At 63.4% G+C, this 57671-nt stretch carries 40 protein-coding genes (1 of these 40 running past the window's edge); 27 read left to right on the forward strand and 13 right to left on the reverse strand.

Annotated elements, in window-relative coordinates; genetic code table 11:
- Window positions 1–500, reverse strand: a 500-nt coding sequence (locus tag BC363_RS27630) for an isocitrate/isopropylmalate family dehydrogenase (RefSeq protein WP_244519966.1), incomplete at its 3' end; no start/stop codon positions are given.
- Window positions 501–997: 497 nt separating this feature from the next.
- Between BC363_RS27630 and BC363_RS27635 the strand changes: the two genes are divergently transcribed.
- Both BC363_RS27635 and BC363_RS27640 read left to right on the forward strand, forming a co-directional pair.
- Entirely contained in the window at window positions 998–1639 is a 642-nt protein-coding gene (locus BC363_RS27635; protein WP_065784563.1) for a LysE family translocator, read from the forward strand.
- A gap of 137 nt (window positions 1640–1776) precedes the next feature.
- Window positions 1777–3840, forward strand: coding sequence for a M3 family metallopeptidase (locus BC363_RS27640; protein WP_065784560.1), 2064 nt, complete (start codon window positions 1777–1779; stop codon window positions 3838–3840).
- Between the two features lie 98 nt (window positions 3841–3938).
- On the opposite strand, the gene BC363_RS27645 is transcribed toward BC363_RS27640, so the two are convergent.
- Window positions 3939–5420, reverse strand: coding sequence for a glycosyl transferase family protein (locus BC363_RS27645; RefSeq protein ID WP_065784559.1), 1482 nt, complete (start codon window positions 5418–5420; stop codon window positions 3939–3941).
- A 154-nt stretch (window positions 5421–5574) separates the two neighbouring features.
- Here BC363_RS27645 and BC363_RS27650 point away from each other — a divergent pair, with 154 nt between their 5' ends.
- The gene (locus BC363_RS27650) at window positions 5575–7749 is read left to right on the forward strand and encodes a TonB-dependent receptor (RefSeq protein WP_244519967.1); all 2175 of its coding nucleotides are present in this window, start codon (window positions 5575–5577) and stop codon (window positions 7747–7749) included.
- 64 nt (window positions 7750–7813) lie between these two features.
- Here BC363_RS27650 and BC363_RS27655 read toward each other — a convergent pair whose 3' ends face one another.
- On the reverse strand, window positions 7814–8986 hold the full coding sequence (locus tag BC363_RS27655; RefSeq protein WP_065784557.1) for a dihydrodipicolinate synthase family protein: 1173 nt from the start codon (window positions 8984–8986) through the stop codon (window positions 7814–7816).
- 319 nt (window positions 8987–9305) lie between these two features.
- On the opposite strand from BC363_RS27655, the gene BC363_RS27660 reads away from it, so the two are divergent.
- The 5 genes from BC363_RS27660 to BC363_RS27680 are packed head-to-tail and all read left to right on the forward strand — an operon-like array spanning window position 9306 to window position 15251.
- Entirely contained in the window at window positions 9306–10349 is a 1044-nt protein-coding gene (locus BC363_RS27660) for a LacI family DNA-binding transcriptional regulator (protein WP_065784567.1), read from the forward strand.
- The gene (locus BC363_RS27665) at window positions 10346–11347 is read left to right on the forward strand and encodes a Gfo/Idh/MocA family oxidoreductase (protein WP_065784556.1); all 1002 of its coding nucleotides are present in this window, start codon (window positions 10346–10348) and stop codon (window positions 11345–11347) included. The genes BC363_RS27660 and BC363_RS27665 overlap by 4 nt, the downstream gene beginning before the upstream one ends.
- Before the next feature lie 4 nt (window positions 11348–11351).
- Complete coding sequence (locus BC363_RS27670; RefSeq protein ID WP_083223563.1) at window positions 11352–12971, forward strand: acyl CoA:acetate/3-ketoacid CoA transferase; 1620 nt, start codon at window positions 11352–11354, stop codon at window positions 12969–12971.
- Window positions 12964–13743, forward strand: coding sequence for an enoyl-CoA hydratase/isomerase family protein (locus BC363_RS27675; RefSeq protein WP_065784554.1), 780 nt, complete (start codon window positions 12964–12966; stop codon window positions 13741–13743). Before BC363_RS27670 ends, BC363_RS27675 begins: the two co-directional genes overlap by 8 nt.
- Window positions 13743–15251, forward strand: a complete 1509-nt coding sequence (locus tag BC363_RS27680) for an aldehyde dehydrogenase family protein (protein WP_065784553.1) — start codon at window positions 13743–13745, stop codon at window positions 15249–15251. Before BC363_RS27675 ends, BC363_RS27680 begins: the two co-directional genes overlap by 1 nt.
- A gap of 112 nt (window positions 15252–15363) precedes the next feature.
- Here the strand turns inward: BC363_RS27680 and BC363_RS27685 are convergent, their stop codons facing one another.
- Window positions 15364–16416, reverse strand: coding sequence for a LacI family transcriptional regulator (locus tag BC363_RS27685; RefSeq protein ID WP_065784552.1), 1053 nt, complete (start codon window positions 16414–16416; stop codon window positions 15364–15366).
- A gap of 304 nt (window positions 16417–16720) precedes the next feature.
- Between BC363_RS27685 and BC363_RS27690 the strand changes: the two genes are divergently transcribed.
- The 9 genes from BC363_RS27690 to BC363_RS27730 all read left to right on the forward strand — a co-directional run bounded on the left by BC363_RS27690 (window position 16721) and on the right by BC363_RS27730 (window position 26681).
- Complete coding sequence (locus tag BC363_RS27690) at window positions 16721–17965, forward strand: ABC transporter substrate-binding protein (protein WP_065784549.1); 1245 nt, start codon at window positions 16721–16723, stop codon at window positions 17963–17965.
- Between the two features lie 179 nt (window positions 17966–18144).
- Window positions 18145–19026 (forward strand): sugar ABC transporter permease, encoded by an 882-nt coding sequence (locus BC363_RS27695; protein ID WP_065784548.1) that lies wholly within the window; start codon window positions 18145–18147, stop codon window positions 19024–19026.
- Window positions 19023–19904 (forward strand): carbohydrate ABC transporter permease, encoded by an 882-nt coding sequence (locus BC363_RS27700; protein WP_065784546.1) that lies wholly within the window; start codon window positions 19023–19025, stop codon window positions 19902–19904. Before BC363_RS27695 ends, BC363_RS27700 begins: the two co-directional genes overlap by 4 nt.
- Window positions 19905–19908: 4 nt before the next feature.
- Window positions 19909–21021: a sn-glycerol-3-phosphate ABC transporter ATP-binding protein UgpC gene (ugpC, locus tag BC363_RS27705; RefSeq protein ID WP_065784545.1), complete on the forward strand. Its 1113-nt coding sequence runs from the start codon at window positions 19909–19911 to the stop codon at window positions 21019–21021.
- A 6-nt stretch (window positions 21022–21027) separates the two neighbouring features.
- A complete protein-coding gene (locus BC363_RS27710; RefSeq protein ID WP_065784543.1) occupies window positions 21028–22539 on the forward strand; it encodes a GMC family oxidoreductase in 1512 nt (503 codons plus the stop codon).
- Complete coding sequence (locus BC363_RS27715) at window positions 22536–23315, forward strand: 3-ketoacyl-ACP reductase (RefSeq protein ID WP_065784541.1); 780 nt, start codon at window positions 22536–22538, stop codon at window positions 23313–23315. Before BC363_RS27710 ends, BC363_RS27715 begins: the two co-directional genes overlap by 4 nt.
- 107 nt (window positions 23316–23422) lie before the next feature.
- Window positions 23423–25078, forward strand: a complete 1656-nt coding sequence (locus BC363_RS27720) for a GMC family oxidoreductase N-terminal domain-containing protein (protein ID WP_065784539.1) — start codon at window positions 23423–23425, stop codon at window positions 25076–25078.
- Window positions 25079–25086: 8 nt separating this feature from the next.
- The gene (locus BC363_RS27725; protein ID WP_065784538.1) at window positions 25087–25404 is read left to right on the forward strand and encodes a Dabb family protein; all 318 of its coding nucleotides are present in this window, start codon (window positions 25087–25089) and stop codon (window positions 25402–25404) included.
- A 5-nt stretch (window positions 25405–25409) separates the two neighbouring features.
- Window positions 25410–26681, forward strand: a complete 1272-nt coding sequence (locus tag BC363_RS27730; RefSeq protein ID WP_065784537.1) for a glycerate kinase — start codon at window positions 25410–25412, stop codon at window positions 26679–26681.
- Window positions 26682–26822: 141 nt separating this feature from the next.
- On the opposite strand, the gene BC363_RS27735 is transcribed toward BC363_RS27730, so the two are convergent.
- Window positions 26823–28160 (reverse strand): aspartate aminotransferase family protein, encoded by a 1338-nt coding sequence (locus tag BC363_RS27735; protein WP_065784536.1) that lies wholly within the window; start codon window positions 28158–28160, stop codon window positions 26823–26825.
- Between the two features lie 149 nt (window positions 28161–28309).
- On the opposite strand from BC363_RS27735, the gene BC363_RS27740 reads away from it, so the two are divergent.
- Window positions 28310–28858, forward strand: a complete 549-nt coding sequence (locus tag BC363_RS27740; protein ID WP_065784535.1) for a cupin domain-containing protein — start codon at window positions 28310–28312, stop codon at window positions 28856–28858.
- Window positions 28859–28996: 138 nt separating this feature from the next.
- Here the strand turns inward: BC363_RS27740 and BC363_RS27745 are convergent, their stop codons facing one another.
- Genes BC363_RS27745 through BC363_RS27760 form a run of 4 tightly spaced genes read right to left on the reverse strand, consistent with a single transcriptional unit; the run spans window position 28997 to window position 34650 of the window.
- Window positions 28997–30229: a pyridoxal phosphate-dependent aminotransferase gene (locus tag BC363_RS27745; protein WP_065784533.1), complete on the reverse strand. Its 1233-nt coding sequence runs from the start codon at window positions 30227–30229 to the stop codon at window positions 28997–28999.
- 25 nt (window positions 30230–30254) lie between these two features.
- Entirely contained in the window at window positions 30255–31787 is a 1533-nt protein-coding gene (locus BC363_RS27750) for an aldehyde dehydrogenase family protein (protein ID WP_065784532.1), read from the reverse strand.
- Between the two features lie 30 nt (window positions 31788–31817).
- On the reverse strand, window positions 31818–33239 hold the full coding sequence (locus BC363_RS27755) for an FAD-binding oxidoreductase (protein WP_065784531.1): 1422 nt from the start codon (window positions 33237–33239) through the stop codon (window positions 31818–31820).
- Between the two features lie 10 nt (window positions 33240–33249).
- Complete coding sequence (locus BC363_RS27760; RefSeq protein WP_065784530.1) at window positions 33250–34650, reverse strand: VOC family protein; 1401 nt, start codon at window positions 34648–34650, stop codon at window positions 33250–33252.
- Window positions 34651–34763: 113 nt separating this feature from the next.
- Here BC363_RS27760 and BC363_RS27765 point away from each other — a divergent pair, with 113 nt between their 5' ends.
- From BC363_RS27765 to BC363_RS27790, 6 genes are all read left to right on the forward strand, one after another.
- The gene (locus BC363_RS27765) at window positions 34764–35657 is read left to right on the forward strand and encodes a LysR family transcriptional regulator (RefSeq protein ID WP_025425244.1); all 894 of its coding nucleotides are present in this window, start codon (window positions 34764–34766) and stop codon (window positions 35655–35657) included.
- A 370-nt stretch (window positions 35658–36027) separates the two neighbouring features.
- The gene (ndvB, locus tag BC363_RS27770) at window positions 36028–44643 is read left to right on the forward strand and encodes a cyclic beta-(1,2)-glucan synthase (RefSeq protein ID WP_065784529.1); all 8616 of its coding nucleotides are present in this window, start codon (window positions 36028–36030) and stop codon (window positions 44641–44643) included.
- 212 nt (window positions 44644–44855) lie between these two features.
- The gene (gene opgC / locus BC363_RS27775) at window positions 44856–46013 is read left to right on the forward strand and encodes an OpgC domain-containing protein (protein ID WP_065784527.1); all 1158 of its coding nucleotides are present in this window, start codon (window positions 44856–44858) and stop codon (window positions 46011–46013) included.
- Between the two features lie 176 nt (window positions 46014–46189).
- Window positions 46190–46771: a TetR/AcrR family transcriptional regulator gene (locus BC363_RS27780; protein ID WP_065784526.1), complete on the forward strand. Its 582-nt coding sequence runs from the start codon at window positions 46190–46192 to the stop codon at window positions 46769–46771.
- Between the two features lie 13 nt (window positions 46772–46784).
- Complete coding sequence (locus tag BC363_RS27785; protein WP_065784524.1) at window positions 46785–47078, forward strand: YciI family protein; 294 nt, start codon at window positions 46785–46787, stop codon at window positions 47076–47078.
- Window positions 47075–47680 (forward strand): DNA-3-methyladenine glycosylase I, encoded by a 606-nt coding sequence (locus tag BC363_RS27790; protein WP_065784522.1) that lies wholly within the window; start codon window positions 47075–47077, stop codon window positions 47678–47680. The genes BC363_RS27785 and BC363_RS27790 overlap by 4 nt, the downstream gene beginning before the upstream one ends.
- Before the next feature lie 85 nt (window positions 47681–47765).
- Here the strand turns inward: BC363_RS27790 and BC363_RS27795 are convergent, their stop codons facing one another.
- Window positions 47766–49523 (reverse strand): glucan ABC transporter ATP-binding protein/ permease, encoded by a 1758-nt coding sequence (locus BC363_RS27795; RefSeq protein WP_065784521.1) that lies wholly within the window; start codon window positions 49521–49523, stop codon window positions 47766–47768.
- A 388-nt stretch (window positions 49524–49911) separates the two neighbouring features.
- Between BC363_RS27795 and BC363_RS27800 the strand changes: the two genes are divergently transcribed.
- Together BC363_RS27800 and pyc are read left to right on the forward strand one after the other, a co-directional pair.
- Window positions 49912–50652, forward strand: a complete 741-nt coding sequence (locus BC363_RS27800; RefSeq protein WP_053251687.1) for an autoinducer binding domain-containing protein — start codon at window positions 49912–49914, stop codon at window positions 50650–50652.
- A gap of 116 nt (window positions 50653–50768) precedes the next feature.
- Complete coding sequence (gene pyc, locus BC363_RS27805; protein WP_065784518.1) at window positions 50769–54227, forward strand: pyruvate carboxylase; 3459 nt, start codon at window positions 50769–50771, stop codon at window positions 54225–54227.
- Window positions 54228–54514: 287 nt separating this feature from the next.
- On the opposite strand, the gene BC363_RS27810 is transcribed toward pyc, so the two are convergent.
- The 3 genes from BC363_RS27810 to BC363_RS27820 all read right to left on the reverse strand — a co-directional run bounded on the left by BC363_RS27810 (window position 54515) and on the right by BC363_RS27820 (window position 56937).
- Window positions 54515–55276 carry an amino acid ABC transporter ATP-binding protein gene (locus BC363_RS27810; RefSeq protein ID WP_065784515.1) on the reverse strand — a complete coding sequence of 254 codons (762 nt, stop codon included), beginning with the start codon at window positions 55274–55276 and terminating at the stop codon, window positions 54515–54517.
- The gene (locus tag BC363_RS27815; RefSeq protein WP_065793348.1) at window positions 55273–55953 is read right to left on the reverse strand and encodes an amino acid ABC transporter permease; all 681 of its coding nucleotides are present in this window, start codon (window positions 55951–55953) and stop codon (window positions 55273–55275) included. Before BC363_RS27815 ends, BC363_RS27810 begins: the two co-directional genes overlap by 4 nt.
- Before the next feature lie 210 nt (window positions 55954–56163).
- Entirely contained in the window at window positions 56164–56937 is a 774-nt protein-coding gene (locus BC363_RS27820; protein WP_065784511.1) for an amino acid ABC transporter substrate-binding protein, read from the reverse strand.
- 273 nt (window positions 56938–57210) lie between these two features.
- Between BC363_RS27820 and BC363_RS27825 the strand changes: the two genes are divergently transcribed.
- Window positions 57211–57671: the 5' portion of a DeoR/GlpR family DNA-binding transcription regulator gene (locus BC363_RS27825; RefSeq protein ID WP_065784509.1), read on the forward strand. It continues 322 nt past the right edge of the window; 461 of the gene's 783 nt are visible here — the first part of the coding sequence; the start codon lies at window positions 57211–57213; its stop codon lies off the right edge, out of view.

Below are 57671 nucleotides of genomic sequence, written 5' to 3' on the forward strand. Positions count from 1 at the left end.
GTGTCGTAGACCTGGGTGTCGATGCCGCGCTTCTGGCCGTTGCCGAGATCGATGATTTCCTTCGGTTCGCCGAAATAGACGCCGCCGGTCAGCTCGCGCACGATCAGGATGTCGAGGCCCTCGACCAGTTCCGGCTTCAGCGACGAGGCGGCGGAAAGGGCCGGGTAGCAGATCGCCGGGCGCAGGTTGGCGAACAGCTTGAGGTCCTTGCGCAGCCGTAAGAGACCGGCTTCCGGACGGACGTCATAGGGCACGGCATCCCACTTCGGACCGCCGACGGCGCCAAACAGCACGGCATCGGCGGCAAGCGCCTTGGCCATGTCCCCTTCCGAAATCGCCTGGCCGTGGGCGTCATAGGCTGAGCCGCCGACAAGGCCTTCGTCCGTCACGAAGCCGCTGCCAAGCTCGGCATTCATGTAGGCGATGATTTTGCGGACTTCCGCCATGGCTTCCGGGCCGATGCCGTCGCCGGGCAGAAGGAAGAGATTGCGCACTGTCATGGAAAGTCCTTCTCGCGGGGAAAACTCGCGCGCGTCTTAGCGCAACTTCGTATCGAGGGAAATCATCGCGACGAAAGAATTGTGCGCCAACATCCCTGTCCCGCGCCCGTTGCCGGAGAAACAGCGCGCAGGCCGAAAGGGTGGAGTTCTCACCTTCACGACTTGCAGCCGTCAGCGCACATGCACAGAAGAGTCAGGACCATGCGTCTGCTCACTCTCGAGATCGCGACGCTTCTCGGCGCCAGCATCAATGCCCTCATCCTCGGCAACCTCCGGGTCGGTGGCTTCCGTTGCTAGAACACGCCGTTCGCGCCGCCAATGTTCCGTCGAAGCGCGTCTTGTCGCCGACACGCCCGACCGTCACGAGGCAGCCGCGCGCCAGCAAATACAAGGTTCTGTCACGGACTCCCTTTTGGCGTTCGCTCACGCTCGCCTTTCCGCTTGACGGAATCGCCGGCTGCGGATCGAATGGCCGTTGACTTAACCGGGGACCTGCCATGTCCGAGACGCTGCTGATCGGTGCCTTTCTCGCCGCCCTCTCCTACACGCTCATTCCCGGGCCGGCCTTTCTCGCCCTGCTTGGCATCGGTGCCGGTCAGGGCCGCAAGGCCGGTGCGCTGTTCATGGGCGGTCATCTCGCCGGCGATATCCTCTGGTCGACGCTTGCGCTCGTTGCCATTGTCGGCGCGCGCTCGGTCGGCACCACGATCTTCGACATTCTCGGTCTCTTCTGTGGCCTCTATCTCGGCTGGATCGGCTGGACCGCCCTGCGCGCCCGGCCGACGGGCGAAAACAGGGCGCTGATCACGGTGGAGCGGCCGCTCCGGCGCGGGCTGATCTTCGGCCTGACCAACCCGAAGGGCTATCCGGTGGCGCTCGCAACCTTTACCGCTTTGCTCGCCGGCTCCGCCAACGCATTGGAATTCGACGCCTTGCCGATGCTGCTCGGCGTCTCGCTCATTGGCTTTCTCGTTGCCGACCTGATTCTGATCGTCATCATCGGCGCTTCGGTCGTTCGGCGCTTCTATCGCCGCCATGAGCTGGCGATCGTCCGGCTTTCGGGCTTGCTGTTCATCGGCTTTGCCGTCCAGGCCGTGTGGCACGCTGCCCCCGGGCTTCTCGGTCTGCGCAAGCCGTGATGCCCAAGCGGTGACGCCCAAGCCTTGACGCCAAGGCCGCCAGCAACCACCTCAAGCTCTTCCGCCCGGCATGCCTCCGGCTTCACGGGCGTTCCCTCCCGGTCTCTGGCCGGCATCCGCATGCGAAAGGACCTTCCATGACCGCGAGTACCCCGCTCAACCCTGCCCTGACGACCTGGACCGGACATGAGGGCCTGCCCCGCTTCGATCTGGTGAAGGACACGGATTTTGCGCCGGCCTTCGAGGCGGCCTTCCGGGCACATGAGGCGGAGATCGACGAAATCGCCGGAAACGCTGATGCGCCGACATTCGAAAATACCTTAATTGCGCTTGAGATCGCTGGTGATGCGCTGTCGCGCATATCCTCGATCTTCTGGAACAAGGCCGGTGCCGATACCAACGAAACCATTCAGGCTCTGGAACGCGACATCGCGCCAAAAATGTCGCGGCATTACTCCAAGATCGGCATGAATGCCGCGCTGTTCAAGCGGATCGACACGCTCTGGGAGAACCGCGAAAGCCTCGGTCTCGATGTGGAGGCGACGCGGGTGCTGGAGCGGCACTGGAAAGGTTTCGTCAAATCCGGCGCGAAGCTCGCGAAGGATGAGCAGGAACGGCTGGCGGCGATCAACGAGACGCTTGCCGGCCTCGGCGCCAAGTTCGGCCAGAACGTGCTTGCCGACGAGAAGAACTGGGCGCTCTTCCTGGAGAGTGACGAGGATCTGGCCGGTCTGCCGGATTTTCTGCGCGACGCCATGGCCGCTGCCGCCAGCGACCGCGGCGAAAAAGGCAAATATGCGGTGACGCTGTCGCGTTCGATCATCGAGCCGTTTTTGACCTTCTCCGACAATCGCGAGCTTCGGGAACAGGCTTTCCGCGCCTGGATCGCCCGCGGCGAGAATGGTGGCGAAACCGACAATCGCGGCCATATCGCCGAAACGCTGGCGCTGCGGGCCGAGAAGGCCAAGCTGCTTGGCTACGCCAACTATGCGGCGCTGAAGCTCGACGACACCATGGCCAAGACACCGGCAGCCGTGAACGGCCTGTTGATGCAGGTCTGGGAAAAGGCGGTTGCCCGTGCCCGCGAGGAAGAGGCGGATCTTGCCACGCTGATCGCGACGGAAGGGCGCAATCATGACGTCATGCCTTGGGATTGGCGCCACTATGCGGAAAAGCTGCGCACCGAAAAGTTCGACTTTTCGGAAGGCGAGCTGAAGCCCTACCTGCAGCTCGAAAAGATCATCGACGCCTGCTTCGACGTTGCCCAGCGCCTGTTCGGCATCACCGCGACGGAAAAGCAGGGGATTGCCGGCTACCACCCTGATGTGCGCGTCTTCGAGATCCGTGACGCAGCCGGAAAGCTTGTGGCGCTGTTCCTCGGCGATTACTTCGCGCGTTCGTCGAAGCGCTCCGGCGCGTGGATGAGCTCGTTCCAGTCGCAGCACAAGCTGACGCTGAAGAACGGCGCAGTCGGCGAATTGCCGATCATCTACAACGTCTGCAACTTTGCCAAGCCCGCTGAAGGCAAGCCCGCGCTCCTGTCGCTCGATGATGCGCGCACCCTTTTCCACGAGTTCGGGCATGCGTTGCATGGCATGCTATCCAACGTCACCTACCCCTCGGTTTCCGGTACGGGCGTCTCGCGAGACTTCGTGGAACTGCCGTCGCAACTCTACGAACATTGGCTGACGGTGCCGGATATCCTCAAGCGCTACGCGGTGCATTACCAAACCGGCGAACCGATGCCCGAGGCGCTGCTTGGCAAGGTGCTTGCTGCACGCACCTTCAATTCCGGCTTCACGACCGTCGAGTTCACGTCGTCCGCACTGGTCGACATGGCCTATCACACGGCGGAAACACAGGGTGAACCGATGGCGCTCGAAGCGGCGACGCTCGAGAAGATCGGCATGCCGAAGTCGATCGTGATGCGGCACCGCAGCCCGCATTTCCTGCATGTCTTCTCCGGTGATGGATACTCCGCCGGATATTATTCCTACATGTGGTCGGAAGTGCTGGATGCGGATGCCTTTGCTGCCTTCGAAGAGACGGGCAATCCCTTCGATCCTGATATGGCGCGCAAACTGAGGGACAACGTCTATTCGGTCGGCGGCTCGATCGATCCGGAAGATGCCTACAAGGCTTTCCGCGGCAAGCTGCCGAGCCCGGACGCCATGCTGGCCAAGAAGGGCCTGGCGGCCTGAGACGGACGGCGGGTCTACTGCATAATTCCTTAAATCGGAATCGATTTAAGGAGAGAATTATGCAGCAGGTTCAAAGCGTTACAGCGTCATTTTGGGCGTCATGTCTGACGCGCGGCGCTGTATCGTGCCATCTGGCGCGATCGGCCCGACCATAGCGCACGCGCCGTTTCGCAGGCGGCCTCGAAGTCCGATCCATTGCCGAGACTGAGAAGGGCAGCGGCTGCCGTGGTGATGATCGTCGTCTCGGCGCGTTCGTCGCGGGCCGCTCCGGTCCAGACCGCCTCCCAATATTCCCGGGTGCTGAGGCCGGTGCGCGTTTCGGTCGGTGGCGCCGGTAGGGCCGGAATCACCAGGTCCGTGGCCTCGCCGGCGACCAGCCGAAACAAAGGCGTCTGGCGATAGGGGGTGAACTCCGCATGGTCGCGGGTGTTGCCGAGGATCGTCAGGTCCCTGACGCCGAGCAGCAAGGCGATGTCCCGGCTCAGTGTCCTGGCGGCCGAATTGGCGACGCCAAGCAGGCTCGTGCGCGCGCCCACGGGATTGATCAGATGCACGGCGGAGCCAAGCGGGATGCGCATTTCCATCAGCCCGTAGAGGCCGAGCAGGCGATAGATCTGCGGCGAAAGTGCGGGTAACGGCAGATAGGCAATCCCGGTTGTCGCCAAAGCGATATTGGCTTCCTCAAGCGATGCGCAGATGGCGATCCCGGCGCGAGCGGCGGCGATTTCGAGCTTGCCGCGCTCGGCGCCTTCCTGACCATAATGGCCATGCAACATGACGCGGTAGCCGGCACTTGCCACCAGGCGCGCGGCGTGCAGGAACCACGGCGCGGTCTTGAGCTTCGGCGAGAGATAACACGGCCAGTCCAGATCTGCCGCACCGCTGCCGACGGCGACAGCGCCGACATGGCGGCGGATCGCCCGCACGAAGCCGGCGATCTCGACGGCGGTCGCGCCGCGATATTGCAGCGCCACCATCAGGGCGCCGATCTGTACCGGGTCTGCCTCCCCGGCCAGGATGATCATCAGCGCATCTTCCGCTTCCGCTTCGCTCAAGGGCCGGCTGCGGCCGGCGCCGGTGCCGATGGTCGCAATGCTGCGGGCCAGCCGGCGTTGCGGGGCTGCATCGTCGCCGATCCGCGCAAGCTTGGCGGCAAAGGCTTCCGGCGTCGGCTCGCCGTCCAGCATCAGACTTGGTCGCACCGCCAGCGGTGGCGCCGCGATCAGGCCAGCCCCTTCCCAGCCACTCTGTTCCTGCTGATCCGGCGCCGCGGTTCGGCCGGGTTGTTCGAAGAGCGCTTCCGTCTCCGCGGCAAGTGCGCGCACCCGCAATCTCAGCATTTCGGCAAAGGGCGTCGGTCGCAGGCCGTGGCCGGTGCGCAGGAACAGCGGGTCGCCATATTCCTCGCGCAACTGGGCGAGCAACCGGCTCATGGCGGAGGGCTGGAGGCCGACGCTGACGGCGGCCCGGCTGACGCTGTTTTCCCGCAACAGCGCATCGAGCGCCAGCAGCAGGCGCAATTTGCGCATGTCGGTCTGGCGGTCGTGCGGGGGCAAAGTCTCCTGCGGCTGAGCCTTCATTGCTGTCGTTTCCCTCAAACACGGTTCGGGCATATTCGAAGCCCGTGTTTTGCGCTCATTCACATTTAGAACGGTTCTAAAACAGTGCCGTTGACCGGCTATCCCGCCAATAACTAAGTCGACTTTGATACTCAAGTTATTTGTGGGGACAAAGATGAGCATTGGGGCACGCAGTGCGATGGATAGCGGCATCGAGCGGCGCACATTCGCATTACCGATCCGGCGCCGGCCCGAGCAACGGTCGTTCGGTCGATCGCAGCGCTTTCTCTATGCGTGCCTTGCCGGCACGGCGCTGACCGTGCCGATCGAAGTGCAGGCGCAGAAAGCCAAGGACAAGGCGAAGACAACGGAGCTGCAGCAGATCGTCGTCACCGCGACCGGCTTCGAGCAGAACGTCAAGGACGCGCCGGCGAGCATCACCGTCGTCACCGGCGAAGAGCTGGAAAAAGGATCGTTCCGCGACCTGACCGACGCGCTTCGCGATGCTCAAGGCGTTGCGGTGACGGGTGTTGCCAACGAGCGCGATATCTTCATCCGCGGCCTGCCCGGTTCCTACACGCTGATCCTGGTCGATGGCAAGCGCCAGAGCACGCGTGACGCCCGCACCAACGGCAATTCCGGTTTCGAGCAGAGCTTCGTGCCGCCGGCAGCCGCGATCGAGCGCATCGAAATCGTTCGCGGACCGATGTCGTCGCTCTACGGCTCGGATGCCATGGGCGGCGTCATCAACATCATCACCCGCAAGGTCTCCGATACTTGGAACGGATCGATCACCACGGATGCGACGGTGCAGCAGCATTCGCGCTACGGCAATTCCGGCCAGGTGTCGTTCTACGTCAACGGCCCGATCCTGAAGGATACGCTCGGCATGCAGATCTGGGGGCGCGGGCTGAAACGCGGCGAGGACAAGTTCCTGTCCGGCATCACCGGCGCCCGCGAGCACGATCTGACAGCGCGGCTTGCCTATACGACGAACGAGGATCACGACTTCTTCCTCGAGGGCGGCACCGCGAGGCTGCGGCGCGAAGCCAATGTTGGCAATACGATCGAGACGGACCCAAGAGCCGTCAGCACCTACAACGACAATGATCGCGATCACTGGTCGTTTTCCCATACCGGTCGCTGGGGGCCGACCACGTCGGACTTCTCGATCCTGCAGGAATGGGCGGAGCGGCGGAACTACAACTACAATCCGGCCGATGGCCGCTTCGCCAAGCAGGCACGCGCGCCCGAGGTTCGCAACACGGTCATCGACGGCAAGTTCACGACCCCGTTCGACCTCGGCGGCAGCCACATGCTGGTGACCGGCGGACAGTTCTTCGAAGCGCGGCTCTCCGACCAGAACCCCGGACGGCGCCCCGGGCTCACCGAAAAATTCTCGGCGACGCAATGGGCGCTCTTTGCCGAGGATGAATGGCGCATGCTCGACAGCTTCGCGCTGACAGGCGGGCTGCGCCTCGATCACCACGAGGAATATGGCTATCACCTCAGCCCGCGCCTCTATGGCGTCTGGGATGCAACCGACACCCTGACGGTCAAGGGCGGCATCTCCACTGGCTTCCGCGCGCCCGACATTCGCAGCATCGCGCCGGGTTACGCCTACACGACCGGCGGCGGCGGTTGCTCCTATGGACCGGCCGGGACCTGCGGCGTCATCATCGCCGACCCGAACCTCAAGGCGGAGTCGAGCACGAGCTATGAAATCGGTGCCGTCTGGGACAATGGCGACGTCATCCTCGGCGGCACCTATTTCTACACCGACTTCAAGGACAAGATTTCCAACTCGCTGGTACTAGACGCCGCCGGAAATCCGGTGCGCTGGAGCGAAGATCCGAACTACCGGCTCTGGTACAACTACAATATCGATGACGCCGTCATTCAGGGCGTCGAGCTGACGGCGACCTGGAACGCCACGGCGGACCTGACCGTGCGCGGCAGCTACACCTATACGCAGTCCGAGCAGCAAACCGGAGCCTATGCCGGCTTCCCGCTGGCGCGCACACCGGAGCACATGGCCAATCTCAGGGCCGATTGGTTCACGCCGGTCGAGGGGTTGGAAGCCTGGACTTCCATCAACTATCATGGCGAGGAGATCGCCGCCGGCGCGCGCATCGGCACCAACGGCAAGCCGGTGACGGTCAACGGCCAGCAGGGCCGGAAATACGACCGCTATGCCACTGTCGACATCGGCACAAAATATGCGCTCGGCGAAGGCCTGACGCTGAACGCGGCCGTCTACAATCTTCTCGACAAGGAGGTCGAGCAGACCGACTTCAACACGGTGATGGAGGGCCGCCGTTTCTGGATGAGTCTGACGGCGACGTTCTGAGACAATCCACCGAGGTCCCTGCCCCGGTCATTGACGGCGCCCGCGCGGGCGCCGTCTTGCGTTGTCAGCCGGCCTGTTCGACGCCGAGGGTCGTAAGAAAGCTCTGCATCCGCTTCGTCGCCAAATCCGGTCGATCGAGCACGTTGGCTGCGTCGGCGAGCCGGAAGACATCGGCGTAGTGCAGCAGGCCACGTGCGGACTGCATGCCGGCGGGCATGGTGAAATGGTTCTGGTGGCCGTTCAGCCAGGCGAGGAAGACGACGCCGGCCTTGTAATACCGCGTCGGCGCCTCGAAGATCTTGCGCGACAGCGGCACGGTCGGCTCGATGACGCCACGGAACGTGGCAACATCACCCTTGGCCAGTGCCGCAAGCGCCCTTGAAGCAGAGGGTGCCACCGCATCGAAGATGCCGAGAAGCGCGTGGCTGTATTTCACGCCGTCACCCTCGATCAGCTCCGCATAGTTGAAGTCGTCGCCGGTGAAGCAGCGCACGCCTTCCGGCAGGCGGTTGCGCAGGGCGACTTCCTTGGCGTTGTCGAGCAGCGAGATCTTGATGCCTTCGACCTTGTCGCGATTGGCCGCGATGATCGACAGCACCACGTCGAGCGCCTCATCGAAATCGTCAGACCCCCAATATCCCCCAAGCTGCGGGTCGAACATGTCGCCGAGCCAGTGCAGCACCACCTTGTCCTTCGTCTGGCGCAGGATGTGGCCGTAGACATGACGATAATCGTCCGGCGAGCGGGCGACGCGGGCAAGCGCGCGGCTTGCCATCATGATGGCGCGGCCGCCCTCACCCTCGACGAAACCGATCTGTTGCTCATAGGCGGCAATCACGTCGTCAAGCGACTGCGTGTCGGCAGGCGAAAGGTGATCCGTTCCGGCGCCGCAGGCAAGGTCGGCCCCCGGCACGTTTCGGGCTTCCGTGAGAGAGCGGCGGATCAGCTGCTGCGCGCCCGGCCAGGCGAGGCCCATGCCGCGCTGGGCCGTGTCCATCGCTTCGGCGATCTTGAAGCCCAGGCTCCAGAGGTGATGGCGGAATGCCATGGTCTGGTCCCAGTCGATGGCGGCATTGCCCCAGGGATCGGCATCGCGAAGCGGATCCGAAACGATATGGGCGGCGGCGTAGGCGATGCGGTTGAAGGTTGGGGCGGTGCTCGGCCGCTCGAGCGGGATTCCCGTCAGTCGGTATTGCTCCAATGAGCCGTCTTGGCGTGGCAACGTCAGGCTTGTCATCGGCTTTCGTCTCCTCCTCGGACCGTTGCTTTCGAATAATTTAGATCGTTCCAAATTTCAAGCGGCAATTGTTGCCATTTGTTTTCCGGGTCCGGTGCGGCGAGAAGACGGAGTGCGGCAAGTCGAGATTAAGTATATGTAATTATGAGATATATTATGAATTTATGGCGCCCATATCTTGCTGGTATGTCAATTGCGCGCGCTGCTTCATCTCCGCTTCTGTGTTGCCGGAATCAAAAATGTAACCGTTTTCCTCTTGACTGATTTGGAACGTTCCAATTATGAATGTGAGAAATACCGCATGTTTTGGGAGGATGCCTTGGTCAAGGAACGGGTAACGGTGGTCGATATCGCACGCGCAGCCGGCGTGTCGAAGTCGACCGTGTCGCTCGTCCTGCAGGGCAGCCCGCTCGTCAACGAGGTGACCCGTGCCAAGGTCAATGCGACCATTCGCGAGCTTGGCTATGTCTACAATCGCAGCGCAGCCAACCTGCGCCAATCGAAGTCCAAGATCATCGGCATCGTCGTCAACGACCTGACCAACAGCTTTTTTGCCGAGTTGGCGGTCGGTGTCGATGCGGTGGTTCAGTCGGCCGGCTTCGTTCAGTTTCTCGCCAATACAAGTGAAAAGATCGAGCGCCAGCGCGAGGTCGTGGCATCCATGCGCGAGCACGGGGTCTCCGGCCTGATCATCTCGCCGGCGCGCGGTACCGAGGCTGCCGACCTGGCGCCCTTGGTCGATAGCGGCATCCCGGTCGTGCTTGTCGTTCGCGATATCGCCGATGCGGGCGTCTCCTCGCTGACGTCGGACAATCATGCCGGCGCCATGGCGGCCGTGCGGCATCTGATCGCGCGTGGCCATCGGCGCATCGCCTTTCTCGGTGGCTTCCCCGACACTGCCGTGTTCGAGGCGCGCATGCGCGGTTACCGCGATGCCTTGCTCGAGGCGCGGCTCGATGCGGCCGACGTGCTCGTCATCGGTTCGGCGCCATCGCGCGCCGGCGGCGTCACGGCCATCGAGCAGGCGATGATGCTTGCCGACCGGCCGACGGCAGCACTGTGCTTCAACGACGCGGTCGCCTTCGGCGTCTGCGACGGCCTCAGGGCGCGGCGGCTGGAGCCGGGCGCTGATTTTGCCGTGATCGGCTTCGACGACGTGATCGAGGCGAAGACCGCGGTGCCGGCACTGACGACCGTGTCCGTCGATCCGCAGGGCATGGGGCAGAGGGCGGCGGAATTGCTGCTGAAGCAGATCAACGCGGGCAGGGCCGAGGCTGAATCGATCATCGGTTCGGTGCGTCTCGTCGTTCGCCAGAGCTGTGGTGCTGCGATCGAGCGCAGAACGAGGGAGGCATTATCATGACTGGGTGGGGTCTGATCGGCGCGAGCACGATCGCGCGCGAATGGGTCATCGACGCAATCCGCGCGACGGGCGGCGAAGTCGTTTCGGTGATGAGCACCAGCGCCGAGCGCGGTGCCGCCTATGCCAGCGAAAACGGCATCGGCAAGTCAGTGACGTCGGTCGAGGAGCTGGTCGGCGATCCCGATGTCGATGCCGTCTATGTGTCGACGACCAACGATCTGCATCGCGAGCAGACGCTGGCAGCGATCGCGGCCGGCAAACACGTGCTCTGCGAAAAGCCGTTGGCGATGAACTTGAATGACGGCTGCGAAATGGTGCTGAAGGCGTGTGAGGCCGGCGTCGTGCTTGCCACCAACCATCATCTGCGCAATGCAGCCACCCACCGCGCCATGCGCGAAGCAATCGCCGAAGGCAAGATCGGTCGACCGATTGCCGCGCGCGTTTTCCACGCGGTCTATCTGCCGCCGCATCTCCAGGGCTGGCGGCTGGAGCGACCGGATGCCGGTGGTGGCGTCATCCTCGACATCACCGTGCATGATGCCGATACGTTGCGCTTCGTCCTCGATGACGACCCGATCGAAGCCGCGGCCATCAGCCACAGCGCCGGCATGGCCAAGGAGGGGCTGGAGGACGGCGTTATGGGCGTGCTTCGCTTCCGCTCCGGCGTCATCGCCCAATTCCATGATGCCTTCACCACCAAATTCGCCGAGACCGGCCTCGAAGTGCATGGCACCGAGGGCTCGCTGATCGGTCGCAATGTCATGACGCAGAGGCCCGTCGGCACGGTCACGCTGCGCAATGCCGATGGCGAGAGCGAGCTGCTGCTCGACCATCGCAACCTCTACGAAACCGCGCTTTCCGCTTTCCATGCCGCGGTCTCAGGCGAAGGCCGCCCGTCGGCATCCGGCGAAGACGGTGTCTGGTCGCTGGCGACAGGGCTTGCCGTCGTCAAGGCGGCCGCAACCGGCCAAGCTGTACCGATCGAAACGGGACTTTGAACGGATGTCGATGAACAAGCAAATCTCGCCGGCCGAAGCGGCCGCCTTGATCCCGGACGGTGCAATCGTTTCCGTCTCCTCCTCCAGCGGTCTCGGCTGCCCGGATCTGATGCTGAAGGCGATCGGCGAACGCTTCGAGGCGACCGGCCATCCCCGTGGCCTGACGACGCTGCATCCGATCGCCGCGGGCGACATGAGCGGCATTAGGGGCGTCGACCACATCGCCAAGAAGGGGCTCTTGAAGAAGATCATCGGCGGCTCCTATCCCTCCGGCCCGTCGAGCGCCGAGCCGCCCCTGATCTGGCAGATGATCGGCGCCGACGAAGTCGCCGCCTACAACATTCCCTCCGGCATCCTCTTCGACATGCACCGCGAGGCCGCGGCCAAGCGCCCCGGCGTCATGACCAAGGTCGGGCTCGACACCTTCGTCGACCCGTCGCGCGAAGGCTGCGCCATGAACGCCTCGGCGGCGGCCGAACCGGTGGTCAAGAAGATCGCCTTCGAGGGCGAGGACTGGCTCTATTTCAAGGCGATCGCGCCTGAGGTGGCGATTATTCGCGCGACCACGGCGGATGAACGCGGCAACCTGACCTATGAGCATGAAGGCGCCTATCTCGGCGGCCTCGACCAGGCGCTGGCCGCCCGCAACAATGGCGGCATCGTCATTGCCCAGGTCAAGCGCATCACCAAGGAAGGCTCGTTGAAGCCGCACGATGTGCGTGTGCCCGGTGTGCTCGTCGATTATGTCGTCGTCGATCCCGACCAGAAGCAGACGACGCAGACGCTCTATGATCCCGCCATCTCCGGCGAGATCTTCCGTCCGCTCGACAGTTTCCGCGTGCCGGAGTTCAACATCCAGAAGGTCATCGCCCGCCGTGTGGCGCAGGAGCTGCAAACGGGCAGCGCGGTCAATCTCGGCTTCGGCATTTCGGCCAACGTGCCGCGAATCCTGCTCGAGGAAGGCCTGCACGGTGCCGTTACCTGGGTGATCGAGCAGGGTGCCGTCGGCGGCGTGCCGCTCTTGGATTTCGCCTTCGGCTGCGCGTCCAACGCCGATGCCTTCATGCCCTCGCCCTACCAGTTCACCTATTTCCAGGGTGCGGGCTTCGATGCCTCGCTGCTTTCCTTCCTCGAAATCGACCGCAGCGGGTCCGTCAATGTCTCGAAGCTCTCCTTCCGGCCGCATGTGACGGCCGGTGCCGGCGGCTTCGTCGACATCACCGCGCGGGCGAAGAAGATCGTCTTTTCCGGCATGTTCAATGCCGGCGCCAAGCTTGCCGTTGCCGACAGCAAGCTGGTGATCGAGAAGGAAGGCAAGCTCAAGAAGCTCGTCAACGAGGTCGAGCACGTTACCTTCTCCGGCCGCCGCGGCATCGAACAGGGCCAGGACATCACCTATGTCACCGAGCGCTGCGTGATGAAGCTGACGCCCGAAGGCGTGATGCTCACGGAAATCGCGCCGGGCGTCGATCTGCAGGCTCATATCCTCGACCAGTCCGAGTTTCCCCTGATGGTGTCCGATCGTTTGAAGACCATGGATGCAGCACTTTTCCACGAGGCGCCGATTGGCCTGAAACTGCCGGTCAAAGCTGCCCGTGCGCTTGCGGGAGGCGCCCATGTCTGAGGAACGCATCCAGATCGCAGTCGATGGCCCGATCGCGACGATGACCGTCGCCCGTCCCGACAAACTCAATGCCTTCGACATCGACATGCTGAAGGCGCTCGCTGCAGCCTGCGATACGGTGGAAGTGATGCGCGAGGTGCGGGTGCTGATCCTGACGGGGCAGGGCAAGGCCTTCTCCGCCGGCGGTGACATCAAGGCCTGGGGCGGCATGGATGCCGCCGCCTTCGGTCATGACTGGGTGCGCTTCGGCCATCGCGTGTTCGAGCGGCTGGCGACGTTGAGAATGCCTGTTATCGCGGCGCTCAACGGCCATGCGCTCGGCGGCGGCCTGGAGTTGGCCGCTGCGGCCGACATCCGGATCGCGGAAAGCCAGATCAGGATTGGCCTGCCGGAAACGAGCCTCGGCATGGTTCCGGGCTGGTCGGGCACCCAGCGCCTTGTTGCCCGTTTCGGCGCCCAGATCGTGCGGCGCATGGTGCTCGGCGGCGAGATGTTCTCGGCCGAGACGGCGAAGGCCGAAGGTCTGGTCGATGCGGTCGTCGAGACCGGAACGGTGATGCAGGCGGCGCGCGACTATGCCGCCCGGGTGGCAAAGCGCGGCCCGGCCGCGCTCGAGATTTCAAAACTGATGATCGCCTCGGCGAACGGCGAGGACAAAGGTGCTGCGGTCGAAGCGCTGGGTTCCATCCTCGTCGCCAAGACAGGCGACCTCAGGGAAGGCGTCGCCGCTTTTTCCGAAAAGCGCGAAGCCCAGTTCAAGGGAGAATGGTGATGACGGTTCTGGTGAGACCCAAGGTACTCGGCGACCACAAGGTGCGCACATTCCAGATGCTGATCGACGGCAAATGGGTCGACAGTGCCGGCGGACGCACGATCGAGCGTGTCGCGCCCGGCCACGGCGTCGTCGTCAGTCGCTATCAGGCGGCGGCGAGCGTCGATGCGGAGCGGGCGATCTCTGCTGCCCGCCGTGCTTTCGACGATGGCCCCTGGCCGCGCATGACGGCGTCCGAGCGGTCACTGATCCTGCTCAAGGCCGCCGACATGATTGCCGCGCGCGCCGACGAGCTTGCCTTCCTCGACGCCATCGAATCGGGAAAGCCGATCAGCCAGGCCAAGGGCGAACTCGGCGGTGCCGCCGATATCTGGCGTTATGCCGCAGCCCTTGCCCGTGATCTTCACGGCGAAAGCTACAATACGCTGGGCGATGGCACGCTCGGTGTGGTTCTGCGTGAAGCGATCGGTGTCGTTTCGATCATCACGCCGTGGAATTTCCCGTTCCTGATCGTCAGCCAGAAGCTGCCTTTTGCGCTTGCTGCCGGCTGCACAACCGTGGTCAAGCCTTCCGAACTGACCTCTGCCTCGACGCTGATCCTCGGCGAAATTCTCGAAGCGGCCGGTGTGCCGGCGGGTGTCGTCAACATCGTTACTGGGGCCGGCCCGGAGGTCGGCGCGCCGATGACGACGCACCCGGATGTCGACATGGTTTCCTTCACCGGCTCCACCGGCGTCGGCCGCCTGACGATGGCCAATGCCGCGCAGACGCTGAAGAAGGTGTCGCTCGAACTCGGCGGCAAGAACCCGCAGATCGTCTTTCCCGACGCCAACATCGACGAGTTCATCGACGCGGCCGTATTCGGCGCGTACTTCAATGCCGGCGAATGCTGTAATGCCGGCTCGCGACTGATCCTTCACCACGATATTGCCGAAGAGGTGACGGCGCGCATCGCGGCGCTCTCGGCCAAGGTCAAGGTCGGCGATCCGCTCGATCCGGAAACCCAGGTCGGTGCGATCATCACGCCGCAGCATCTGGAAAAGATTGCCGGCTATGTATCCGCCGCATCAAAGGATGGTGCCGCTGTCGCCCATGGCGGCACGGTGCTCGATCTCGGCATGGGGCAGTTCATGGCGCCGACTATTCTCTCGTCGGTGCGGCCTGAGATGGCCGTTGCCCGCGAGGAGGTTTTCGGCCCGGTGCTGTCGGTGCTGACCTTCGAGACCACCGAGGAGGCGATCCGCATCGCCAATTCCATCGACTACGGTCTGTCGGCCGGTGTCTGGAGTCGCGACTTCGACACCTGCCTGACGATCGGTCGTCGCGTGCGCGCCGGCACGGTCTGGATGAACACCTTCATGGATGGTGCTTCCGAGCTGCCGTTCGGCGGCTATCGCCAGTCCGGTCTTGGCCGCGAGCTCGGTCGTCATGCGGTCGAGGACTACACCGAAACCAAGACGCTCAACATGCATATCGGCGCGCGCACCGGCTGGTGGATGCCGCGCTGACTCCGGGGATGGGAGGAGACGAACGATGACGGCAGGGATCGCGACAACGAAACGGGACGCGGGGTCATCGAACGCCGTCGACCGGTCGTCGTCGCGCGGCTCAGCCCGATGCCTACCAGTTGGCCGGGATCTGTGGAGAGAGCAGCAGTTGCAGCTTGCTGACGTCGGTTTCGCCGCCGATGCGCTGGAGCAGCACGCGGCCCATGTCCTCGCCGGTGGCCGTCAGGTCCTCGTAGATCGTCTCGACCTGGGGCTGGATTGCACCGAGCAGGTGCGAGGTCTGCTTGGCGACGATGTCATATTCCCGGCCGAGCGTCAGGCCGCAATCGCTCATGCCGGTGATGGTGGCGAGAGCGCAGACTTCACCGCCGCACATGAAACTGTCCGGCGGGTCGGGCTCGGCATACCGTTGGCGCACACGGTCGCGAATGTCGCCGGCCGGGCTGTCGAGATCGATGCCGGAGAGGATTTCGTAGGCGCAGCCCGCCTCGCGCACGGCGGTCATGAAGCCGTGCTGCAGATGGCCGCCGAAAGTGAAATCGGCCGGGCCGCTGATCAGCGCCGGCTTGCGGCGCCCCTTGGCGATCAGCCGGCGGGTCGCCTGATAGGAGAAGGTGAAGTTGTCGTAGTCGACATAGGCATGCGGCGCCGAAAGCTCCGTGCGTCCGTGGGTCACGAACGGAAAGCCGATCTCCGAAAGCAGCATGACGCGCGGATCGAGCGGTTCGGTGCGCGAGAAGATCAGGCCGTCAGCCATGCTGTTGCGGGTGATGTAGTTGACCGCCTCGACATTGGTCGTGTTGAGGAAGTTCGGCATGACGATCAGGTGGTAGGAGGTGCCCTGCAGCGCCTTGGCGATGCCGCTCATGATCGAGGTGCCGTAGCCGAGGATTTCCTCGTGCGGGTCGAGCAGCACCGCAATGACGTTGGTGCGGCCGGTCTTCAGGCGCTGGGCGGCGCGATCGGGCGAATAGCCGATTTCGATCGCCACCTCGCGAACTCGCCGGCGGGTGTCGGCGGAGATTTGTGGCGCTTCGGCAAGGGCACGCGAAACGGTGGTGACCGCCAGCCCGGTGATCTGGGCGATCGTCCGAAGGGTCGGCTTGCCGCGTCTGGCGGGCGAGCCGTTGTCTTCAGAACGGGCGGGCTTGGAGGGATCGGCCAATGCTAGTCATCCTCAAGGCGGTCAAGAGCGGCTTTTGTAACGTGGCACGAACGCTTAGGCAATCGAATCATGAAAACGTTTTAAATCTCGCGCTGCGACATGAATTGTTGCGATGCGAAAAGCCTAAGGCTGCATATAATTCAGCAATTTCAATTGCTTCTTGAGGTGAAGAAGCGCACGCGTGCGGAATGCTTGACTTGCTGAATTTATAACGTTTTAAATTGGCCAGCCGCTGCCTTAGGCGGTGCGATATCCGAGGCGGGAGGAGGTTCCGCTTCGATAACTTGCAAACGGGAGGAAAACGATGCGCAAGTTGATGACGACGACGGCTGTTGTGGCGCTGATGATGGCGGCCACTGCCGCGCGCGCAGCAGAAAACGTGGAAGTGCTGCACTGGTGGACATCCGGCGGTGAAGCTGCCGCGCTCGACGTTCTGAAGAAGGACCTCGAAGGCAAGGGCATTTCCTGGACCGACATGCCGGTCGCCGGCGGCGGCGGCACGGAAGCCATGACCGTGCTTCGCGCCCGCGTCACCTCGGGCAACGCTCCGACTGCGGTGCAGATGCTCGGCTTCGACATTCTCGACTGGGCCAAGGAAGGCGCGCTCGGCAACCTGGACGACACCGCTGCCAAGGAAGGCTGGGACAAGGTCATCCCGACAGCCCTGCAGCAATTCTCGAAATATGACGGCCACTGGATCGCCGCTCCGGTCAACGTCCACTCGACCAATTGGGTCTGGATCAACAAGGCCGCCCTCGACCGGGCCGGCGGCAAGGAGCCGACGAACTGGGACGAGCTCATCGCTCTGCTCGACAACTTCAAGGCTCAGGGCATCACGCCGATCGCCCATGGCGGCCAGCCGTGGCAGGACGCGACGATCTTCGACGCCGTCGTGCTGTCGCTCGGCACCGACTTCTACAAGCAGGCGTTCATCGATCTCGACCCGGCAGCGCTCGGCGGCGACAAGATGAAGGAAGCCTTCGATCGCATGACGAAGCTGCGCTCCTATGTCGATGACAACTTCTCCGGTCGCGACTGGAACCTCGCTTCGGCAATGGTCATCGAGAACAAGGCCGGCCTGCAGTTCATGGGCGACTGGGCTAAGGGCGAGTTCCTGAAGGCGAAGAAGGTGCCGGGCACCGATTTCGTCTGCATGCGCTTCCCAGGCACGCAAGGGTCCGTGACCTTCAACTCCGACCAGTTCGCGATGTTCAAGGTTGCCGACGACAAGATCCCTGCTCAGCTGCAAATGGCATCGGCGATCGAAAGCCCGACCTTCCAGTCGGCCTTCAACGTCGTCAAGGGTTCGGTTCCGGCCCGCACCGACGTTCCGGATACCGACTTCGACGCTTGCGGCAAGAAGGGCATCAAGGATCTCGCCGAAGCCAACACCAGCGGCACGCTGTTCGGTTCCATGGCTCATGGCCATGCCAACCCGGCTGCCGTCAAGAACGCGATCTACGACGTCGTAACGCGCGAGTTCAACGGTGAACTGTCCTCCGAAGAGGCAGTCAAGGAACTTGTCGCTGCCGTCGCGGCTGCGAAGTAACGGGCAAGACCCGGTCCGGGACGCGAACAGGCGTCCCGGACACCCATTCTGACATGCAAGCGTCTTCGCAGCGCCGCGTTCACCGCGGACGCGCGGGAGCGTTTTGATACAAAGAACCTGCGCGAATGCCGATATCAGGGAGTTTCCCGGCGGCTAAGCGCCAGAAGTGGTGAACGTTCATGGATAGCCGCAGTCGACTGCAGGACCTGATACCGAAGCTGGTCCTCGCCCCGAGCTTCGTTATCGTCCTGATCTTTGTTTATGGCTTCATCGCCTATACCGGCTTCCTGTCGATGACGGACAGCAAGATGCTGCCGTCCTACAATTTCGTCGGTTTCAGCAATTATCAGAAGCTCTGGGCCCTGCCGCACTGGTGGCGGGCGGTGAGCAACCTGGCGATCTTTGCGTCGCTCTACATCATCATCTGCTCGGTGCTCGGCCTCGGACTTGCGATCCTGCTCGATCAGAAGATCCGGGCGGAAGGTTTTCTGCGGCCGATCTATCTCTATCCGATGGCGCTGTCGTTCATCGTTACCGGCACGGCGTGGAAGTGGTTTCTCGATCCCGGCATCGGGCTTGAAAACACCATGCACCTCTGGGGCTGGGAGAGCTTTTCGTTCAACTGGATCAAGGACCGCAACTACGCGATCTATTGCGTGGTGATCGCCGCCGTCTGGCAGTCGACCGGCTTCATCATGGCGATGTTTCTCGCGGGCCTTCGCGGCGTCGACAACGAGATCATCAAGGCGGCGCAGATCGATGGTGCACCGACATCGACGATCTACCGGCGGATTATCATTCCGCTGATGCGGCCGGTGTTCCTCTCCGCCTTCGTCGTTCTCGCCCATCTGGCGATCAAGGCCTACGACCTGATCATCGCCCTCACCGGCGGCGGCCCCGGCCAGGCGACCGAACTGCCGGCGACCTTCATGTATTCCTACACCTTCACCCGCAACCAGATGGGCATCGGCGCCTCGTCGGCCATCATCATGCTGGTGATGATCTTCTCGATCATCGTTCCCTATCTCTACTCCGAAATTCGGGGAGGAAAACGCTCATGAGCGCCCCCAGCCCAGACAATGTCATCTCGCACAACCGCCTGACGCGGGCACTGATCTACACCGCGCTGATCGTTTTCGCGCTCTATTCGCTGCTGCCGCTCTACGTGATGCTGGTCAACTCGCTGAAGCCGCTCGATGAGATCCGCCAGGGCGGCATGCTCAATCTGCCGCAGACCCTGACGCTGGAGCCCTGGCTTTCCGCTTGGTCGACGGCGCAGATCGGCGTGCAGCCGACCGGCCTGAGGCCGTTCTTCATTAATTCCATCCTGATGGTGGTGCCGGCCGTCGCGATCTCGACGCTCATCGGTGCGCTCAATGGCTACGTGCTGACCAAGTGGCGCTTTCCCGGTGCCAACATCTTCTTCGGCATGCTGCTTCTGTCGTGCTTCATCCCGTTCCAGATCGTGCTGATCCCGATGGCGCGCATGCTCGGCATCATCGGTCTTGCCGGCTCGATCTGGGGCCTGATCTTCGTGCACGTGATTTACGGCCTCGGCTTCACCACGCTCTATTTCCGCAACTACTACGAGGCCTTCCCGACGGAACTCGTGCGTGCGGCACAGATCGATGGCGCCAGCTTCTTCCAGATCTTCTGGCGGATCATGCTGCCGTCGTCCGGCCCGATCATCGTCGTCTCCGTCATCTGGCAGTTCACCAATATCTGGAACGACTTCCTGTTCGGGGCGTCCTTCTCCGGCGCGTCCTCGACGCCGATGACGGTGGCGCTCAACAACCTCGTCAGCTCGTCGACCGGGGTCAAGGAATACAACGTTCACTTCGCAGGCGCGATTCTCGCCGCCCTGCCAACGCTCATCGTCTACATCGTGTCCGGCCGCTACTTCGTGCGCGGGCTGATGTCCGGCGCCGTGAAAGGATAAGCCCATGTCTTTCCTCAAAATCAGCAACCTGCGCAAATCCTACGGCTCGCTCGAGATCCTGAAGGACATCAACCTGGAGATCGATGAAGGCGGATTCCTCGTGCTCGTCGGCCCGTCCGGCTGCGGCAAGTCGACCCTGCTCAACACCATTGCCGGTCTCGAACCGATCACGTCGGGGGAGATCGCCATCAACGGCCGGTCGGTCGCCGATCTGCATCCGTCGAAGCGCGACATCGCCATGGTGTTCCAGTCCTACGCGCTCTATCCGAACATGACGGTCGCCGGCAACATCGCCTTCGGCATGGAAATCCGCGGCGTGCCGAAGGACGAACGCGAGAAGGCGATCAAGCAGGTCGCCGACATGCTGCAGATCGGCCATCTGCTCGATCGTAAGCCGAGCCAGCTCTCCGGCGGCCAGCGCCAGCGTGTCGCCATGGGCCGCGCGCTCGTGCGCAACCCGCAGGTCTTTCTCTTCGACGAACCGCTGTCGAACCTCGACGCCAAGCTGCGCGTCGACATGCGTACCGAGATCAAGCGTCTCCATCACCGGATGAAGACGACCATCGTCTACGTGACGCACGACCAGATCGAGGCGATGACACTGGCGACCAAGATCGCGGTATTGAAGGACGGCGTGCTGCAGCAGTTCGGGACGCCGGCCGAAATCTATAACAATCCGGCCAACATGTTCGTCGCCGACTTCATGGGATCGCCGGCCATGAACCTGTTGACGGCGCGCATCGAAAAGAGCGGTTCCGACGTTGCCGTCACGCTCGCGCGCCCGAACGCCGAGCCGATGAGGCTTGCCGTGCCGCATAACGGCGCACTCGCCGCCTATGCCGGCAAGGACGTCGTCTTCGGCATCCGTCCGGAAGCGCTGACCGATCCGGATGGTGCCGACCGCAATGCCAAGGCGATCGTCGAAGGCGAATGCCTGATCGAGGTGGTTGAGCCCGCGGGTTCGGACACCTTCGCGGTGACCCGCCTCGGCGGTAAGGAGGTCGTTGCCCGCCTGCGCGCCGATGCGCGCATCGCACCCGGCCAGACGTCGCAGCTCGCCTTCAATCTCGACAAGGCAGTGTTCTTTGATCCTCAGACGCAGCAACGGATCGCGTAACCGACGATGCAGACGCAGCCGGACATCGTCATCATCGGGTCGGGGATCGGCGGCTCCACCATTGCGGCGGGGCTCGCCGGCTCGGGTGCTCGCATAGCCATACTCGAGCGCGGCGAGCGCCTGCCCGACACACCGGACGCGCGCAGCTATAGCTCGATCTTCGTCAAGGGCCATTTCCGACCCAAGGAGATGTGGCGCGAAGAGGATGGTACCGAGTTCAATCCGGGAAATTTCTATTTCGTCGGCGGCAATTCCAAACTCTTCGGCGCGGTGCTCTTGCGCTACCGCGCCGAGGATTTCACCGAGATGCAGCATCTTGGCGGCGTTTCGCCGGCCTGGCCCTTTCCGTACGAAGAGTTGGAGCCGTGGTACGGCAAAGCCGAGCAATTGTTCGAGGTGCGCGGCGAATTGGGCCAGGACCCGACGGAGCCGTTCCACGCCTCGCCCTACCCTTACGGCGCGGTACCAGACGAGCCGGCCATTGCCCGCGCTCGCGCCGAATTGAAGGCGCAGGGGCTGCATCCGGCGACGCTGCCGCTTGGCGTCGATATCGACACGTGGCTGGCCGGTGGGCGCACGCCATGGGACGGGTTTCCTAACACAGGCGAGGGCAAGAAAGATGCCGAGACCGCATCTCTCGCCTCCGCGCTGAAGGATCCCAATATCGAGCTGATCACCTCCGCGCATGTCGACACGCTGGAGATAGGTCGAGGTGGCCGGATTGAAGCGATCCACTACACCCATAGAGGCGAGAGGAAGCGCCTTTCGCCCGGGTTGGTGATCCTGTCGGCGGGCGCGATCAACTCAGCGGCTATCCTGCTGCGCTCCGGCGACGGCAAGGGACTGGCCAACGCCTCCGACCAGGTCGGCCGCAATTTCATGAACCATAATTGCAGCGCCATGCTGGCGATCAATCCGTTCAGGCGCAATGACAGCGTCTACCAGAAGACGCTGATGTTGAACGATTATTACCTGACCGGCGGCAGGAACGGTTTGCCGCTCGGCAATGTCCAGCTGCTCGGCAAGATCAACGGCGACATCCTCAAGGCCAATGCGCCGGGAGGATTTCGCTTCTGGGCGCCGCGCTTCGCGTTCGACTTCATGGCCGGTCACGCGGTCGACTGGTACATGATGACGGAGGACCTGCCGAACCCGGAAAGCCGCATCATGGTCGACGGCAAGGGCATCATCATGCAGTGGCGGCGCTCGAACATGGCGGCGCTTTCCGGCCTCGAAACGAAGATGCGTGAGCACTTCAAGGCTGCAGGCTATCCGATCGTGCTTTCCCAGGCCTTTGACAAGCGCACGCCGTCGCATCAGTGCGGGACGGTGCGGATCGGCAAGGACCCGAAAGACGCGCCGCTCGACGTCTATTGCCGCGCCTTCGATCATCCGAACCTCTTTGTTGTAGACGCCAGCTTCCTGCCGACCTCGGCGGCCGTCAACCCGGCGCTGACGGTGGCGGCACAGGCGCTGCGTGTTGCCGACCATATCGTTGCGAAGGAGCTGAGCGCATGACGACATCGACGCGTCCCGCGGCTGTTGTCACCGGTGGCCGGCGCGGCATCGGCCTCGGTGTTGCCCGTGCGCTGGCGCGTGACGGCTTCGATATCGCGCTGACCGGCCTCGGTGCAGCGGACCAGACGACGCAGACGACGCTCGCCGAGCTATCGGCACAGGGCGGCCGGGCCATCTACCTCGAGGCCAATCTCGCCGATGTCGGTGCGCATGCCGCAACCGTTGCCGGCATCCGCCAGGAGCTGGGCCCTATCCGTTGCCTCGTCAACAATGCCGGTATCGCCTCCGTCGTGCGCGGTGATTTTCTCGACCTGCTGCCGGAGAATTTCGACACGATCGTCGCCACCAACCTGCGCGGCACGGTGTTCTTTACCCAGGCCGTGTTGCTCTCGATGCTCACCGAGCCGCCGGGCGCAACGCCGCGTTCGATCATCAACATCACCTCGGTTTCCGCGACCATGAGTTCGCCCGAGCGGCTCGACTATTGCATGACCAAGGCCGGGCTTGCCGCCTTCAGCCAGGGGCTCGCCTTGCGGCTGGCCGACACCGGCATCTCCGTCTTCGAAATCCGACCGGGCGTCATCCGGTCCGACATGACCGCCGGCGTTTCGGCGAAATACGACGCCCTGATCGACGGCGGTCTCGTGCCGATGAAGCGCTGGGGCGAGCCCGAGGACATCGGCAACATCGCCGCCGGGCTTGCCGGCGGGAAATTCGGCTTTGCCACGGGCTCCGTCATCCAGGCGGATGGCGGCCTGTCGATCGGTCGACTCTAGGGAACAGTGCAGGGCAGTCAGAGGCTCGCAAGAGCGAGCGGGTTTTGAGTTTATCACGTCGGAAATTTGGAACGTTCCAAATGCCGTGCCGTGGAGGAAGACAGGCAATGACATACGACTATATCATCACCGGTGCCGGCCCTGCCGGCTGCGTTCTTGCCAACCGCCTCTCCGAGGATCCGTCCGTGCGTGTGCTGTTGCTGGAGGCGGGCGGCGGCGACTGGAACCCGCTGTTTCACATGCCGGCCGGTTTCGCCAAGATGACCAAGGGCGTCGCCAGCTGGGGCTGGGAGACGGTGCCGCAGAAGCACATGAAGGGCAGGGTGCTGCGCTACACCCAGGCCAAGGTGATCGGCGGCGGCTCGTCGATCAATGCCCAGCTCTATACCCGTGGCAATGCGGCGGACTACGACCTCTGGGCGTCCGAGGACGGTTGCTCCGGCTGGGACTACCGCAGCGTTCTTCCTTATTTCAAGCGGGCGGAAGACAACCAGCGCTTTGCCGACGACTATCATTCCTATGGCGGTCCGCTTGGCGTTTCGATGCCCGTTTCCACGCTGCCGATCTGCGACGCCTATATCCGCGCCGGCCAGGAACTCGGCATCCCCTATAATCACGATTTCAACGGCCGCCAGCAGGCGGGGGTCGGCTTCTACCAGCTGACGCAGCGCAACCGCCGCCGGTCGAGCGCATCGCTTGCCTATCTCTCGCCGATCAAGGACCGGCGGAACCTTAACGTGCGCACCGGCGCGCGCGTCGCCCGGATCGTACTCGAAGGCACGCGTGCCGTCGGCGTCGAAGTGGTAACGGCCAAGGGAAGCGAAACCATCCGGGCGGAGCGGGAAGTTCTGGTCTCGTCAGGCGCCATCGGTTCGCCGAAGCTGCTGCTACAATCCGGTATCGGGCCGGCAGATCATCTGAAGTCGGTGGGCGTGCAGGTAAAGCACGACCTGCCCGGCGTCGGCGGCAACCTTCAGGATCATCTCGACCTCTTCGTAATCTCAGAATGCACCGGCGACCATACCTATGACAATGTGGCGAAGCTGCATCGGACGCTCTGGGCCGGGCTGCAATATGTGCTTTTCCGCTCCGGCCCGGTGGCGTCTAGCCTGTTTGAGACCGGCGGCTTCTGGTACGCGGATCCGGATGCCCGCTCGCCGGATATCCAGTTCCATCTCGGTCTCGGCTCCGGCATCGAGGCTGGCGTCGCGCGACTGAAGAACGCAGGCGTGACGCTCAATTCCGCCTATCTGCATCCGCGCTCGCGCGGCACTGTCAGGCTTTCGGCCGCCGATCCGGCCGCAGCCCCGCTGATCGATCCGAACTATTGGGAAGATCCGCACGACCGCAAGATGTCGATCGAGGGGCTGAAGATCGCCCGCGAGATCATGCAGCAGGCGGCGCTCAAGCCTTTCGTGCTGGCGGAACGTTTGCCGGGCAACAGTATCGTCTCCGACGCGCAGTTCTTCGACTATGGCTGCGCCAATGCCAAGACCGACCACCACCCGGTCGGCACCTGCAAAATGGGCACCGACGCCATGGCCGTCGTCGGCCTCGACTTGAAAGTGCGTGGCCTCGAAGGTCTTCGCGTCTGCGACAGTTCGGTCATGCCGCGCGTTCCCTCTTGCAACACCAACGGGCCGACGATCATGATGGGCGAGAAGGGCGCCGACATCATTCGCGAACTCCAGCCCCTGCCGCCGGCGATCTTCGCCCATGAACGAAACGATGCCCGGCCGCGGGCCCGCGCCGATATCCGCTGAGGAAAATCATGATCCGCCACTGTGTCTTCATTCGCTTCCGTCCAGAAATTCCGGCGGATGAGAAAGCGTCGATCTTCGCCGAGATTGCGGCGCTGAAAAGCCGGCTCCCCGGGCTGCTGGCAACCCATGCCGGCGCCAATGTCAGCCCGGAAACCGGCATGGACAAGGGCTATGCCGAAGGCTTCATCGTCGATTTCGCCGATGCCGCAGCGCGCGACGCTTATCTCGACGACCCGCAACACCGACAGACCGGCGCAAAAATCGTTGCGGCTGCGCAAGGCGGCACCGACGGCATTTTTGTCTACGACCTCGAAGTCCGGGGCTAAGGACGATGGCAGACTTTGACGCGCGTCCCTTTCTCACCACTCTTTTCGAGGCGGCTGTGCGTGCAGCCGACCCCTACGAGGCGATCCGCGCACATCTGCCGGAAAGACCCAAGGGGCGAACGATCGTCGTCGGCGCGGGGAAGGCCGCAAGCCAGATGGCCGCTGCCTTCGAGAGACTGTGGGATCATCCGCTGACCGGCACCGTCGTTGCGCGTCACGGGCCGATCGAACATTGCGAGCGCATCCGCGTGCTGCAATCCGCCCATCCGGTGCCGGATGAGGCCGGTCTCAGGGCATCGGAAGAGTTGCTGAAGCTGGTGAAAGGTCTGAGCGCTGACGATCTGGTCGTCGCGCTGATCTCCGGCGGCGGGTCAGCCCTGTTGCCGGCGCCGCCCGATGGTTTGACGCTTGCCGACGAGATCGCTGTCAACAAGGCGCTGCTCGCCTCCGGCGCACCGATTTCCGCGATGAACGTCGTGCGCAAGCATGTGTCGCGCATCAAGGGCGGGCGCCTGGCGGCAGCGGCAGCGCCGGCGCGTGTCGTCAGTCTCGTCGTTTCCGACGTTCCCGGCGACAATCCCGCCTTCGTTGCCTCCGGTCCGACGGTGCCCGATGGCAGCACGCCACGGGAGGCACTCGATGTGGTTACCCGCTATGGCATGGCTCTTCCCGATGGCGTGATGGCCCATCTTAGATCTGAAGTAGCGCGGGCGCCTGATCCGTCGGACCCGGTTTTCCGCCGACACGCATGCCACGTGATCGCGTCGGCAAGCGTGTCGCTGGAGGCTGCCGCGAGGAAGGCGAAGGAATTGGGCGTTGAGGCTCGGATCCTGTCGGATGCGATCGAAGGCGAAGCGCGCGATATCGGCCGCATGCATGCGGCGCTGGCGCGCGAAGTCGCGCTGCGCAATCGCCCTTTCCAAAAGCCGGTCGTGCTCCTGTCCGGCGGCGAGACGACGGTGACGATATCGGGCAAGGACTACGGCAAGGGCGGCCGCAACACCGAGCTGTTGCTATCGCTGGCACTCGATATTGATGGTCTCGATGGGATCGATGCCTTGGCGGCGGATACGGACGGCATCGACGGGTCGGAAGACAATGCCGGTGCGTTCGCCAATGGCGGCAGCGTCAACCGGATGCGTGCTACGGGCGCCGATCCGCGAGCGCATCTCGCGCGTCACGATGCCTGGTCGGCATTCTCAGCGAGCGGCGATCTTTTCGTGCCCGGCCCGACCGGAACCAATGTCAACGATTTCCGGGCAATGCTGATCCGCTAGATGGCGCAATGCTGGACGGAAACCATTTCGCGTTTACCCGGAATTGCTTAGCCGGATTCGCGCACGCTCGTGGAGTGGCTCATCGGAAACGCATTCGTCGCCGCTGCCGAAGTGCTCGGCAGCGGCGACGTAATCTTTCACCTACTTCGCGCGCTTCAGCGCATCGCCGAGGATCGAGACGATTTCACCAAAATGTTTTTCCTCGGCAATCAGCGGCGGCGAGAAGGCGATGATGTCGCCGGTCACGCGGATCAGCAGGCCCTTTTCGAAGCAATCGACGAAGACGTCATAGGCACGGGTGCCGACGGCGCCATCGCGCGACTGCAGCTCGATACCGGCGATGAGGCCGATGGTGCGGATGTCGATGATGTTCGGCAGGCCCTTCAGCGAATGCATGGCATCGTGCCAGGCGTCCTGCAGCTCGGCGGCGCGGGTCATCAGGCCCTCGTCGCGGTAGATGTCGAGCGTGGCGATGCCGGCGGCGCAGGCGGCCGGGTGGCCGGAATAGGTGTAGCCGTGGAACAGCTCGATCTGATTTTCCGGGCCGTGCATCAGCGCGTCGTGCACCTTGCGGCTGGCAAAGACCGCGCCCATCGGAATGGCGCCGTTGGTAAGCCCCTTGGCCGCCGTCACCAGATCCGGGGTGACGCCGAAGAAGTCGGTGGCGAAGGCCGCGCCGAGGCGACCGAAGCCGGTGATCACTTCGTCGAAGATCAACAGGATGCCGTGCTTGTCGCAGATCGCGCGCAGCCGCTCGAGGTAGCCCTTCGGCGGGATGAGCACGCCGGTCGAACCGGCAACCGGCTCGACGATGCAGGCGGCGATCGTCTCGGCGCCGTGCAGCGCCACCAGCCGCTCGAGATCGTCGGCAAGCTCGGCGCCGTGTTCTGGCTGGCCCTTGACGAAGGCGTTCCTGGCAAGATCGTGGGTGTGGCGCAGGTGGTCGGAACCGGGGAGCTGCGGGAAGACACGGCGGTTGTTGAGAATGCCGCCGACCGAGATGCCGCCGAAGCCGACGCCGTGATAGCCGCGCTCACGACCGATCAGGCGCGTGCGGGTGCCCTGGCCGATCGAGCGCTGATAGGCGATCGCCATTTTTAGCGCGGTGTCGACCGATTCCGAGCCCGAGCCGGTGAAGAACACGCGGTCGAGCTTCTGGCCTTCCGGTCCCGGCGCAATCTCGGCGAGGCGTTCGGCAAAGTCGAAGGCGATCGGATGGCCCATCTGGAAGGAGGGGGCGAAATCCATCGTCGACAGCTGGCGCTCGACGGCCGAGGCGATCTGGCGGCGGCCATGGCCGGCATTGACGCACCAGAGACCGGCGGTGCCATCGAGGATCGTACGGCCGTCTGTGCTGGTGTAGTGCATGCCTTCGGCGGATGCGAGCAGGCGGGGTGCCGCCTTGAACTGCCGGTTGGCGGTAAAGGGCATCCAGTAGCTGTCGAGTACCGGGGCGTTGGGCTTGGTGTGCTGGTTCATGGCATCCTCCTGAAGGTTGGGGGATTGACGCCATGATTTGAATTGCCAAACAAGTCCTTTTCTGCTGTCCTTCAAACCATTGAATTTTATGGGACGAGGTCCAAGAAGTTGCGATATTCCGAACAACCTGAACACCGGGATGAGGGCCCATGACCGTTGATATCGGAAACCGGCTGCGCCACATCCGGCTGATGCACAATCTTTCGCAGCGCGAACTTGCCAAGCGGGCGGGCGTGACCAATTCGACGATCTCGCTGATCGAATCGAACGCCTCCAACCCATCGGTCGGCGCATTGAAGCGCATCCTCGATGGCATTCCGATCGGGCTTGCGGAGTTCTTCTCCTTCGAGCCGGAACGGCCGCGCAAGGCCTTCTATGCGGCGGAGGAACTGGTCGAGATCGGCAAGGGGCCGATTTCGTACCGCCAGATCGGCGAAAATCTCTTCGGCCGCAGCCTGCAGATCCTGAAGGAGTGTTATCAGCCGGGCGCCGATACCGGAAAGGTGCCGCTGGTGCATGACGGCGAGGAGGGCGGTATCGTGCTGTCGGGGCGCATCGAGGTCACTGTCGACGACGAGCGGCGGATATTGGGGCCCGGTGACGCCTATTATTTCGAAAGCCGGCGGCCGCATCGCTTCCGGTGCGTCGGGCCGGTACCTTGCGAGGTGATCAGCGCCTGTACGCCACCGACGTTTTGAGCGTTGGAGCGGGAGGCGCCCCTCATCCCGCTGCCGCGACCTTCTCCCCGCTTGCGGGGAGAAGGGATATGCCGTGCCCTCTTAATTCCCTCGCCCCGCAAGCGGGGAGAGGGTTAGGGTGAGGGGCAGACTTCCCAATTAAGAAAGCCGCGTGCAGGCCTCTGCGATGCGCTGCAGCGCTTCCTTCAGTTCCGCTTCCGACGTCGCATAGGAGATGCGGAAGAACGGCGACAGGCCGAAGGCCGAGCCTGGAACGACGGCAACGTGGGCGTCGTCGAGCAGGTAGGCGCAGAAGTCCGTGTCCGTCTCGATCGTCTTGCCCGAAGGCGTCACCTTGCCGAGCATGCCGGCGCAGCCGGAGAAGGTGTAGAAGGCACCTTCCGGGACGCGGCAGTCGAGGCCGTCGATGGCATTGAGGCCGCTGACGACGAGATCGCGGCGGCGCTGGAAGCTGGCCGTGCGTTCCTTCAGGAAATCCTGCGGGCCGGTCAGCGCTGCCACCGAAGCGGCCTGGCTGACCGAAGATGGGCAGGAGGTCGCCTGGCTCTGGACGACGGCCATCGCCTTGATCAGCGCGCGCGGACCACCGGCATAACCGATGCGCCAGCCGGTCATGGCATAAGCCTTGGAGACGCCGTTGACCGTCAGGGTGCGATCCTTGAGGCGAGGTTCCAGCTGGGCGGGCGTGACGAAGCGGAAGCCGTCATAGACGATGTGCTCGTACATGTCGTCGACCAGCAGCCAGACATGCGGATGCCTCAGGAGCACGTCGAGCAGCGGCCGGTAGTCGGCAGCGCTGTAGGCAGCGCCCGAAGGGTTGGAGGGCGAGTTCAGGAGCACCCAGCGCGTCTTCGGCGTGATCGCCGCTTCGAGCTTGTCGGCGGTAAGGCGGAAGCCCGAGGCCGCGTCGCAGGGGATCAGCACCGGCTTGCCTTCGCAGATCTGGACGATATCCGAATAGGAGGTCCAGTAGGGCGTCGGGATGACGACTTCGTCGCCGGCATCGATCGTCGCCATCATGGCGTTGAACAGGATCTGCTTGGCGCCGGTGGCAACCGTGATCTCGTCCTGTTCGTAGGCGAGGCCGTTCTCGCGCTGGAACTTTTCGCGGATCGCCTTCTTCAGTTCCGGCGTGCCGTCGAGGGCGGTGTATTTGGTTTCGCCGCGCTGGATCGCCTCGCAGGCGGCCTGCTTGACGTAGTCAGGCGTGTCGAAATCCGGCTCGCCTGCGCCCAGAATGATGACCGGCTTGCCCTCGCGTTTCATCGCCTGGGCGCGCGCGCCGATCTTGAGGATTTCGGATACCCCGATCGAGGAGATCCGCGAGGCGGGCTGGAAGCCCGCCTCCTTGACCGTTGCATTGATGGTCATGATCGATCCTATTCGATGTCGCCAACTATTCGATGTCGAACGAGACGCCCTGCGCCAGCGGCAGAGCCTTCGAGTAGTTCACCGTGTTGGTGGCGCGGCGCATATAGGCCTTCCACGAGTCGGAGCCCGATTCGCGGCCGCCGCCGGTTTCCTTTTCACCACCGAAGGCGCCGCCGATTTCGGCGCCCGAGGTGCCGATGTTGACGTTGGCGATGCCGCAATCCGAGCCGTCGACGGCGAGGAACCGTTCGGATTCCTGCATGTCGCGGGTGAAGATCGACGAGGACAGGCCGGCTGCAACCGCATTGTGATCGGCGACAACGGCGTCGAAGTCGCTGTACTTCATGACGTAGAGGATCGGCGCGAAGGTTTCTTCCAGAACCGGACCAGCCTGCTTCGGCATTTCGACCAGGGCCGGCTTGGCGTAGTAGCCGTTGGCATAGCCGAGCTCGACGCGTTCGCCGCCGGTGACGGTGCCGCCATGGGCCTTGGCTTCGTCGATCGCCTTCTGCATGCCTTCGAAGGCCGCCTTGTCGACCAGCGGGCCGACGAGTGCCGTGGTTTCCAGCGGGTTGCCGACCGAGACCGAGCCGTAGGCCTTCTTCAGGCGCGGAACGAGCTGGTCGTAGACGCTTTCATGGACGAACAGGCGGCGCATGGTCGTGCAACGCTGGCCGGCGGTGCCCATGGCACCGAAGGCGATGGCGCGCAGCGCCATGTCGAGATCGGCCGACGGGCAGACGATACCGGCATTGTTGCCGCCGAGTTCGAGGATGGCGCGGGCGAAACGCTTGGCAAGGCGCGGGCCGACGTCGCGACCCATACGGGTCGAGCCGGTGGCCGAAACCAGCGGAACCTTCGGGTTGTCGACAAGGACTTCACCGACGGTGCGGTCGCCGATCAGGACCTGCGACAGGCCTTCCGGCGCATCGCCGAAGCGGGCAAGCGCGCGTTCGAAGATCGCCTGCGATGCAAGAGCCGTGAGCGGGGTCTTTTCCGACGGCTTCCAGACGACGGAGTTGCCGCAGACGAGCGCAAGCGCCGTGTTCCACGACCAGACGGCGACGGGGAAGTTGAAGGCGGAGATGACGCCGACGACGCCAAGCGGATGCCAGGTTTCCATCATGCGGTGGCCGGGACGCTCGGTGGCGATCGTCAGACCGTAGAGCTGGCGGGAAAGACCGACTGCGAAATCGCAGATGTCGATCATTTCCTGGACTTCGCCGAGACCCTCGGAGGTGATCTTGCCGGCTTCGATCGAAACCAGGCGACCAAGATCGGCCTTGAAGGTGCGCAGCTCTTCGCCGAGCAGGCGGATCAGTTCGCCGCGCTTCGGCGCCGGAACCAGGCGCCAGGCCCTGAAGGCTTCATGGGCCTTGTCGATCTTGGCGGCAGCGTCAGTGGCCGAAACCGTCTTCAGGCTGGCGATCTGCTCGCCGGTGACCGGGCTGAACGACGGCATGTCGCCGCCGGTGTAGAGTTCCTTGGCGACGCCCATCTTTTCGAGCAGCGCTGCTGCTTCCTTGGTGACGTCGATCTTCTTCGTTGCAATGTTCATCTGGTCTGACTCCCGTTTTCCTGCCCTGGTCTATCCGAAGCGCACGCTGCCGAGTTTCCCCGGCGAGGTGAGCGTCTTCAGGCCCGCGGCCATGTCCTTGAGTTTGTCGGTTGTATAAATGTCGTAATAGGCCTGGTTGCGGCGGCCTATCGCATGTTCCGCGCTGAAACTGCCGTGATACTCCTCGACGGCCACGGCGAAAACCCATTCTCTCAAACGCTGCTCGAATGTCGGATCGCTAAGCAGCGGGCTGTCCTTCGGCACCACGAGATTGAAGTGTACACCACCGTCGCCGATATGGCCGAAGTCGCAGACGGTGACGTCAGGAAACCTGTTCGGCATCTCGGCCTTCATGTGGTCGCAGAAGGCCATGATGTCACCCCTGCGGAAGGAAACGTCGAAGGCGATCAGCTTGCCCAGGTGCTTCACGCCTTCCGACAGTGCGTGGCGCAGCGCCCAGATTTCATGCGGCGGGCCGACGAAGGCGTCGGCGAGCGGTGCCGTCTCCATCTCCCAGATCTCGGCCAGCACCGTTTCGAGCACGGCGTCGAGCGATTGCTCGCCTTCGCGTAGGCCCCAGGTGCGGCTGATCTCGGCGAGGATGACGTAATCCGGGACATGTCCGCCCTGGAAAGGGTTCTTCAGCGACGGGACATGCGCGAACGCCGCCTTGACGGCGTTACTCGACATGCCCTCGAAGGCTGAGAGATAGGCGCCGAGGCGCTCTTCCATGGCGCGCAGCAGCGGCATCACATGGGCGCCGCTTGCCGGCACCAGCAGCGCGGTCGCTGTCTGCTGCGGCAATCGCTCCAGATTGAGCACGCATTCGGTGACGATGCCGAAGGCGCCGGAGGTGCCGACAAAGATCTGTTTCCAGTCGACGCCGGTGTTGTTCTTGCGCAGGTCGCATTGAAGATCGAGCACGGTGCCGTCTTCATCAGCGAGAACCACGGTGAGGCCGAGCGTGTTGCGGCGGACGTCACCGTATTTCAGGAAGCGCGAGCCGCCGGTGTTGGTGGCGATCATGCCGCCGATCCGCGGATCGGCGCCGAGGTCGATCGGGAAGAACAGGCCATGTTCTTCCAGCCGGCGGTTGAGATCCGAAAGCCTGAGCCCGGCATCGACGCGCACCGAGCGGTTGTCGAGATCGAGTTCGAACGCCTTGGCGAGGCGGTCGAGGCTGAGGACCGCCTCGTTGCCGGATGCGTCCGGGGTCGAGCCGGAGACAAGTCCGGTATTGCCCGATTGCGGGATCAGGGCGATGCCATGGCGCACGCAATAGGCAACGGTTGCCGAGGTTTCCACTGTTGTTGCCGGCCGCAGCACGACCGAAGCCCGGCCGCGATCATAGCGCGCGCCGGTCTCGTAGGCTTCCATGTCTTCAGCGCGCGTGACCACACCCTTGTCGCCAAGGATGCCGGTCAGCGCGTCGATGTGTACCTGTTCGATCATCTTGAACGTATCATTCCGCAGCGATGGCTGCGGTCAAGACCCGCACGCAGCTTTCGATCGATGCCTCTTCGATGCCGGCATAGTGATCGAACTCGTTGAGCACGGTGGCGCCGAGGTCGATCTCGAAACGCTTCTGGTTCGGGCTCGCGACAAAATCCTGATGGGCGCCGTCGCCGAGGTTGGACTGGAAGATACCTGCGGCACTGACCGGCAGGAAGTCTTCGTAGACGATGGCATCGAACTGCACGAGGCCGTCGGCGATCAGCGCGTTGATATCGCGGCGGTCGGAAATCCTGGTCTTCAAGCCCTTGTCGGTCAGCGAATAGCTGAAATAGCCGAGGCCGGCTTCACGGATGCCTGCCCAGGTATCAGGGAAGCTTTCGAAGGCTTTGGCAAGGGCTGCCTCATAGTCGCGGGCATTGGAGCCGTCGGCTGCCGGGCGCACGATCTTGCGCGAGGCTTCCAGAAGCTCATCGTAGAGCGCGCGGCCCTTGGGGGTGAGCGCAATGCCGCGCTGCTCGATCTCGCCGAAGCGGGCGGTGTGCGAGCCGGCCTTCCAGTCGCCATCGCCGTCGCGGAAGGACACGGCTTCTTCCAGCGCCTTGAACGAGGTCTGGCGAAGCAGGATCGGGCATTTGCGGGTCGGCGGTCCCTCGACGACGGCCTTCGGCGCGATGCCGTATTCGGGCATCAGGCTCTGGACCCGGTCGATATCCAGCGTGCGCGGCGTCAAATGGTTGATATGCGGCCCCTTGAACGACACGACGTCGGCGATCAGCCGGTGGGCGTCATGCAGGCGCTTGTACATGTCGGCGCTGACATTGGCCTTGTCGTGCCAGCGGAAGGTTTCCAACACCTCGGAGACGAAGCGTTCGGCATCGGTCTTGTCGAGGCCGCCGTCGCGTTCGGCTTTCTCAGCCAACTCGACAGCGACGGGCGTAAAGATCCGGCGCTCGGAAAGGATGGCTTCGGACTCGGCGCGCAGGCTTTCGTCGGCGATCAGGTCCAGGCGCAGAAGCGAGGTGAACACCCGGAAAGGGTTGCGCTTCAGAGCCGTTTCGCCAACGGGGCGGAAGGCTGTCGAGTGTACCGGTACGCCGGCGGTCGAAAGATCGTAGTAGCCGACGGGATACATGCCCATGACGGCAAAGACGCGGCGCATCATCGCGAGTTCGGCAGGCGTGCCGAGACGGATCGCGCCGTGGCGCTCCTCGGAAATGCGGTCGAGCGAATCCGTCGCGTCGAGGCGCTCTCTGAGCGCCGGGTCGGCATCGAGCGTATCGTCGTTGACCTTGGCGACCAGTTCCATCAGCGTGCCGTAGGCTGGCACTTCCTCGCGGTACATGACCGACATGGCTGCGGAAAAAGCCGAACGGATATCATCGGCGGATACGAAACTATTCTCTTTCACTGGGGCTCGCCTCGCGCTATGGGTGAAGGACAAGGTCATTCTCATTTCGGATCATATCCGAGGGCGGCGGCCATTGATCGCGCTGCTTGTGACTATGTTGATGCGAGGCTGGAATGAAGTTAAGCCGCAGACTGGTTCCTGACGTTACGACGCTGCAGGCTTTCGAATGTGCGGCGCGGCACGGCAGCTTCACGCAGGCGGCCGCCGAACTCAATCTGACCCAGAGTGCCGTCAGCCGCCAGATCAAGGATCTGGAGAACCAGCTCGGCGTGCTCCTGTTCGAGCGGGTGCGCCAGCGCGTCATTCTCTCGGAAGCCGGGCAGAAGTTCCTGCCCGAGGTTCGCCGCCTGCTCAACCAGACCGAAGAGCTGATGGTGCGGGCGATGGCCTCGGCGCGCGCCGACTCGACACTGTCGATCGCGTCGCTGCCGACCTTCGGCAGTCGCTGGCTGGTGCCGCGCCTGCCTGATTTTCTTCGCCAGCACCCCGACACGGTGGTCAACATCGCGTCGCGGTCGGCACCCTTCGATTTCGACGAGCAGAATTTCGACATCGCCATCCACTACGGCCAGCCGGTGTGGGCGCATGCGACCTGCAGCTATCTCTGCAGCGAGATCATCGTGCCGGCGGCAAGCCCGACCCTGCTTGCGGCCAACCCGGTTGCGACGCTGGAGGATATCGTCGGCGGTCCGCTACTGCACCTGGCGACGCGGCCCAAGCTCTGGGCGCAATGGTTCGAGGCCAACGGCATGGACGGCCGGGGCGCCTATCGCGGCAATCGCTTCGATCAGTTCTCGATGGTGATCGAAGCGGCGACCGCCGGTCTCGGTTTCGCCTTGCTGCCCCGCTATCTGATCGAGCAGGAGCTGGCAGCGGGAACATTGCGCATCGTTCTCGACCGGCCGATGCAAACGGAGAACAGTTATTATCTCGCGGTTCCGGAAGGCAAACTCGAAAACCCGATCAGTCTCGCCTTCCGCGAATGGATCACCGAACAGGTCGGCTAGGTTCCCGTCCCTCGAACATGTTTCGACCGATGGCAGGAACCTTCTTCACGCGCTTAGCGTTTCGCGACGGACTGTTACCCAGAGATGCGCCGGGAAGGGGCAAAATTGATACATAGATTTGAGGGTGCCATCGGCGGGCGCGGACTATTGCGTTTTCGCCCGATGAGAGTGTGCGCAATTCGTTCAAACTTGCGCCGCCGATCCTTGCAAGCTGTTGGCACCACGGCTAAAAAATGCCACTTTCATGCATCACGCGGCCTTGAAAACCAATGCGCCGCCGGCTTTGCTTTCTCCGATGCCCAGTTCAAGGGCGGTGCCAGTTTCCGCCAGTTTCCGGTTTGCCGGAAAATGACGGCGGATGGGAGGACACATGACCGTGTCTAGCAACGCGCCGGCCAAGCCTGGAACCTCAGGACCGCAGCCAACCCGGCAGAACAACGAGAGCCGGGCCGATCAACCCCGGTTGGATTCAGAACCAGCACCCATGCCCCTTCATAACACGCCGTCCTCCTCTTCTCGCGAACCGGAAGCGAAACAGATCGATTACAACGATTCGATCCGCTCGACCTTTTTCTCGATGGAGGATCTGCGGCAATGCGGCGAGGCCCTTGCGCTCAAGGGCGCCCCGTCCCTGCCGGGCTTCTTCCCGTTCGAGTTCCGTCCGCGCCATCGCGAGAATGAAAACGAAATCCTGAGGGTGTATCGGGCGACGGCGGCTGACGTCGAAGCGGGGGCGCAGATCACGCCGGCCGCCGAATGGCTGCTCGACAACCACCACGTGGTCGAGGAAGCGATCCAGGAAGTTCGTCGCGACTTCCCGCGCAAGTTCTATCGCCAGCTGCCGACGCTGTCGGTTTCCGGAACCGTCATTCCGCGCACGATGGCGCTCGCCTGGCTCTATGTCGCCCATACGCACAGCACCGTCTCGCGGGAAAGCATCACCGCGATGGTCGAGGGCTTTCAGAAGCACGACACGTTCAAGATCGGTGAATTGTGGGCGCTGCCGTCGATCCTGCGTTTCGTCCTGATCGAGAACCTGCGGCGCATCGCCATCCGCGTCGAGCGTTCGCGCGGCATGCGCCGCAAGGCCAACGACCTTGCCGACCAGATCATTCGTCACAACGATCCGGAGAAGTGCCGGGCGCTGCTGACCGACTCCGAGGCGCTTGCCGCCGACAATACCTTCGTTGCCCAGCTGCTCTACCGCATGCGTGACGGCTCGCAGACCTCCGGCTCCGTGATCGCCTGGATCGAGGAACAGCTCGAGAAGCGCGGCAGCGACGTCGAGGATGCGCTGGTCGCCGAGCAGAACCGCCTGTCGTCTGGCAATGCGACGATGAGCAACATCATCCGCAGTCTGCGCGAGATCGACGACACCGACTGGGCCGTCTGGTTCGAAAGCGTCAGCAAGATCGATGCGGCGCTGCGCGACGGCTCCGATTATGCCGCGCTCGAATTCGGCTCGCGCAACAAGTATCGCGATACGATCGAAAAGCTGGCGCGCCGCTCCGGCCACAGCGAATATGAAGTCACCCAGATCGCCATCGAGATGGTGAAGGAAGCGGAGGCGGCGGCCGCCGTCGAACCGCAGCTTCAGGAGCCGAACGTCGGCTCCTTCCTCGTCGGCAAGCAGCGCAAGGCGCTCGAGCAGAAGATCGGCTACCGGCCGTCGGTGCTGCAGAGCATCATCCGCCTTAGCCGCAAGCTCGACTGGTTCGCCATCGCCGGACCGAACATTCTGCTGACCATCCTGGCGATGATCGCCGTCTATGCCTTCGTCAGCCCGATGGATATTCCGAACGGCGCGAAGCTGATCATGCTGCTGCTGTTTGCGCTGCCGGCGTCCGAAGGCGCGATGGGACTGTTCAACACCCTCGTCACGCTGTTCGTCAGACCGTCGCGCCTGGTTGGCTACGAGTTCCTCGACGGCGTTCCGGAATATGCCCGCACGCTCGTCGTCGTGCCCTGCCTGATCTCCAAGCGCGACCATGTCGACGAGCTGGTGCGCAATCTCGAAGTTCACTACCTCGCCAATCCGCGCGGCGAGATCTATTTCGCGCTGCTCAGCGACTGGGTCGACAGCAAGACCGAGGAAACCTCGGCCGACACCGACGTCCTCGACTATGCCCGGCGCGAGGTCGCCGAGCTTTCGGCGCGGTATGCCTATGACGGCAAGACACGCTTCTTCCTCCTGCACCGTCGCCGTCTCTTCAACGAGGCGGAAGGCGTGTGGATGGGCTGGGAGCGCAAGCGCGGCAAGCTGCATGAGCTGAACCTGCTGCTGCGCGGCGATCGCGACACCTCGTTCCTCCAGGGCGCCAACACCGTGCCGGAGAACGTCCAGTACGTCATGACGCTCGACGCCGACACGCGCCTGATGCGCGATGCGGTGACGAAGCTGGTCGGCAAGATGTCCCACCCGATCAACCGCCCGATCGTCGATCCGGAGACGCAGAAGGTGATTGCCGGTTACAGCCTGCTGCAGCCGCGCGTGACGCCGTCGCTGACCACCGGAAGCGAGGCTTCGGCGTTCCAACGCATCTTCTCGGCCAATCGCGGCATCGACCCCTATGTCTTTACCGTGTCGGACGTCTACCAGGACATCGCCGGCGAAGGCAGCTTCACCGGCAAGGGCCTCTACCACGTTGACGCCTTCGAGGCGGCGCTCAAGGGCCGGATCGAGGAAAACGCCGTTCTCAGCCACGACCTGCTCGAAGGCTCCTATGTGCGCTGTGCGCTGGTAACGGACGTCGAACTCGTCGAGGATTTCCCGACCCGCTACGAAGTCGAGATGTCGCGCCAGCATCGCTGGGCCCGCGGCGACTGGCAGCTGCTGCCTTACATCTTCAATCCGTCGAACGGCTTGTCGATGCTCGGCCGCTGGAAGATGTACGACAACTTGCGCCGCTCGCTGATCCCCTGTGCCTGGCTCGTCGCCTCGGTCATGGGCTGGTATTACATGCAGCCGACGGAAGCGCTGATCTGGCAGATCGTGCTGATCTTCAGCTTGTTCGTCGCGCCGACGCTGTCGCTGATCAATGGCCTCTTACCACGCCGCAACGACATCGTCGCGCGCGCCCACCTCCATGCGGTGCTGACCGAAGTTCGCGCCGCCAACGCCCAGGTCGCGCTTCGCATCGTCTTCATCGCCCATGGCGCGGCGATGATGGGCGACGCGATCGTGCGCTCGCTCTACCGCACCTTCGTCAGCCGCAAGCTGATGCTGGAATGGCGCACCGCCGCCCAGGTGCAAAGTGCTGGCCATGGAAGCATCGGCGACTACTACCGGGCGATGTGGATCGCGCCAGCGCTGTCTGTGCTGTCACTGGCGCTCGCTGCGGTTTCCGATACCGGCCTGCCCTTCATCGGCATTCCCTTCGCCCTGCTCTGGGCGCTTTCTCCGGCAGTGGCGTGGTTCGTCAGCCAATCGGCCGAAACCGAGGACCAGTTGGTCGTCTCCGACGAGGCGATCGGGGAAATGCGTCTGATCGCGCGGCGCACCTGGCGTTATTTCGAGACCTTCGTGACCGCCGAGCAGAATTTCCTGCCGCCGGACAACTTCCAGGAAACGCCGCAGCCGGTGCTTGCCGAGCGCACGTCGCCGACCAATATCGGCGTCTACCTTCTCTCGGTGATGTCGGCACGCGACTTCGGCTGGATCGGCTTCGAGGAGACGATCACGCGCCTGGAACAGACGATCGCCACCATCGACCGGATGCCGAAATATCGCGGCCACCTGTTCAACTGGTATCGCACCAATACGCTCGAAACGATGGAGCCGCGCTACATCTCGTCGGTCGACAGCGGCAACCTTGCCGGTCACCTGATCGCGGTGTCGTCCATGTGTCGGGAATGGGCGGAAGCCCCATCCGCGCACGTCCAGGGCAGCCTCGACGGCATCGGCGACGTGGTTGCCATCCTTGCCGAGGTGCTGAAGGACCTGCCTGACGACCGCAAGACCGTTCGCCCGCTGCGCCGCCTGATCGAGGAGCGCATCGTCGGCTTCCAGAACGCGCTGGCAGCCGTCAAGCGCGAGCATGAGTTCGCATCGATCCGTGTGATCAACCTCGCCGTGCTGGCGCGCGACATGCACAAGCTGACCGTCAATCTCGACCATGAGGTGCGCACGGCCCAGAGCAGCGAAGTGACGAAGTGGGCGAACACGCTCGTCGCCACCTGCGAAGCGCATATTGCCGACGGCGTGTTCGACCTCGGCGCCATCGAAGCGCTGCGCCAGCGGCTGGCGGTGCTGAAGGATCGCGCACGCGACATCGCCTTCTCGATGGATTTCGGCTTCCTGTTCCGGCCGGAGCGTCGGCTGCTTTCGATCGGCTTCCGCGTCAATGCCAACGAACTCGACGAGGCCTGCTACGACCTTCTGGCATCCGAGGCGCGCCTGACGAGCCTGTTCGCCATCGCCAAGGGCGACCTGCCGACCGAGCACTGGTACAAGCTCGGCCGTCCGATCGTGCCGATCGGCGCGCGCGGCGCGTTGATCTCCTGGTCCGGTTCGATGTTCGAATACCTGATGCCGCCGCTGGTCATGCAGGAGCGGCAGGGCGGCATCCTCAACCAGACCAACAATCTGGTGGTCAGGGAGCAGATCAATCATGGCCGCCGTCTCGGCACGCCATGGGGCATCTCCGAAGCGGCCTTCAATGCGCGCGATCATGAACTGACCTACCAGTACACCAACTTCGGTGTGCCGACGCTCGGCCTCAAGCGTGGCCTCGGCCAGAACGCCGTCATCGCGCCCTACGCCTCCATCCTCGCCTGCATGTACGATCCGAAGGCGGCGCTGGCCAATCTCGGTCGCCTGCGCGAAGTCGGTGCGCTCGGTGTCTACGGCTTCCACGATGCCGTCGACTTCACGCCGACGCGCGTGCCCGAGGGGCAGAAATGCGCCGTGGTGCGCAACTACTATGCCCACCACCATGGCATGTCGATCGCCGCGGTCGCCAACGTCGTCTTCACCGGCAAGCTGCGGGAATGGTTCCACGCCGATCCGGTGATCGAAGCGGCCGAACTGCTGCTGCAGGAAAAGGCGCCGCGCGACATTCCGATCATGAATGCCAAGCGCGAGCCGGAATCGCTCGGCAAGGGCCAGGACGACCTGTTGCGTCCGGAAGTTCGTGTTATCGAAAACCCGCTCGCCCAGGACCGCGAAACCGTGTTCCTGTCCAACGGCCATTATGCCGTCATGCTGACGGCAACCGGTGCCGGTTATGCCCGCTGGAACGGACAGTCGGTCACCCGCTGGAAGCCGGACCCGGTCGAGGACCGGACGGGCACATTCATCTTCCTGCGCGACACGACGACGGGCGACTGGTGGTCGGCCACCGCCGAGCCGCGGCGTGCCGTCGGCGAGAAGGTGCTGACGCGGTTCGGCGACGACAAGGCCGAGTTCGTCAAGACCGTCGGCGACCTCACCAGCGAGGTGGAGTGCATCGTTGCCACCGAGCACGATGCCGAAGGCCGCCGCGTCATCCTGCTCAACACGGGAACGCAGGATCGCTTCATCGAAGTGACCTCCTACGCCGAACCGGTGCTTTCGACCGACGAGGCCGACAGCGCGCATCCCGCCTTCTCCAAGATGTTCGTGCGCACGGAAATCAGTCGGCGCGGCGATGTCATCCATGTCAGCCGCAACAAGCGCAGCCCCGGCGATCCGGATATGGAAGTGGCGCATCTCGTCACCGACAATGCCGGCAGCGATCGCCCGACTGAAGCCGAGACCGACCGTCGCCGCTTCATCGGCCCGGGCCGTACCCTTGCGGAGGCTGCCGCCTTCGACACCGACGCGGTGCTTTCGGGAACCGACGGTTTCACGCTCGATCCGATCATGTCGCTGCGCCGTGTCGTGCGGGTTCCGGCCGGAAAGAAGGTCAGCGTCGTTTTCTGGACGATCGCCGCACCGAACCGCGAAGCCGTCGATCGCGCCATCGAGCGCTACAGGCATACGGAAACCTTCAATCACGAGCTGATCCATGCCTGGACGCGCAGCCAGGTGCAGATGCGCCATGTCGGCGTCACTTCGCAGGAGGCCGCAAGCTTCCAGATGCTCGGCCGCTACCTCGTTTACCCCGACATGCACCTGCGTGCCGATACCGCGACGGTTCAGGCGGGGCTGGCGTCGCAGTCGACGCTCTGGCCGCTGGCGATCTCGGGCGACTTCCCGATCTTCTGCCTGCGCATCAACGACGACGGCGACCTCGGTATCGCCCGGGAAGCGCTCAGGGCACAGGAATATCTGCGCGCCCGCGGCATCACCGCCGACCTGGTGATCATCAACGAGCGTGCCTCGTCCTATGCCCAGGACATGCAGCACGCACTCGATTCGATGTGCGAGAACCTGAGGCTTCGCGGCCTCTCTGACGGTCCGCGCCAGCACATCTTCTCGGTGCGCCGCGACCTGATGGAGGCGGAGACCTGGTCGACGCTGCTGTCGGCCTCCCGCGCCGTGTTCCATGCCCGCAACGGCACGATCTCCGATCAGATCGCGCGCGCCAATTCGCTCTATTCGACGCCGCCGGTGAAGGGCAGCGAAAGCAATTTCCCCTTGCTGGCTGCGCCGCAGCAGCCGGCCGACGCTGTCGATGCTCGTATCGTCGGCGACGGTCTCGATTTCTGGAACGGCTACGGCGGCTTTGCCGACGGCGGGCGCGAATATGTCGTGCGCCTGCGCGGCGGCGAGGCGACACCGCAGCCTTGGATCAACGTCATCTCCAACGAACAGTTCGGCTTCCACGTTTCGGCGGAGGGTGCGGCCTTCACCTGGAGCCGCAATTCGCGCGACTACCAGCTGACGCCGTGGGCCAACGATGTGGTCGTCAACCGCCCGGGCGAAGCGATCTTCATCCGCGACTTGGCGAGTGGCGCGGTGCTGACCCCCTACGCGGCCCTGTCGCGCAGCCGGTCGGTCGTCTTCGAGACGCGCCACGGACTTGGTTATTCGACATTCCGCAGCACCCAGGACGATCTCGATATCGAGGCAGCGCACACGGTGCATCGAACCTTGCCGGCCAAGCTGGTCCGCATCTCGATCCGCAACCGCTCCACCGCTGCCCGCCAACTCAAGATCTACGGCTTTGCCGAATGGGTGCTCGGCAACAACCGGGCCCGCATGGCGCCCTTCGTTCTGTCGAAGTGGGACGACGCCGCCGACGCGCTGGTTGCGACCAACCCCTACAGCATCGACTATGCCGGTCGCTCGGCCTTCTTTGCAGTCGAGGGTGGTGTCGGTGTGAGCCACACGGCAAGCCGGCGCGAGTTCCTCGGGCGGATCGGCGGCATTCTCGTGCCGCAGGCCGTTTTGTCAGGGGCCGAGCTTTCCGGCTCTGTCGATGTGGACGGCGACGCCTGCGCGGCGTTGGCGACCGATCTGGTGATCGAGCCTGGTGCCGAAAAGCAGCTGACGTTCATCCTCGGCGATGCCGACAACGACGAACAGATGCGCGCGGTTCTCGGCGAGTTGCGCCAGACTGCGTTCGACACGGTCATGGATGCGGCGAAGACCTTCTGGAGCGAGTTCACCGATATCGTAAAGGTGGAAACGCCGGATGCCGCCTTCAACACCATGATCAACAACTGGCTGCCCTATCAGAGCCTCGGTTGCCGGATCATGGCACGCTCGGCTTTCTACCAGGCGAGCGGCGCCTTCGGCTTCCGCGACCAGCTGCAGGACACGCTGGCGTTCCTCATCCATCGGCCGGAACTGGCGCGGGCGCAGATCCTCAACGCGGCCGCACGGCAGTTCGTCGAAGGGGACGTGCAGCATTGGTGGCTGCCGGGCACCGGCGCCGGTGTCCGCACGATGATCTCGGACGACGTCGTCTGGCTCGCTCATGCCGTCACGCACTATTGCGAGGTCACCGGGTCCGCCGACATTCTCGGCGAGAAGATCGCCTTCATCACCGGCCCGGCACTCGAGGAAGGGCAGCACGACAGCTTCTACAAGCCGGAGATCGCTGACGAGATCGCCGATGTCTACGAGCATTGTGCCCGCGCACTCGATCTGGCGATCAGGCGCAGCGGCGAAAATGGCCTGCCGCTTATTCTCGGTGGCGACTGGAACGACGGCATGAACCGTGTCGGCATTGCCGGACGCGGGACGAGCGTCTGGCTCGGCTGGTTCCTGGCGGGCACGTTGCGCGGCTTCCTGCCCTTTGCCCGCCAGCGCAAGGACAAGGCCCGTGTCAGCCATTGGGAGACGCATCTTGCGGCCTTGAAGACGGTGCTCGATGAAGCGGGCTGGGATGGCGACTATTACCGTCGTGGCTACTACGACGATGGCGCGCCGCTCGGCTCGAGCGAAAGCGACGAATGCCGGATCGATTCGATCGGTCAGTCCTGGAGCGTGCTTTCGGGCGAGGGCGACGAGCAGCGGTCGCGGCACGCGATGGATGCGGTCATGGCCGAACTCGTCGATCCGGATCGACGCATCGTCCGGCTGTTTACGCCGCCGCTCGAAAGAACCAGGCAGGACCCGGGCTACATCAAGGCCTATCCGCCCGGTGTGCGTGAAAACGGCGGGCAATATACCCACGCGGCGACGTGGGTGGCGCTGGCCTTTGCCGAGCAGGGTCGGGCCGAGGAAGCCTGGCGCGTCTTCCAGATGCTCAATCCCGTCTCGCATGCCCTAAGCCGCGAGGGCGCCGACCATTACCGGGTCGAGCCCTATGTGGTGGCCGCCGACATCTATGGCGAAGGCGCGCTGGCCGGACGCGGTGGCTGGACCTGGTACACCGGGTCGGCCGGCTGGCTCTACCGCGCCGGCGTCGAGGGCATTCTCGGCATCCGCAGGCATGGCGAAAAGCTGGTCATCCGGCCGGTGCTGCCGGAGGCCTGGGACGGCTACTCGGCTGAAGTGACGCTGAACGGCACGAAGCATCGCATTTCGGTCAAGCGCGATGCGAAAAGTCGCGAGCCGATCGTCAGCATCAATAATAGTGTCACAAAAAACGCGCATGAAGGCATTTTGCTGTAACTGCCGGTATTGAATGAACGTTGAAACCGGCTTTGCACCCGAACGGGCAAGGCCGGTTTTTTCTTGCAGATCTGCCGGCGGCGCGAACCCTCGAGAGGTTTGCGCATCGATCGACGGCATCGGATATACGCACCCTCCAGGGCCAAGCGAATGTCCGGCGCCCGTTTCAACAGGGGTGGGGCAGGGGCGCCAGATCCCGGATACTAGACCGCATGCTGCAAAAGACATCTGGGGGCGGTTCGATCCCGACGATATCCGCCCGCATGGTTCCCAAGGAGCGCGACACGCGCCTTGACGTGTTGAGGGCGCTCTGCCTTCTGACGATCTTCGTCAATCACGTTCCCGGGCAATATCTCGAATATCTGACCCACAAGAACTACGGCTTCTCGGATTCGGCCGAGGCCTTCGTCTTGATCTCCGGCCTCTCGGTCGGGCTTGCCTATGGCGGCAAGTACGTGCCCCGCGCACGTCTGGCGCTGACGCTGAAGATCTGGCGACGGGCGCTGGCGCTCTATGTCGCCCATATCATGACCAGCATCGTCACTTTGGCGATCTTTGCCGGCGGCGCCCTCTATTTCGGGAGGCAGGACCTGATCGGCGAGATCAACATCCGGCCCTTCGTCGAGCAGACCGAACAGGGTATCGTCGCGATGGTCCTGCTCGGGCACCAGCTCGGTTACAACAACATCCTGTCGATGTATGCGGTGCTGTTCCTGATGCTGCCGGCCATCCTCTGGCTGAACGGCATCAGCAAGAAACTGCTGCTCCTGCTGTCTGCCCTCCTGTGGCTCGTGGCCGGCATCTTCAAGTTCGTGCCGTCGAACTTCCTCGACGAAGGCTATTGGTTCCTCAACCCCTGGTCATGGCAGTTCCTGTTCGTGATCGGCGTGGTCTTCATGACCTTCGTGCGCAAAGGCGGTACGTTGCCGCGATGGCCCTGGCTGGTGGCCCTGTCGGTCGCCTACCTCGCGATCTCCGGTGTCTGGGTGCTGTTTTCCTGGTGGAACATCGACCTCTCCTTCGGCCTTCCGGCCGTGCTGACCGGTTTCGACAAGACCTTCCTGTCGCTGCCGCGGCTGCTCCACGTGCTGGCGATCGCTTACATCATCGCCGTGACGCCTGCCATCAGTGGCCTCGCCAAACTCGATAGCGACCATCCCCTTGCCGTCGTCGGTCGCCATTCCCTGCCGATCTTCATTTTTGGCACGATCCTGGCGATGGCCGGCCAGGTGCTGCTGTTCGTCACCGGGCGAAACCCTGTCATCGGCAGTCTCTTCGTGCTCATCGGCATCGGGCTGCATTTCGCCTATGCCTACTATCTCGAATGGCTGAAGGGCCTGACGGCGGCCAAGCCGATCCGGGCAGCCTGATCGCCCACTGCCGTTCTTGCGATGCTGACGCCTCATGGCGTCGGCCGCGATGTGGAAGGCTTGCGAGGCGGGGCAATGATCCGGCCCCTGCACACATGACCTTTTCGAGAGTCCCCGCGTTGACGCTCTAGGGCAAATGTCCTAATTCTGTTCGGGCCGAACAGGACGTCGAACATATGCCTTCTCCATCCACCCGTAGCCTGATCATCGAAAAGGCGGATGCCCTTTTTTACGAAGGTGGGTTCGAGGTCACGTCCTTTGCCGACATCGCGGCCGCGGTGGGCATCTCGCGCGGGAATTTCTATCATCACTTCAAGACCAAGGACGACATACTCGATGCCGTGATCGTCCGCCGCATGGAGCGCACACGCGCAATGCTCGACGGCTGGCAAGCCGAGGACGTGAGCCCGCGCGCGCGTATCCTGTCCTTCATCCATATGCTGATTGCCAACCGAGCGAAGATCATGGCCTTTGGTTGCCCGGTCGGGACGCTTTGCTCCGAACTCGCCAAACTGGATCATTCCGCGCAGAGCCGAGCGACCGAAATCCTCGGCCTCTTCCGCGACTGGCTCGCCGCACAGTTCCATGCCCTTGGTGCTGACGAGCAGGCGGAAGCGCTGGCGCTGCATCTTCTGGCATGGTCGCAGGGGGTAGCCGTCATGGCGACCGCCTTCCGGGACGAGGCATTCATCCGTAGCGAGGTGGCCGGGATCGAACACTGGCTGGCGAACTTGCCGAACCTTCCCCGATCTACATAAGCACGGAGCGCCGATGTTCGTCACCTTCCTGAAATTCGCGGAAAACCGCGCTGCCGCATCCCAGTTCATGGCGGCGCATAACGATTGGATCGCACAAGGCTTCGCTGATGGCGTGTTCCTCTGCGTCGGCTCCCTTCAGGGCGCCGCTGGAGGCGCGATCCTCGCTCATAAGGAAAGCCGCGCGGCCTATGACGCGCGCATAGCGGCCGACCCGTTCGTCGTGCAGGGCATCGTGACCGCCGAAACCTACGCAGTGGACCCGAAGCGAACCGCGCCGAACCTCGATTTCCTGAAGGTGCCGGCATGAGCGCAAGTGTGCTCGGTCAGGACGGACGTCCGCGCTGCCGCTGGTGCGCCGCTGCGCCCGAGTTTTTCGACTACCACGACAAGGAGTGGGGCTTCCCGGTCGTGGACGACATAGGACTGTTCGAGAAGCTTTGCCTCGAAAGCTTCCAATCGGGCCTGAGCTGGCGCACCATCCTCGCCAAACGCGAGAATTTCCGGGTCGCTTTCGCCGGATTCGATTTCCGCAAAGTGGCGCTGTTCGACGAGGCCGATGTGGCGCGGTTGATGGCGGATACGGGCATTGTTCGTCATCGCGGCAAAATCGAGGCTGTCATCAACAACGCGCGACGTGCCTGTGCGCTGGTCGAGGCTGAAGGCTCGCTTGCGGCATTCGTCTGGAGGTTCGAGCCGGTCGATGACGGGGCGTGGCCGCAAAGCCGCTCAACTTCGCCGGCCTCCGAAGCACTGTCGAAGGAGCTGCGCAAGCGCGGCTGGAAGTTCGTCGGCCCCACGACCGTCTACGCTTTCATGCAGGCAATGGGTCTGGTCAACGACCATGCCGAGGATTGCATCATGCGATCCGAGGTCGATCGGGCGCGCGCGGGTCTGCGTCGTCCTTCGTGATCAACCGAAGAGCAGGCAATAAAAAACAGAAGCCCCGGGGTCACAGATCCCCAGGGCTTTCGTATCATTTGACGCGCCTTGCGGCTCAGGCCGCCGTGTGGCTCATGCGGACGTCGTCATCCGTCAGTATGCCGCTGGCGCGAAGCAGGGCGGCGAAGCGGCCGTTGCTCTGGCTGAGCTCGTTGAAACCGCCCATTTCGACGATCTGGCCCTGATCCATGAAGATCACCAGATCGGCTTCGCGCACCGTCGACAGGCGGTGGGCGATGATGAAGGTGGTGCGGTCCTTGCGCAAGGCGTCGATCGCATCCTTCACCCGCGCCTCGGTCTCGACGTCGAGCGCGCTGGTCGCCTCGTCGAGCACCAGGATCGGTGCGTTCTTGAGGATGGCGCGGGCGATCGCAACGCGCTGGCGCTCGCCGCCCGACAGGCGGTTGCCGCGCTCGCCGACGACGGTGTCGTAGCCGCTGTTGCGGCTCTCGATGAAGTCGCTGGCGGCAGCAGCTTCGGCGGCGGCCATCACTTCGTCGAGCGACGCGTCGTCACGGCCAAGCCGGATGTTGTCGCAGATCGAGCGGTTCATCAGGCCAGCGTCCTGGAAGACGGTGGCGATCGAGCGGCGCAGCGACTTGCGCGTCACCTTGGCGATATCGACGCCGTCGATCAGGATCTGGCCATCACGCGGCTCGTGAACGCGCTGCAGCAGGTTGACGAGCGTGGTCTTGCCGGCGCCGGTCGGGCCGACGATTGCGATCGTCTGGCCGGCCTTGGCGGTGAAGGACACATTGCGCACGCCCTGCGTGGTGTTGGCGAAATCGAAGGACACGTCGCGGAATTCCACTTCGCCCTTGACCGCAGCCAGATCCATCGCGCCGGCCGGCTCTTCGCGTTCGCGCACCGAATCTTCCAGCTGGAAGAAGTCTTCAAGCTTGGCGCGGGCTTCGAAGATCTGCGTGACGAAGGCCTTCATCTGGTCGAGGCGACCGATCAGCAGGTTGGCAAAGCCGATGAAGGCGATGACTTCGCCGACGCCGAGTTCGCCGCGCTGGACGAGCACGGTACCGATGACGAGGATCGTCATCATCGAGATCGTCGAGGCGACGCGGTTGAGCGCGCTTGCCAGCGCCCACCAGTCCAGGACCGGGAACTGAGCGGAGATCAGGCGTTCGGTGAACTTCTTGAGCTCGCGCGTCTCGGCTTCGATGCGGTTGTAGCTGTGAACGACCGACACGTTGCTGATCGCATCGGAAACGTGGGAGAAAACCGTGTGGTAGTGGTTCTCGACCGAGGCCTGACCTTCCTTGGTGCGGTTCATCACCGCCTTGCTGACCAGCACATAGGAGACGCCGAGAACGACGAGCACCAGCGACAGGCGCACATCCATCGCAAACGCCGTCGGGATGAGCAGGGCGAGCGCAACGGCCGTTGCCAGATGCTGGCGCATGAATTCGAGCCAGAGACCGAACAGCGTTTCGCAGGCGCGAAGCAGCGTATGCAGCGCGTTCGAGGTGCCGCGCTGGCTGTGCCAGGAAAGCGGCATCGAAACGATGCGACCGAAGGCTTCCGTCAGAAGCGTGGCGCGGCGGCCATGGGCGAGCCGGTCCGCTTCGCGGGCGACGAGGACGAAGGCGACTGTGTTGAACACACCCAGGCCCGCCCACATCAGCAGCATCGGCGTGACTTCGCCCTTGGAGGAAATGGCGTCTATGATGCGACCAAACAGGATCGGCTCCGCAATCGTGATGACGGCGAGCACGACGTTGGCGAGCACGATCGCCGAGACACGGAACTTGTGAACCGCAAGATACTGAAGCGCTCTTGCATACACTTGGAACAATGACACTGTCTCACCCCTTCTGGGTACCGGATTTTGCGCCGCAACAACATTCGTGCGGCAGATGCGTCACGCCCCGACACACTCCGGCAGACGGGCAACAAGCTCCGTACTGCCGGCCATCAAGGCGGCTCTGGGACGGTCAATAGCGATATCCTAGGGAAATCAGGAGTTTCAGACGGTTTTGACGGCGGAACCCCGTTTGCCCATCGGCGGGCTTGGCGCGGGTATTCATAGTTTGCTATCTTTTCCGTCCAATTCCGATTTCTTGCGATTTTCGCACAAGACCGGGCATGGTATGTCGAATTATCGCGGGTGCAACATGAATGGCCGCTGAACGGTTCATTCATGTCCGGTGTCCGGCCCTCGCACACGTGTTCTACCTGGAAGGTGATCCATGAATATCACGCTGCTTGTGCAATTTCTCGCGCTGATCGAAGAGATGAAGACGCGCGAAGAAATCGTACCGGAATTCGAACGGCTGCTCGATCGCTGCGGCTTCGACTTCTATGGCGTCGTCAGGCAGCCGAAGCCTCACGAGAATCCGCTGAGGCTGCTGCTCGCCGGCCGTTGGCCGGAGGGTTGGCCGCAGATCTACATCCGCAAGAAGTATGTGGTGATCGACCCGACCATTCGCTACCTCGGCCATGCGCAGCGCGGGTTCCGCTGGCGCGACACGCTGTTTGCCTTCCGCTCCGATCCGCATCGCAAACGTATGGAAAGCATGATGATCGAGGGCCGCAACCACGGCCTTCACGATGGTTACATCTTCCCTGTGCACGGCCGCCGCGGCCTGCTCGGCAACCTGACGGTCGGCGGCCGCGTCGTCGATCTGAGCCCGGTCGAGATCAGCCTGTTCGACCAGATTGCCAAGCGTCTGTTCTGGAAGCTGCTGGAACTGACCGATCCGGAGATTTCAGCCGAGCTCGCGTCCCGTGTCGAAGTGCAGATGACGCGCCGCGAAATGGAAGCGCTCAACTATCTCGCCGACGGCATGACCTCGAACGACATCAGCAAGGTGCTCGATATTTCCAGTCACACGGTCGATTGGTACATGAATGGCATCCAGGAGAAACTGAAGGGCAAGAACCGCCATCACGTCGTGGCGATCGCCTTCCGGCTGGGGCTCATTTCCTGATCCCTTTCTGTCGGATTTCCGCTCGACTCTGAAATTGCGCTTCATTCCGCGACCCGCTAATACTTCATTTCGCGGGTGCAGCATTTCCCGCGTTTCAAGTCATTGAGGAGTCCGACTTGCCCATCTCGAAGATCCTTGTTGCCAACCGTTCCGAAATTGCAATCCGCGTGTTCCGCGCGGCCAATGAACTAGGTCTGAAAACGGTCGCGATATGGGCTGAAGAGGACAAACTGGCGCTGCACCGCTTCAAGGCGGACGAAAGTTATCAGGTCGGCCGCGGCCCGCATCTGTCGCGGGACCTCGGCCCGATCGAGAGTTACCTGTCGATCGACGAGGTGATCCGCGTTGCCAAGCTTTCCGGCGCCGATGCCATCCATCCGGGCTACGGCCTGTTGTCGGAAAGCCCGGAATTCGCCGAGGCCTGCGCGGAAAACGGCATCACCTTCATCGGCCCAAAGCCGGAAACCATGCGCCAGCTCGGCAACAAGGTTGCCGCCCGCAACCTGGCGATCTCGATCGGCGTACCGGTCGTGCCGGCGACGGAACCGCTTCCCGACGACATGGCGGAAGTGGCGAAGATGGCCGAGGCGATCGGCTATCCCGTGATGCTGAAGGCCTCCTGGGGCGGCGGCGGGCGCGGCATGCGCGCGATCCGCGACCCGAAGGATCTCGCCCGCGAGGTGACGGAAGCCAAGCGCGAGGCCAAGGCCGCCTTCGGCAAGGACGAGGTCTATCTTGAAAAGCTGGTCGAGCGCGCCCGGCACGTCGAAAGCCAGGTGCTCGGCGATACGCACGGCAACGTCGTGCATCTGTTCGAGCGCGACTGCTCCATACAGCGGCGCAACCAGAAGGTCGTCGAGCGCGCGCCGGCGCCTTACCTCAGCGCCAGCCAGCGCGAAGAGCTTGCCGCCTATTCCAAGCGCATTGCCGAGGCGACGAACTATATCGGCGCCGGCACCGTCGAATATCTGATGGATGCCGACAGCGGCAAATTCTACTTCATCGAGGTCAATCCGCGCATCCAGGTCGAGCACACGGTGACCGAAGTCGTCACCGGCATCGACATCGTCAAGGCGCAGATCCACATCCTCGACGGTTATGCCATCGGCACGCCGGAATCGGGCGTTCCCTCGCAGGAAAACATCCGCCTCAACGGTCACGCGCTGCAGTGCCGTATCACCACGGAAGATCCCGAGCAGAACTTTATTCCGGACTATGGCCGTATCACCGCCTATCGCGGCGCCACCGGCTTCGGCATCCGGCTTGACGGCGGCACGGCCTATTCGGGCGCGGTCATCACCCGCTACTACGATCCGTTGCTGGAAAAGGTGACCGCCTGGGCGCCGAACCCCGACGAGGCGATCCAGCGGATGATCCGCGCGCTGCGCGAATTCCGCATCCGCGGCGTAGCGACCAACCTGACCTTCCTCGAAGCGATCATCAGCCACCCGAAATTCCACGACAACACCTACACCACGCGCTTCATCGACACGACACCGGAGCTGTTCCAGCAGGTGCGCCGTCAGGACCGTGCGACCAAGCTCCTGACCTATCTCGCCGACGTCACCGTCAACGGTCATCCGGAGGCCAAGGGTCGTCCGCGTCCGTCGGACGAGATCGCCGCTCCCGTCGTGCCGTTCATCGGCGGCGACATCAAGCCGGGCACCAAGCAGATGCTCGACCAGCTCGGCCCGAAGAAATTTGCCGAATGGGTGCGGGCGCAGCGCCAAGTGCTCGTCACCGACACGACGATGCGCGACGGCCACCAGTCGCTGCTGGCGACCCGCATGCGCACCTACGATATTGCCCGCGTCGCCGGCACCTATGCCCGGGCGCTGCCCAATCTGTTCTCGCTCGAATGCTGGGGCGGCGCGACCTTCGACGTTTCAATGCGCTTCCTCACCGAGGATCCATGGGACCGGCTAGCACGCATCCGCGAGGACGCGCCGAACCTGCTGCTGCAGATGCTTTTGCGCGGCGCCAACGGCGTCGGTTACAAGAACTACCCCGACAACGTCGTCAAATACTTCGTGCGCCAGGCGGCAAGGGGCGGCATCGACGTCTTCCGCGTGTTCGACTGCCTCAACTGGGTCGACAACATGCGCGTCTCGATGGAGGCGGTCGCCGAGGAGAACAAGATCTGCGAAGCGGCGATCTGCTATACCGGCGATATCCTCAACGCCGCACGGCCGAAATATGATCTCAAATACTACACGGCGCTTGCCGCCGAGCTGGAAAAGGCCGGGGCGCATATCATCGCGGTCAAGGACATGGCCGGCCTGTTGAAGCCGGCGGCGGCGCGCGTGCTGTTCAAGGCGCTGCGGGAGGCGACGGATATGCCGATCCACTTCCACACCCACGACACCTCGGGCATCGCAGCTGCAACCGTGCTGGCGGCCGTCGATGCCGGCGTCGACGTCGTCGATGCGGCGATGGATTCGCTGTCCGGCAACACCTCGCAGCCCTGCCTCGGCTCGATCGTCGAAGCTTTGCGCGGCTCCGAGCGCGATCCGGGTCTTGATCCCGAGTGGATCCGCCGCATCTCGTTCTACTGGGAAGCGGTGCGCCACCAGTATGCCGCCTTCGAAAGCGATCTCAAGGGACCGGCTTCCGAAGTCTACCTGCACGAAATGCCGGGTGGCCAGTTCACCAACCTCAAGGAGCAGGCCCGCTCGCTCGGTCTGGAGACCCGCTGGCACGAAGTGGCGCAGGCCTATGCCGACGCCAACCAGATGTTCGGCGACATCGTCAAGGTGACGCCGTCCTCGAAGGTCGTCGGCGACATGGCGCTGATGATGGTCAGCCAGGATCTGACCGTTGCCGACGTCGAGAACCCGGCCAAGGACATCGCCTTCCCGGAATCGGTCGTGTCGATGCTGAAGGGCGACCTCGGTCAGCCCCCGGGCGGCTGGCCGGAAGGCCTGCAGAAGAAGGCGCTGAAGGGCGAGAAGGCCTATGTGGTGCGCCCGGGCTCGCTGCTTGAAGCCGCCGACCTTAATGCCGAGCGCAAGACGATCGAAGAGAAGCTCGAGCGCGAGGTCAACGATTACGAGTTCGCCTCCTACCTCATGTATCCGAAGGTCTTCACCGACTATGCGCTGGCGGCCGAGACCTATGGGCCCGTCAGCGTCCTGCCGACGCCCGCCTATTTCTACGGCATGGCGCCGGGCGAGGAGCTGTTCGCCGACCTCGAAAAGGGCAAGACGCTCGTCATTCTCAACCAGACCCAGGGCGAGATCGACGAGAAGGGCATGGTCAAGGTGTTCTTCGAACTCAACGGCCAGCCGCGTCCGATCAAGGTTCCCGATCGCAACCGCGGTGCTTCCAGCGCCATCCGCCGCAAGGCGGAGGCCGGCAACGCCACGCAGCTCGGCGCGCCGATGCCGGGCGTGATCTCGACGGTTGCGGTTCACGCGGGCCAGGCGGTCAAGGCCGGCGACGTGCTGCTGTCGATCGAGGCGATGAAGATGGAAACCGCCTTGCATGCGGAGAAGGACGGCACGGTTGCCGAAGTCCTGGTGCGCGCTGGCGACCAAATCGACGCCAAGGACCTGTTGATCGTTTTTGGCGCCTGAGGTTTCAGGTAAGACAAGATAGAAACGGCCGGGCGCGAGTCCGGCCGTTTTCGTGAGTGGACGCGAGGTGCAACTTTCCCTCCGTCATCCTCGGGCTTGACCCGAGGATCCATTCGGGCCGGAGCGAACTTCATCGACAGGGGTTGGCCGCCATCGAAGGCATCTTAGAATAGTGCGAAGGCCCCAACCCTGGGCGTGGATCCTCGGGTCAAGCCCGAGGATGACGAGCGAGAGTAAGAGGGTACGTTGTCCGCCGCCCTTCAACATCCTGACGGGCGATCCGCCGCTTAGATATCGTAGCTGTGCGGGGCGCTCAGCGAGGCGATGAACTTCTTGGTGCGCTCGCGCTCCGGCGTCGAGAAGATCGTTTTCGGGGCACCGCTTTCGACGATCACGCCGCCGTCGAGGAAGACCACCTTGTCGGCGACGCGCGAGGCGAGCCTGAGGTCATGCGTCGCCATCACCATCGTCGTGCCCTCGCGGGCAAGCCGGCCCAGCACTTCGACCACTTCTTCGGCCAGCTCCGGATCGAGCGCCGAGGTCGGCTCGTCGCAGAGAAGGACGCGGGGCGACGGTGCCAGCGCACGGGCGATCGCCACGCGCTGCTGCTGGCCGCCGGAGAGCGTTGCCGGCCAGGCATCGGCCTTGTGGGCCATGCCGACCTTTTCAAGCAGTTCCATGGCGCGCGCCCGCGCCCTGTCGGCCGGCCATTTCAAGACGGTCACGAGCCCTTCCATGACATTGCCGAGTGCGGTCTGGTGCGGGAAAAGCTGAAAATTCTGGAACACCATGCCGGTCTGGCGGCGCAGGCGCTGGATCGCCTGAAAGCCGGTCTTGCGCCCCGGCAGGAAGTCCAGCGTCTCGTCGCCAAGCCGGATCGAGCCTGACGTCGGGATCTCCAGGAGGTTGATGCAGCGCAGCAGCGTGCTCTTGCCGCCGCCGGAAGGGCCGACCAGCGCCGTCACCGTGCCTTCGGCCAGCGTCACGGAGATATCCTTCAGCACGAGATTGTCGCCGAAGCGTTTTTCGATGTGGGAAAGCTCGATCATGTCCGTGCCTCCAGGAAGCCGCCATAGCGGGCGAACCGGCGCTCCAGCCGCACCTGCAGGGCGGAGAGCACGGAGCTCATGGCGAGATAGATCAGTGCCGCCTCGATATAGAGGATCAACGGCTCGTAGGTGGTGGCGACGATGCGCTGGGCCGTCTGGAAGAGCTCCGGAACCGTGATCGCGGCGGCAAGCGAAGTATCCTTCACCAGCGAGATGAAGGTGTTGGACAGTGGCGGCACGGCAACGCGCGCCGCCTGCGGCAGGATCGTGCGCCGCATCGCCTGGCTCCAGCTCATGCCGATCGAATGGGCCGCTTCCCATTGTCCGCGCGGCACCGAGGAGATCACCGCGCGGATGATCTCCGAGGTGTAGGCGCCGACGTTGAGCGTGAAGCCGATCAGCGCGGCCGGGAAGGCGTCGAGCAGGATGCCCATGCTCGGCAGGCCGTAAAAGATCACGAAGAGTTGGACGAGCAGCGGCGTGCCGCGGATGACCCAGACATAGAACCGCGCGACCGCGACGACCGGCGCCGGGCCGAAGAGGCGGGCGATCGCTGTTACCAGGCCAAGCGCCAGGCCGAGAATGAACGAAAGCAGCGTCAGCGGAATGGTGAATGTCAGCCCGGCCCACAGCAGGGACGGCAGCGAATCCAGCATGAGTTGGAGCCAGGTGGGCAAGGGACAGGCCTTTCGAAAAAGCGCGATCCGCTCCGGAGACCGGAACGGATCGCGATTCATACTGCATAATGCCCTAAATCGAAATCGATTTAAGGCAGAGATTATGCAGCAAGTTTAAAGCGTTACAGCGTCCTTTGCGCGTCATGTCTGGCGCGTCGCGCTATAGCGAGAAAGGCCGGGGGAGAAACCGGCCTCGATCTCAGGCGGATGTTACTTCGAGACGTCGGCGCCGAAGTACTTCTGCGAAATCTTCTCGTAGGTACCGTCCGCCTTGATGTCGGCGAGCGCCTTGTTGATGGCGTCGAGAAGTTCCGGCTCGCCCTTGCGGATGATGATGCCGGAATAATCGGCGTCGGCCTGCTCGGCGGCGATCTTCACGTTGGCGTCCGGCTTCTGCTTCTTGAAGTCGAGGAAGGAGAGGCTGTCGTTGATTGTCGCATCGGCGCGGCCGGTCAGAACCAGCTGGATCGACTGGTCGAAGCCGTCGGTGCCGACGAGCTCGGCGCCGGAAGCCTCAGCCAGCTTGCCGAAGTTGCTCGTCAGCGACTGGGCCGACTTCTTGCCCTTGAGGTCGGCAAAGCCCTTGATCTCGGCATCGTCGCCCTTGACGATCAGCACGGCCTTGGAGGCGATATAGGGCTCGGAGAAGTCGTACTTCTTCTTGCGCTCCTCGGTGATGCCGACCTGGTTGATCACCGCGTCGTAACGGTTGGCGTCGAGGCCGGCGATCAGGCCGTCCCACTTGCCTTCCAGGAACTCGGCCTTGACGCCCAGCTTCTTGGCTACTTCCTCGCCGATCTCGACGTCGAAGCCGACGAGCGCGCCTGACTTGTCATGGTAGGTGAAGGGCGCATAGGTGCCTTCGGTGCCGATCTTCAGAACCCCGGCGGATTTGACCTGGTCGAGGTTCTCACCGGCCCCAGCCGGGGCGAAGGCGGAAAGCTGCAGGAGGGCGGCGGCGAAAAGCGTGGGGAGGAGTTTCATCGTGTCTTTCCATCTTTCTCATGTTCCGGCCCGTCGTCCGGACTGAGGGGACAATCGCACAAAAAAATCGTCGCTTGAGCGCATAAAACTCCAATTGCTGAGCGTTTCGATGAAGATTTTTCCCCGGATCGGCAGAATTTTCATCCGGAAGGCGCGCCTGTCGTTAAATCTGGCCCTTTTCGATCAGGGTGCCTGATCGCGGGTTGAAATCGCTTTCAAAATTCGATATGCACATTTTCATCGATTCATGCACGTTTATGCACGATTGGCGAAATGTCCACGGAACTCCTCCTTCGCGAACGAAAGACACGCATCCAGGAGCGGCTGAAGGCCGACGGCCGGGTGCTGGCCGCTGATCTCGCCGCAGAGTTCCGGGTTTCGGAAGATACGATCCGGCGTGATCTGCGCGAGATGGCGGCAGCGGGCCTCTGCGAACGGGTTTATGGCGGCGCGCTGCCGCTCGCGCCGAGTTCGCTGACATTGAGCCAGCGCGTGGCCATGGCGCCGGAGCGTAAGGCAGCGCTTGCGCGCGCCTCGGTCGGCTTCATCGCGCCTGGTAGCACGGTGTTCCTCGATGCCGGCTCGACCAATCTCGCCATCGCCGAGCTTATCGAGCCGGATCTGACGGCCACTATTGTTACCAACACGCCGCTGATCGCTGCCGCCTTGATGGAGAAGCCGGGCATCGACCTGATCCTTGTCGGCGGCCCGGTCAATCGCGCCGTCGGCGCCGC

Source organism: Ensifer sp. LC384, from assembly GCF_001695865.1.
Taxonomy (GTDB): domain Bacteria; phylum Pseudomonadota; class Alphaproteobacteria; order Rhizobiales; family Rhizobiaceae; genus Ensifer.

What these genes read in the sequence shown, in the direction of transcription:
- BC363_RS27635 (WP_065784563.1), top strand. Translation starts at nt 998, where the DNA reads ATGTCCGAGACGCTGCTGATCGGTGCCTTTCTCGCCGCCCTCTCCTAC.
- BC363_RS27640 (WP_065784560.1), top strand. Translation starts at nt 1,777, where the DNA reads ATGACCGCGAGTACCCCGCTCAACCCTGCCCTGACGACCTGGACCGGA.
- BC363_RS27645 (WP_065784559.1), bottom strand. Translation starts at nt 5,420, where the DNA reads ATGAAGGCTCAGCCGCAGGAGACTTTGCCCCCGCACGACCGCCAGACC.
- BC363_RS27650 (WP_244519967.1), top strand. Translation starts at nt 5,575, where the DNA reads ATGAGCATTGGGGCACGCAGTGCGATGGATAGCGGCATCGAGCGGCGC.
- BC363_RS27655 (WP_065784557.1), bottom strand. Translation starts at nt 8,986, where the DNA reads ATGACAAGCCTGACGTTGCCACGCCAAGACGGCTCATTGGAGCAATAC.
- BC363_RS27665 (WP_065784556.1), top strand. Translation starts at nt 10,346, where the DNA reads ATGACTGGGTGGGGTCTGATCGGCGCGAGCACGATCGCGCGCGAATGG.
- BC363_RS27670 (WP_083223563.1), top strand. Translation starts at nt 11,352, where the DNA reads ATGTCGATGAACAAGCAAATCTCGCCGGCCGAAGCGGCCGCCTTGATC.
- BC363_RS27675 (WP_065784554.1), top strand. Translation starts at nt 12,964, where the DNA reads ATGTCTGAGGAACGCATCCAGATCGCAGTCGATGGCCCGATCGCGACG.
- BC363_RS27680 (WP_065784553.1), top strand. Translation starts at nt 13,743, where the DNA reads ATGACGGTTCTGGTGAGACCCAAGGTACTCGGCGACCACAAGGTGCGC.
- BC363_RS27690 (WP_065784549.1), top strand. Translation starts at nt 16,721, where the DNA reads ATGCGCAAGTTGATGACGACGACGGCTGTTGTGGCGCTGATGATGGCG.
- BC363_RS27695 (WP_065784548.1), top strand. Translation starts at nt 18,145, where the DNA reads ATGGATAGCCGCAGTCGACTGCAGGACCTGATACCGAAGCTGGTCCTC.
- BC363_RS27700 (WP_065784546.1), top strand. Translation starts at nt 19,023, where the DNA reads ATGAGCGCCCCCAGCCCAGACAATGTCATCTCGCACAACCGCCTGACG.
- ugpC (WP_065784545.1), top strand. Translation starts at nt 19,909, where the DNA reads ATGTCTTTCCTCAAAATCAGCAACCTGCGCAAATCCTACGGCTCGCTC.
- BC363_RS27710 (WP_065784543.1), top strand. Translation starts at nt 21,028, where the DNA reads ATGCAGACGCAGCCGGACATCGTCATCATCGGGTCGGGGATCGGCGGC.
- BC363_RS27715 (WP_065784541.1), top strand. Translation starts at nt 22,536, where the DNA reads ATGACGACATCGACGCGTCCCGCGGCTGTTGTCACCGGTGGCCGGCGC.
- BC363_RS27720 (WP_065784539.1), top strand. Translation starts at nt 23,423, where the DNA reads ATGACATACGACTATATCATCACCGGTGCCGGCCCTGCCGGCTGCGTT.
- BC363_RS27725 (WP_065784538.1), top strand. Translation starts at nt 25,087, where the DNA reads ATGATCCGCCACTGTGTCTTCATTCGCTTCCGTCCAGAAATTCCGGCG.
- BC363_RS27730 (WP_065784537.1), top strand. Translation starts at nt 25,410, where the DNA reads ATGGCAGACTTTGACGCGCGTCCCTTTCTCACCACTCTTTTCGAGGCG.
- BC363_RS27735 (WP_065784536.1), bottom strand. Translation starts at nt 28,160, where the DNA reads ATGAACCAGCACACCAAGCCCAACGCCCCGGTACTCGACAGCTACTGG.
- BC363_RS27740 (WP_065784535.1), top strand. Translation starts at nt 28,310, where the DNA reads ATGACCGTTGATATCGGAAACCGGCTGCGCCACATCCGGCTGATGCAC.
- BC363_RS27745 (WP_065784533.1), bottom strand. Translation starts at nt 30,229, where the DNA reads ATGACCATCAATGCAACGGTCAAGGAGGCGGGCTTCCAGCCCGCCTCG.
- BC363_RS27750 (WP_065784532.1), bottom strand. Translation starts at nt 31,787, where the DNA reads ATGAACATTGCAACGAAGAAGATCGACGTCACCAAGGAAGCAGCAGCG.
- BC363_RS27755 (WP_065784531.1), bottom strand. Translation starts at nt 33,239, where the DNA reads ATGATCGAACAGGTACACATCGACGCGCTGACCGGCATCCTTGGCGAC.
- BC363_RS27765 (WP_025425244.1), top strand. Translation starts at nt 34,764, where the DNA reads ATGAAGTTAAGCCGCAGACTGGTTCCTGACGTTACGACGCTGCAGGCT.
- ndvB (WP_065784529.1), top strand. Translation starts at nt 36,028, where the DNA reads ATGACCGTGTCTAGCAACGCGCCGGCCAAGCCTGGAACCTCAGGACCG.
- opgC (WP_065784527.1), top strand. Translation starts at nt 44,856, where the DNA reads ATGCTGCAAAAGACATCTGGGGGCGGTTCGATCCCGACGATATCCGCC.
- BC363_RS27780 (WP_065784526.1), top strand. Translation starts at nt 46,190, where the DNA reads ATGCCTTCTCCATCCACCCGTAGCCTGATCATCGAAAAGGCGGATGCC.
- BC363_RS27785 (WP_065784524.1), top strand. Translation starts at nt 46,785, where the DNA reads ATGTTCGTCACCTTCCTGAAATTCGCGGAAAACCGCGCTGCCGCATCC.
- BC363_RS27790 (WP_065784522.1), top strand. Translation starts at nt 47,075, where the DNA reads ATGAGCGCAAGTGTGCTCGGTCAGGACGGACGTCCGCGCTGCCGCTGG.
- BC363_RS27800 (WP_053251687.1), top strand. Translation starts at nt 49,912, where the DNA reads ATGAATATCACGCTGCTTGTGCAATTTCTCGCGCTGATCGAAGAGATG.
- BC363_RS27810 (WP_065784515.1), bottom strand. Translation starts at nt 55,276, where the DNA reads ATGATCGAGCTTTCCCACATCGAAAAACGCTTCGGCGACAATCTCGTG.
- BC363_RS27820 (WP_065784511.1), bottom strand. Translation starts at nt 56,937, where the DNA reads ATGAAACTCCTCCCCACGCTTTTCGCCGCCGCCCTCCTGCAGCTTTCC.